Below are 57671 nucleotides of genomic sequence, written 5' to 3'. Positions count from 1 at the left end.
ACTTCATATCGCCGCGTTCAATTTCAATAATGTTTGCAAAGTTATTCAAATTTTAAGTCCCAAGATACATCAAAAAATTGGTTTATCTTAAACACTATCAAGCTTAAAGTAAATGAAACTGTCAATTTTTAAGGAAATACAAATTAGGATAAACAATAGAAATCAATAAATAACTTTGAATTCTGCTATTTAAAATTAATAGGAAAGTATATATAAACTGACAAAATAAAGAACCAGTTTTAAATAGTCTGTTGGTTTAGGATGATACCTAACCATTTAAATTTTCTAAATTGAGATACGAGACATTGATTTTTGCATAAGCTTAAAAATGTTGGCTTTGTTAACGATTCGTAATAAATTTGTCTTGGATAATTGTCAAAATTAATACTTTTTATTTGCAAAAAAAAATTATTTCTTCAACAATTCCATATTGTTATTAGTTACAAATCATTTTTTATTAGATAGGTAGCTAAACGCTGTTCATGTTCTGAATATTATCAATTAACAATAAAATGTGATTAGGTTCACATTTTGTTTAAAAACAAGTTGTCCATAGTTGTACATAGTTGTCTATGGATGTATATTTAACTTAACCGATATTTTGGGGTAACCAATGAATATAAACAAATTTTCTAGCACACCACTTTATGTACAAGTGAAAGAATGGATAAGAAATCAAATATATCGTAATGATTTGAAAGCTGGAGATAGAATTCCTTCTGAAAATGAAATTATGAGTCTACTTTCTGTTAGTCGAGGCACGGTTAGAAAAGCGGTTGAATTATTGATTAATGAATCTGTTTTGGAACAAATTCAAGGAAAAGGAACTTATGTAAAAGCCGAAAATATCTCTTATCAATTAGGCTATGGTTTACAGTCATTTGCAGAATCGTTAGAGATGCAACATGTTAAGTTCACTACCGAAGTTATTACTAAAAGAGTTGAAAGAGCAAACGAATATATTAGTGGAAAATTACAAGTTCCAGTTAATTCGAACATTTTTTTTATGGAACGGGTAAGAAGCGTTAATGGCGAAAAAATTATGTTTATTGAAAATAGAATCAATTTGTCTTTATGTCCAGAAATAGAGCAGATAGATTTTACAAAATATAGTTTATTTAGTGAATTAGAGCGGATTACTCATAAGAAGATAGATCACTCGGAATGTCGTTATTCTGCCCGAGTGGTAGGAAAAGAACGCGCAGATATATTAAATATTAGCGATATATCTCCAGTTCTTCATTTAGAACAATTAGTTTACTTTGATGATGGTCAGCCAATTGAATTTGGTAATGTATGGTTAAAGTCAAATGTTAACTACTTGGGGACAACACTTAGACGAAAGTAGGAGTAAATTATGGCATTAGTCAATGGGTATACTTTAATAGGTGAAGCTAAAAAACAGAAAACTTTAGCTGGCGCATTTAATACAACAAATTTGGAAACAACATTAGCCATATTAGATGCAATTGAGGAAAGTAATATTCCAAGTATGGTTCAAATTGCACCAACAAACATTGTGTTATCTGGTTACAAATATATTGTAGATATGGTACGTAATCGAGCTAGTACGATGAAAACACCCTTTTGTTTACATTTAGATCATGGAAAAACTTTTGAGGATGTAAGGCAAGCCGTGGAAGCTGGATTTACCTCAATTATGATTGATGGTTCTCATTTACCTTTTGAAGAAAATATTCAATTGACGAAAAAAGTTGTCGACTTTTGTGGTGGATATAATATCCCTGTAGAAGCTGAATTAGGTGCAATTACTGGAAAAGAAGATGATGAGGTTAATGAAGCGGATCGTAAAACAGATCCTAATCAAGTCCTTGAGTTCGTGAAAAGAACTGGCTGTGCAACACTTGCCGTATCAGTTGGTAATGTTCATGGATTTGAACAACAACCGAAAATTGATTTTGATTTACTGGGTAAATTATCTGATATATCGCCAGTCTCACTAGTTATTCATGGAGGTTCAGGAATTGATGATCAAACTTTACAAAAAATTAGTCAATATAATGTAGTCAAACTTAATATTGGTGGTGATTTGCGTAGAGCTTATATTAGTTCAATTGGTAAACAATATGTTGCTAATAATAATGAATACAATCTTATTAAAGTACTACTTAAAGCAAAAGGTGATGTTCAGCAAGTAGTTTACAACAAAATATTATCTATGAATTTATTAAACATCCATCATTAAAATAAAAATAGGTGGTCATTATGGAATTAGAACAATTGGATGACAATATTATATTTTTAAACAAAAACTTTTCAAGTCGAGAAGATATGTTTAAATCTATAAGTCATGAATTATTAGATAACAATTATGTGACTGAGCAATATTTAGAAAAAGTTATTCAAAGGGAAAATGAACATCCTACAGGATTTAAGTTGAAAACACTAAATGTTGCTATGCCTCATGTAGACTGCGAATTTGTTAAAAAAGATGGCATGTTTGTTGTAACCAGTAAAGAAGGCATTATTTTTAAAAATGCAGAGACTGATGAGGATCTACCCGTCAATATTATATTTGGATTGTTACTTAAACAATCCGATACACATTTAACTTTTTTAATGAAATTAGCATCATCGTTCAGTAATGACATGATTTTGCAAAAGATAGTTGAAAGTAATAACAAATTTGAAATTAAAAATATTTTAAAAGATATTTTGAAATAAGGAGCATCATTATGAAAAAAAGAATTATTTTTGCCTGTACTAGCGGTATTGCTACTTCAACTATTGCAACGGAAAAAGTCAAAAATTATTGTGCTGAACACGGAATTGAAGTCGAAAACATTCAGTCAGATGTGGCAACGGTTCAATCTCAAGATGGTATGGCTGACTTAATTATTGTGACTTCTAAAGTATCCTATAAGTTAGAAAAAACACCAATTATCAATGGAGTACCTTTAATCACTACAATAGGTGAAGAAGATGTCCTAGCCGAAATCGTTAGGATTTTGAAAGGGGATTGATTATGGCTGACAAACTACTGGAAATTGTTCAATACATATTAGGTTTTGGTCCGACCGTCATGTTGCCTGTTGTGATCTTTATTATGGCACTTTGTTTAGGTGTAAAGATAGGTCGAGCAATTCGTTCATCATTAACCATTGGTATGGGTTTTGTTGGTATTTTTGTTATCTTCGACCTATTGGGTACGAGCCTAGGCAGTGCCACCTCAGACTTAGTTGAACATGCAGGAATTCATTTACCGGTAATTGATTTGGGATGGCCTCCATTGGCAGCAATTGCTTGGGCATCTCCGATTGCGCCTTTTGTAATACCAATGACCATTATTATTAATATTGTAATGTTAACCCTAAATTGGACTAAAACAGTTGATATTGATTTGTGGAATTTTTGGCATTTTACCTTTGTTGGTGCATTAGTTTACAGCAGTACTGGTAGTTTTATGTATGGATTAATTATAGCAGGCATAACTGCAGTAATAACCTTTATTCTTGCTGATTGGTGTGCCCCTATGATTCAAAAATATTTTGAATTACCGGGTATATCATTACCGACACTTTCTTCTGTCATTTTCTTCCCTATCGGTGTATTAGGCAATCTAATATTAGATAAAATACCAGGGTTGCAAAAATTACATGCAGATCCCGAAACTATTCAAAAAAGATTTGGTATATTTGGCGAACCGATGATGATTGGATTTGTGATAGGAGGGGCAATAGGAATTGCAGCAGGTTATGATGTTAAAGGTATTTTAAATTTAGCTATCAATCTTGGTGCTGTAATGTTAATTATGCCGAGAATGGTTAAATTGTTAATGGAAGGATTATTGCCATTGTCTGATGCGGTAAAACAATTTTTGAATAAAAAGTTTCCTAACAGAAAAAACTTATACATCGGCTTGGATATTGCTGTTGCTGTTGGTCATCCGTCCGTACTTTCCACTGCATTATTATTAATTCCAGTCGGCTTGATTTTATCAATTATTTTACCTGGCAACCGACTATTACCATTAGGTGATTTAACAAATATTTGGGTGCCTATATCAATGGTGGTATTAGCTTGTCGTGGTAATATCGTCAGATCATTTATCATAGGTATACCTTGTTTAATTGCTAATCTTTATGTTGCTTCATCTGTAGCACCAATTATTACTAATATTGCAAAAAGTATTAATTTTCCAGTAAAAACCGACGGTGAATTTTCAAGTCTATTAGATGGTGGCAATCCTTATCGTTTTTGGGCAGTCAAAGTATTTGAAGGAAATTATATTGCTCTAGCTTTAATTCCAATAATATTTGTGACTTGTTTCATATTGTATCGTCATACAAAGAAATCTTGGGATATAGCCTAAAAAATAACGTACACCCATATTATTAATCAATGTATTAAATCAGATAAGTTAACTTATCTGAATAGGGAAAGCTACAATTTTTTTAAAGATAAGTTGTTTCAACTATATAAATAAATTGAATTTTTTATTTTGGGTGTACATTTGATTTGCTTGAAAATAATAGACAAAAAGAGTAAATAAGGAGGTTAATATGTATTCAATTGGCGTTGATATTGGGACGACAAATTGTAAATTGTGTGTTTTTGAATTGCCATCTTTAAAACTAGTAAATAGCTTTTCTTTTGTTACACCAAAAGTAATCACAAAATATGGTTCTGATTTTGATATTACAGCGTTATACAATCAATTAGAAAAAGGGATAATTGAGATAATTGGCTCACTTTCTGATCCTGAACAAGTAAAAAATATTGCGATTGCTAGTGTGGGTGAGTCTGGTGTTCTTATTGATGAAAAAGGAGATGTTGTAGGTCCTGCTATCACATGGTATGACACAAGGACAAAAAATAATCTCGCGGATATTAATACAAAATTTAGTGATGACGAACTTTATACCATTACAGGTATTCCTATTCATAGTAATTATAGTTTAACTAAAATTTTATGGATAAAAGAAAACTGTGATATTAACCTCAATAAAGTTAAATGGTTATGCATAGCCGAATATATTGCATATAAATTAACTGATGTTAAAAAAGCTGAACCTTCATTAGCATCAAGAACCTTGGTTTATGATTTAAAAAACCATTGTTGGTCAGAAAAAATTTCGTCAATTTTTAAAATTAATAACTTATTTTCTGATTTTGTTCAATCAGGTAAAAATATTGAGAAATTAAAGTCATCATTAGCAAGTAAACTTAATTGTAGTCAGCCTATTTATGTATCAATTGGTGGTCATGATCATATGTGTGGTTCTATAGCCGCTAGACTTAAATCAGGAGAAATACTTAATTCGACGGGTACTACTGAAGGATTGTTGCTTTTACTTAAACAAGCTAATTTTGATAAAAGCTTTTTAGACAGTCATTTGTCAAACGGTCAATATGTAATTGATGATTTATATACTCTTTATGCATCTCTTCCTTCGGCTGGATATAGTATTGAATGGTTTAAACGGACTTATTGTGTAAGTAATGAAGATTTTGATCTACTTATCGAATCACTATTTAATAAACTCTCCGATATTAACTATATAAAGCAGAAATTAAATATTTTCATTCCACATTTACGTGGTAGTGGCCCTCCTAAACGTAATATTGATTCTAAAGGCTTATGGTATGGTTTTGCTGAAAACAGCTCTTTACAAGACACATTGTTGGCTATTTTTCAGGGATTATGTTTTGAACTAAAAAATATACTTATAACTATTGAGAAACTAACCTCTACCCATCATCCAATAATAAAAGTGATAGGTGCAGCTGCAAAAAATCCAGTTTGGTTACAGCTAAAGGCTGATATTCTTGGAAGAGAAATAATATCTTGTAATATCAAAGAAGCCGTGTGTAAAGGGGCGGTTATGTTAGCGGGGTATCAAAATCATTATTTAGATAAAGATATTGATAATCAATTTGAAAATCAAATAGTCAGATATATGCCTAATCAACAAATAACGCAATATTATGGCCAAGTATTTAATAATTATTATCAACCATTTTATGATTTAAAAACTCAATTAGAATTCCATCGAAAAAAGGGTAATTAAAATGAAAGCGTCAGTGTGTTATAAGCAAAATGATTTAAGAACAGAAGATCTTCCTATTCCTGAAATTTCCAATAATGAAGTATTAATAAAAATGCTTGCATGTGGTTTATGCGGTACTGATATTCAAAAGATTCGTGGTGATTCAGTCAATAAACCTACAGTTTTAGGACATGAAGTTGTCGGTGAAATTGTCAAAAAAGGTAAAAATGTTAGCAAGTTTGAGATAGGGGATAGAGTGATCACTGCTATACATGTTCCTTGTTTTACTTGTCACTATTGTAATAAAGGACACTATACGATTTGTGAACAATTTAGAACCAATAATATCGATCCGGGTGGATTTGCTGAGTTTATTCGTATTCCTGAATTACATTTGAATCATTTAACTCATAAAGTTTCAAATAATGTAACCGATGAAGAAGCTACATTAATCGAACCTATTGCCTGTTGTTTACATGGATTAAAACAAGCAGATATCAGACCAAATGATAGTGTTTTAATCATGGGGGCAGGAACAATTGGGATATTACATGCTCAATTAGCCAAGATTAAAGGCGCCAATAAAGTGATTGTCAGTGATATGTCAGAATTTAAATTACAAAAAGCACTAAAAGTTGGTTGTGATTATGCAATAAATATTAAGGAAAAAAATATTATAGATGAGGTGAATAAAATCACAGATGGTCAAGGTGTCGATGTAATAGTTATTGCTGCTGGTGTTTCCTCTTTAGTTGCAGATGCCGTTAATATGGTGAGAAGAGCTGGTAAAATAATTGTATTTTCAGGATTTGATAAAAATAAATTAGTCACACTTGATGTCAGTCGTTTTTTCAAAGATGAGATATCCATTATTGGAACCTATTCCGTTACACCGTATGAGTTTCCAGAAGCGTTAGATCTGCTTGAAAAAAGGAAACTCAACACAGAAGAGATGATAACACATGTTTATCCATTAAAAAAATTGAGCGAAGCTATTGATATATCAACGAATCCTGAGCAGCCAGTATTAAAAGTTATTATCAAAGCTGAAATTTAGAGCAGTATTGTTATTTATATTTACTAGACTTTTCAACTTATGAAATGAGTAAAATTTAATGTAAGGTAGCACCGATGAAAAAGATACCGATTATTATGATTTTAACCGTGTTATTGTTTAATTTTTTTTCTATTAGTTATGCCTTATGTTTAAATTTTACTCAATATCAATTTGATATTTTGTCAACTTTACTCTATTTAGTGATATTGTCGTCTATCATATTTTTAATCAATTTAATCATTAAAAAAAATGCTAAGACGCCGATTTTTCTATCTTATTATTTCGTTCTTTGCTTAATTACCACTATGGCAGAAATTACTTATCTGTCTTACCAAGAAATAGGAACTAGTAATAACATGATCTACTTTCTAATCTATTTTTCACTCTTTATTTATGTCACTAAATCAATTAGTCTAAAAAACTATTTTTCTACTAAAAAGAATTAATAATGATTTTTTTAGAGTGAAAAATATCAATTTTTGCTTTATCAGTCATGGTTCAACAAATTGGCATCAACTACAATCATTTTAATAATGTTTGTAAACTTCTCGACTTCTTTTAAAAGAAATACATCAGATTAAGTTAATAACTAAAGCATTAAAAATATATTTATACGCAATCAATGTTATCATACCCAATTTGTATCTTAGTTATAAAAAATATTATTTATGCAAAATAACTCTGTAACATGGTTTTTATATATTATTAGAACATCTAACCAATCATTGTATACTGGAATTACAACAAATGTGTTTAGGCGGTTACAGCAACATCAAAATGGTCGTGGCGCTAAATATCTAAAAGGCCATAAAGATATTTATGTTGTTTATCAAATAAAAGTTGGCGACAGGTCTACCGCTTTAAAATTAGAGTATCGTATAAAACAACTTTCCAAGCTGAAAAAAGAACAATTGGTTGCAAACTCTCCAGACTTAACTAATTTATTAACATTACTCAAACAATAATCGACTAATTAATTTTATAAAAAGCTTTGAATTTATAACCACAATTTATTTGGATTTATTATTTACTTTATCAGTTAATATTTAGAATATCGACATCAATTGTAATGGTGGCGCTTTAAGGGCATTTATTTGTTGATTGAATTCAGATAGTTGTCGTTTCCAAAAATCCATATCAGTTATCCATGGAAAAGCAATAGGAAAAGCTGGATCTTGCCAACGCTCAATAATCCATGCCAGATGATGAATTATTCGCATTGCTCGTAAAGGCTCAATCAATTTAAGTTGTCCTTTATCGAAATCATGAAAATCTTGATACAATTCAAGTAGCTCATCTAATTGTAGGCATTGTTCTTGTTGGTTACCATAAAGCAACATCCAAAGATCTTGAATTGCTGGACCATTGCGTGAATCATCGAAATCTAAGAATATAGCATTATCATCATGCCATAAAATATTACCAACATGGCAATCAGCATGTAATCGTATTGGTTGCCAATCATCATGCCAATATTGTTCAATCGTTTTGATCAGTTTGATCAATACTGTTTTGAGATCGAGTTGAATGCTATTAGGAATATAGGTTGAGGATAATAAGATCTCTTGCGGACGATAAACATATTCCTCAAGCCCAATAGTTGGACGGTATGAAAAAGTTTGAGTTGCACCGATTTGATGTATACGACCAATCATCGTACCAACCGATTCCATTTGATTTCGATTATCCATTTCATAGGGTCTACCACCCAAACTAGGAAATAAAGCAAACAGATAGCCTTGATATTCATGTAATGTCTTACTATTAATTACGAGTGGTGACGCTACTGGAATATCAGCATGGTATAATTGTTCAGTAAACTGGTGTTCTTCAAGTATTTGTTTTCGATTCCAACGATGGGGACGATAAAATTTTGCAATATAACGTTTATGTTTTTCATCGTGAAATTGATAGACGCGATTTTCATAACTATTTAAAGCAGTTAAACCTGAATCTATATAAATGCCAATTGAAGCCAAACTCTCGACAATAAGATCGGGTGATAATAATTGAAATGAAAATGCTGATCTATCCATTAAATGATTCCTCTAATTATTGTTGATTAAACCATTCATCTAGTTTTTGTTTTAATGCTTCAAGTCCAACTCGTTTAGGTGATGAAAATGGTGCGACAGTAATATCGCCTTGGAAAGGTAAGATGGCTTCTTTTACCATATTAACTTGCTTCTTAATAGCACCAGAAGCGAGTTTATCCGCTTTAGTCAGTAACAACATGACTGGAATTTCAACCGAAACTGCCCATTGAATCATCTGTTGATCTAAATCTTTTAAAGGATGTCTTATATCCATTAAAACAACTAGTCCCAATAAACTTTCGCGTTTTTGTAAATATTCTCCTAGCGATTTTTGCCATTGGCGTTTTATCGCTTCAGGAACTTGGGCATAACCATAACCCGGTAAGTCCACTAAACGGCAATTTTTTTCTACCTCAAAAAGATTGATTAATTGAGTTCGCCCAGGTGTCTTACTCGTACGAGCTAAAGACTTCTGGTTAGTTAATGTGTTGAGTGCACTGGATTTTCCTGCATTAGATCTACCAGCAAATGCTACCTCTACACCGCTATCACTGGGTAAATGAGAAATATCTGGAGCACTTAAAATAAAATGTGTTTTTGCATAATTTAATGGGCGAATATCAGTCATAAAAAGTATCCTTTAAATGCTTTAACGGCACTTAATTGATTTAAATGCCGCTACTGTATAGAAAAACTCAAGCATTGACAACTTTTTCGACGGCTTTTGTAAATCGCATCATGCCTTCTCGAATCTCTTCTTCCGAAATAATTAACGATGGAGTGAAACGTAACACATTTGGTCCTGCATTTAATATCATCACTTTAAATTCTGTTGCAACATTTAAAAAATCACGAGCTTTATGGTAAAATTCTGGCTGTAACTCTGCACCTAATAATAGACCTTTACCACGATATTCCCGAAATACTCTAAATTTATCATTAATGTTTTCAAGTTGTTCAATAAAGATTGCACGACGTTTTTGGACTCCTTCTAAAACCTCTGTCGTGTTAATGATATCGAATGCCTCACAACCAACCGCACAGGCCAAAGGATTACCACCATAAGTTGTACCATGGACGCCGGGATGCATTACTGTTGCAATTTCTTCTGTTGTTAACATAGCACTAATTGGAAATCCACCACCAAGCGCTTTAGCAGAAGTCAAAATATCAGGTGTTACACCATATTGTTGATAAGTATATAAGCTTCCAGTTCGGCCCATTCCACATTGAACCTCGTCAAAAATGAGTAAGGCGTGATATTTATCACAAAGTTCGCGAACACCTTGTAAAAACTCAAGTGATGCGCAGGTTAATCCACCTTCACCTTGTACAGGTTCTAGTACAACGGCACAGGTATGATCATCTATTACTGCTTTTACTGCATCAAGATTATTAAATGGAACATGGATAATGTCAGCAGGTTTTGGACCGAAACCATCTGAATATTTAGCTTGACCACCGACAGAGACTGTAAAAAATGTTCGTCCATGAAAAGATTGATGAAAGGCGATAATTTTAGTTTTATAAGGATTGTATTTTTCAATAGCATAATAGCGAGCCAATTTGAAAGCCGCCTCATTTGCTTCTGCTCCAGAATTGGCAAAAAAGATGCGATCAGCAAAAGTATTATCAATAAGTTTTTGTGCTAAATTTAAGGCTGGCTCATTGGTGAAAACATTACTAACATGCCATATTTTTTCACTTTGTTCATGCAATGCTTTAACTAGTCTAGGATGGCAATGACCAAGTGCATTGACTGCAATACCACCAGCAAAATCAATATATTCTTCACCATTTTGATCCCATACTCGGCTGCCTTTCCCTTTAACTGGTATAAATTGGGCTGGCGCATAAACGGGTAAAATGATCTTATCAAATAGTTGGCGTGTGATCTTTGGCTGCATTGTTAAATCCTTATCTGTTTTTATTGAATAAATTACCATTTATTTTATGCTAATTAATAGCAGAGTAAAGTAAATAATTATTCAAATATAATGAATTAATATTCATCTGTAAAAAAATTTTAAATTCAAAACATATTCAATAATTTACTTCTTTTCTTTAATTATTTTCAGGTATAATCGAATCCTGTTGGTTAATTGCATCTAAAAGAGTTAAAAATGAGTCGTACTATTTATTGCCATTATTTAAAAAAAGAAGCAGACGGTTTAGATTTTCAGCTTTATCCTGGTGAACTTGGTAAACGTATTTTCAATGAAATATCAAAGCCTGCATGGCAAGAATGGCTCAAAAAGCAAACCATGTTAATTAACGAAAATAAACTTAATATGATGAATCCGGAGCATCGTAAGCAGATTGAAGCGGAAATGATTAAATTTTTATTTGAAGGTGAAGAAGTTGTTATTGATGGATATAAACCCCAAAACTGAGGTATAACATGAAAAACAATAGAAAGATCATTACGTTGTTTATAGCAATGAGCCTTTTAAATGGATGTTCAGGTGGTAATTCATCTAAGAATAATGAAGATTTTTACATTAAAGACACCAATGCTTTCAATATTTTAATTGGTCAATATGCGAATAATATAGAAGAAATTTGGGGGCCTCAGGAAGTCCTTATCGCTGGTCCAAAAGATTATGTTCAGTATGAGGATAATTTACAAACTCGAGTTCATATCAACTTTGTTTCTGGTGTGATAACAATTGAAACTTTGTCTGATTCTCCCATAGAATCGTTAAAAGAAGCAATAGTTTCAACATTACTAATGCCCGAACCTGTCGATATCATACGTCATGATAAAATTAGTCAAGATTTATCACAAGAGCCTTTCTTATACAATCAAGTATTAGACCAAGAACGGCAACCTATTCGTTGGAGTGGTCGAGCGAATAATTTTGCTGATTATGTGTTGGCTAATAACTTGAAAATTCGTCCATCAGGCATGCACAGCATTACTTATGTGGAAATTAAATTGGTTCCGAATCACATTAGTGAACGAGCAAGAAAATTCTTGCCATTGGTGACGGAAGCTTCAAACCGTTATTTCATTGATGAGCGTTTAATTTTAGCAATTATGGAAGTCGAGTCTGCTTTTAACCCTTATGCGGTAAGTCGCTCAGACGCGCTTGGGTTAATGCAAGTTCAGCAGCATACTGCAGGACGTGATATTTTCCAATTACGTGGTAAATCAGGAGAACCGACTAGGAAATATTTACTTGATCCTCGTAATAATGTCGATATGGGTACCGCTTATTTATCATTATTAAAAACGAAATATTTGGCAGGTATTAATAATCCTGTATCTTTAAGGTATGCAATGATTACCTCTTATAATGGTGGAGCAGGTAGTGTATTGCGCACATTTTCTAATGATCGTGATCGCGCAATTGATATTATAAATTCAATGACACCACAACAAGTTTTTCGAAAATTAGTCACATCACATGTTTCTCAAGAATCACGTAACTATCTGATAAAAGTAAGTAATATATTAGATAACAGATAATATTATGTTAAATAATAATAGCTATCACTGATAAGATAAGGAACCAAGAATGAAATTATAGTTTTATCGGCAGTAATATCTTTAAAAAAATAAGATTTTTGTGGTTTAAAAATTTTTTAATAAAAAAAACGTGATCTACTTCAAATTTTGAGTATACTATGCGTCTCATAAAACCCTAGTTTTTTTGAGGATGTTAGTTTGAGTACCGATAAACTTGTGGATTCATATTCCCCCGCACAAATGACACAAATTGCCGAAGATCTTGGCAACTACAAATTAAGTAAACACCCATGTAGTACGATTTTATCTGCTATTATTGCAGGTGTGTTTATCTCTATAGCTTTCGTATTTTATATTACCGTAACAACTGGCACCGCAACTGTTGCTTTTGGTTTAGCCAAACTAGTTGGTGGCATCTGTTTCTCATTAGGATTAATGTTGGTTGTTTGTTGTGGTGCTGATCTGTTCACTTCAACTGTATTAACGATATTACCTAAAATGACTCATAAAGTTACGTGGAAGAAAATGATCCGTAATTGGATTTTAGTCTATGTTGGTAACTTTATTGGTGCTATACTGTTTGTAACAGTTATTTGGTTTTCTGGTCAATATATGGTTGCTAATGGATTGTGGGGATTAAATGTCCTGCAAACAGCGGATCATAAGTTACACCATACTTTTATTGAAGCCGTCTTTCTTGGTTTATTGGCTAATTTGATGGTTTGTTTGGCAGCTTGGTTAAGTTATGCTGGACGTAGCTTACTTGATAAAATGTTAATTATGGTTTTACCTGTAGCAATGTTTGTTGCAAGTGGTTTTGAACATAGCATTGCAAACATGTTTATGATCCCTATGGGAATTGTAATTAATAATTTTGCATCTCCTGAGTTTTGGACTGCAGTAGGGGTATCACCTGATACATTTAAAGATCTAACTGTAGAGCATTTTGTTTTAAATAATTTAATTCCTGTAACAATAGGGAATATTTTAGGTGGTTTAGCTGTTGCGCTACCATATTGGGCTTTATATTTACGTAAACCACATTGATTTTATGATATTTATCCTCATATTAGGAGAGGATAAATAGATATTTTTGTAAACCTGAGGTTAATAATTATGAGTAATTTAAACGAAGTACAAGCAAAGGCTTGGAAAGGATTTAAAGAAGGTGATTGGCAAAATAATGTCAATGTTCGTGATTTCATTCAAACAAATTACACACCTTATGAGGGTGATGAATCTTTCTTAGCTGGCGCTACAGATGCTACCACTAAATTGTGGGACAAAGTGATGGAAGGCATCAAATTTGAAAACTCCACTCATACACCAGTTGATTTTGATACAAGCGTAATCTCTACTATCACTGCTCATGATGCGGGTTATATCGAAAAGGATTTAGAGAAGATTGTCGGTTTACAAACTGAAAAACCATTAAAACGAGCTATTATCCCGTTTGGTGGTATCAAGATGATTGAAAACTCTTGTAAAGCTTACGATAGAACTTTAGATCCATTAGTCAAAAAAATCTTTACTGAATACCGTAAAACTCACAACCAAGGTGTGTTTGATATTTATACTCCAGATATCCTTCGTTGTCGTAAATCAGGTGTTATTACTGGTCTTCCTGATGCGTACGGCCGTGGTCGTATCATTGGTGACTACCGTCGCGTGGCACTTTACGGTATTGATTACTTAATGCAAGATAAATTTGCTCAATTCACTTCATTACAAGCTGACTTTGAAAATGGCGTTGATTTACCAATGACTATGCAACGTCGTGAAGAGATTGCTGAGCAACATCGTGCACTTGGTCAAATTAAAGAAATGGCTGCGAAATATGGTTTTGATATTTCAGCTCCAGCTACAACGGCACAAGAAGCTGTTCAATGGACCTATTTTGGTTACTTAGCTGCAGTTAAATCTCAAAATGGTGCAGCAATGTCATTAGGTCGTACTTCGACTTTCTTTGATATTTATTTCCAACGTGATTTAGAAGCAGGTCTAATCACTGAGCAAGAAGCACAAGAAATTGTTGACCATTTCGTGATGAAATTACGCATGGTTCGTTTCTTACGTACACCTGAATATGATGAATTATTCTCTGGTGATCCAATTTGGGCAACTGAATCTATCGCTGGTATGGGTGTTGATGGTCGTACATTAGTAACTAAGACTTCTTTCCGTTTCTTAAATACTTTATATACAATGGGTCCATCACCAGAACCAAACATGACTATCCTTTGGTCAGAACACTTACCAAGTGGATTTAAAGAATTCGCATCTAAAGTATCAATTGATACTTCATCATTACAATATGAAAATGATGATTTAATGCGTCCAGACTTTAACAACGATGACTATGCAATTGCGTGTTGTGTAAGTCCAATGATCGTTGGTAAACAAATGCAATTCTTCGGTGCTCGTGCTAACCTTGCAAAAACTCTTCTATACGCAATCAACGGCGGTGTGGATGAAAAATTAAAAATGCAAGTTGGTCCTAAAGAAGATCCAATCACTGACGAATATCTTGATTTTGATAAAGTGTTCGCTCGTTTAGATCACTTTATGGATTGGTTAGCAAAACAATACGTGACAGCTTTAAATGCTATTCACTATATGCACGATAAATATAGCTATGAAGCATCATTAATGGCGTTACATGACCGTGATGTTATTCGTACTATGGCTTGTGGTATTGCTGGTCTATCTGTTGCAGCTGACTCATTATCTGCAATTAAATATGCGAAAGTGAAAACGATCCGTGATGAAGATGGTTTAGCAACTGATTTTGAAATCGAAGGTGAATATCCACAATTCGGTAACAATGATCCACGTGTAGATGATATTGCTGTTGATTTAGTTGAACGTTTCATGAAGAAAATTCAAAAACTTAAAACTTATCGTAATGCAATTCCTACTCAATCAGTATTAACCATTACTTCAAACGTTGTATATGGTAAGAAAACTGGTAATACTCCTGATGGTCGTCGCGCTGGTGCTCCATTCGGACCTGGTGCTAACCCAATGCACGGACGTGACCAAAAAGGTGCGGTTGCTTCATTAACATCTGTTGCTAAACTTCCGTTTGCTTACGCTAAAGATGGTATTTCATATACTTTCTCTATCGTTCCAAATGCATTAGGTAAAGATGATGATGCACGTAAACGTAACCTAGCAGGTTTAATGGATGGTTATTTCCATCATGAAGCTACTGTTGAAGGTGGTCAGCATTTAAATGTTAACGTATTAAACCGTGAAACATTATTAGATGCGATGGAACATCCTGAAAAATATCCACAATTAACAATTCGTGTTTCTGGATATGCAGTGCGTTTCAATTCATTAACTAAAGAGCAACAAAAAGACGTTATTACACGTACTTTCACTCAATCAATGTAATTTGGTTAACTGAAAAACTAAACTTAAATAGCGCCTTTAAGGCGCTATTTTTTTATTAAGTAGCAAAAATAGTTGTTTTAAAGTTAACAAAATCGTAGTACAGCAAGCATTATTAAATATGGTTGTTATTTTTCTATAATTTAGTGAAAAACAAAACATATCAATTAATGCAATTGGTGTATACAAAGTATTATCTGAGTTAGAATAAGAAAAAAAATATAAAGCAAAAAGCAATGTGAGTAATTATTAGAGAATATTTATGGAACAAAACATTATTATGACAACGAAACTACCTATAAAAGGTCGTATTCATTCTTTTGAATCCTTTGGTACCGTTGATGGTCCTGGAATTCGCTTCATTGTTTTTTTTCAAGGCTGTTTAATGCGCTGTTTGTACTGCCATAATCGTGACACTTGGGATTTAAAAGCAGGGCGAGAAGTCACTGTTGAAGAACTGATGAAAGAAATTGTTTCTTATAAAAGTTTTATCATGCCTAATGGCGGTGGTGTTACAGCATCAGGTGGCGAAGCTACCTTACAATCTGAATTTATCACAGAATGGTTTAAAGCCTGCCATGAAGAAGGTATCAGTACATGTTTAGATACTAATGGTTATGCTAGACAGTTAGACCAAACGGTTGATGATCTTTTAGAAGTCACAGATTTAGTGATGCTTGACTTGAAGCAAGTTAATGATGAAATCCATCAAAAACTTGTTGGAGTACCTAATAAACGTGTGCTTGAATTTGCCAAACATCTACAAAAAATTAATAAACGGACTTGGATCCGCTACGTAGTGGTTCCTGGATGGACGGACGATGACGACTCAGCACATTTACTGGGTAAGTTTATTGAAGGTATGGATAATATTGAACGAGTGGAACTACTTCCTTATCATAAGATGGGCGCTTATAAATGGGATACCATGGGGGATGAATACAAATTACAAGGAGTAGAAGCGCCTCCTCGTGAAACACTTGATAGAATCCAAGCGATTATAGAAAGTTATGGTCAACCAGTAACATTCAGTAAGTAATAACCTACCAATACTTAATAGGCACCTATAATGGTGCCTTATTTGCATTTATCTTAATTTTTTGCGCCTTACCGCACGTAATAGATAAATGCCACCTTCTAAAGCCAAAACACAAACGGATAACCAAATAAGCCCATATGGAACGATGTGCTCTTTAGATACCGATTCATGCAAAAATAACACCGAAACAAGAGTAAGCAGTACTGGCTCAACATATCCCAGCAATCCAAATAAACCAAGCGGTAATAATCGTCTAGCAACAAAATACATGGCAAAAGCAATGGCAGTAATGATACCGAGCATTGGAATAAAAATATGAAAGTGAGATAGGTCACTTATAACCTGATTAAAGGAATAGTGTAAAATAAAATAAATAAGACAGCCTACAAAGATAAAAAAGAAATCGGAAAATGTCCCTGAAATGCCCTCTATTTGCAATTTACGGCGCGTCATAAAGTAAATTGGGTAACCCAATGCAATAACGGCTGTTTCCCACGAAAAAGCGCCAGTTATATAAATTTCCAAAACAACACCTATGCTGGCGAGCACGACTGCTATTTTTTGAAAAATACTTAGCTTTTCTTTATAAAATATTTGCCCGAAAACGACCATCGTTAATGGCAGTAAAAAATAGCCTAATGAAGCTGATAATCCATGTCCATTGATTGGAGCCCAAATAAAAATTAACATTTGGATGGTCAACAAAAATGAAGAAAATATTAGACCAATTAAAATCAGTGGCTGTTGTTTAATTCGCATAAATAGATTGATAATAGCTGACCACTGTTTTTCGACAATAATTAATATAATTATTGCAGGAAAGGAGGTTAATAATCGCCAACAAAAAATATCAACAACTGACAATGGTTGTAATAGAACAGGGTAGTAATAGAGTAAACCAAAAAGACATGATGCAAATATTGAAAGCGCAACGCCCTTTATCATTTTTTCACCTTTGTTAATAAAAAATAGCGCTAATGATTAGCGCTATTATCTATATGTAATGAAATGGGATAAATTTTATTTATCCAATTACCTCAACACCATTCATATAAGGTACTAATACGGATGGAATTCTAATTGTTCCATCTGCTTGCTGATAGTTTTCCATAATTGCAACTAACGTGCGTCCTACAGCTAAACCAGAGCCATTTAACGTATGTACTAAATAAGTTTTATTATCAGCTTTATTGCGATAACGCGCTTGCATACGGCGTGCTTGGAAATCCCACATATTAGAGCAAGAAGAGATTTCACGGTAAGTATTTTGAGCCGGTACCCACACTTCAAGATCATATGTTTTACAGGAACCAAAGCCCATATCACCTGCACATAATACAATTTTACGATACGGTAATTCTAGTAATTGTAATACTTTTTCTGCATGTGCAGTTAACTCTTCTAAAGCTTTCATGGATTCTTCTGGTTTAACAATTTGCACAAGCTCTACTTTGTCAAATTGATGCATACGGATTAAACCACGAGTATCTTTACCATAAGAACCAGCTTCAGAACGGAAACATGGAGTATGTGCAGTCATTTTCAAAGGTAACGCGCTTTCATCAATAATTTCGTCACGAACCAAATTGGTTACGGGTACTTCAGCAGTTGGAATAAGGGCGTAATTACTGCTTTCTGATTCTTCATCTAGTGGTTTTGTGTGAAATAAGTCACCTGCAAATTTTGGTAATTGTCCTGTACCGAATAAAGTGGCCTGATTGACAAGATAGGGCACATAAATTTCAGCATAACCATGCTGCTCTGTGTGAAGGTCTAACATAAATTGTGTGATAGCACGATGTAGGCGAGCTATCTGTGACTTCATAACAACAAAACGTGCACCAGTAAGTTTTACACCTGCAGCAAAGTCAAGACCTCCAAAACGTTCGCCTAATGCAACATGATCTTGGATTGGAAAGTCAAATGTTCTTGGGGTTCCAAAGCGAGAAACTTCGACATTGTCGTTTTCGTCTTTACCATCAGGTACAGAGTCATCAGGAATATTCGGAATAGTAGAGGTGATATCTTTTATTTTAGTTAGTAAGATTTCAAGCTCAGCTTTAGCATTATTCAGTTTTTCACCGAGTTTATTAACTTCTTCACGTACGGCTGTAATGTCCTCGCCTCGAGCCTTAGCTTCACCAATAGCTTTAGAACGAGCATTACGCTGTGCTTGTAAGCTTTCAGTTTCAACTTGCAGTACTTTGCGTTTTTCTTCTAGTTGACTAATAGTATCAACATCTAATTTAAATCCACGACGAGCTAACTTTTTAGCGACAACATTTAATTCATTTCGGAGTAAATTCGGATCCAACATAAATAACGTCCATTCTCATTAATAAGGAAATATCTTTCTACTTTAACAGTTATTCTAATATAGTTAACAAAACATATAAATCAAAAAGTAGATTGATTATAGATATTAAATTTTGTGAGCTTAGTATACTAGAATTATATCGGGATTCAACCGCAATGGCGCACCCGAAGGGATTCGAACCCCTGACCGCTCGGTTCGAAGCCGAGTGCTCTATCCAGCTGAGCTACGGATGCGTGTAAGTTCGTAAAAAAATGGTGCATCCGAAGGGATTCGAACCCCTGACCGCCCGGTTCGTAGCCGGGTACTCTATCCAGCTGAGCTACGGATGCGTTTTGAATTTGTTAAAATGGTGCATCCGAAGGGATTCGAACCCCTGACCGCCCGGTTCGTAGCCGGGTACTCTATCCAGCTGAGCTACGGATGCATATTTTAATTTTTTAAAATGGCGGTGAGAGAGGGATTCGAACCCTCGATGCAGCTTTTGACCGCATACTCCCTTAGCAGGGGAGCGCCTTCAGCCTCTCGGCCATCTCACCAAAAACATTATGACTTTGCTTGAACAACAAAATCATAATGTCGTGGCGCACATATTACGTTTTACAAAAAATAAGTCAAACAATTTTTTTGCTTACGCGTGCTAGTTGTTTATTTCGTGCCCAATATTACTCTTTGGGCTCAGGTAATTCATCATTTTTGTTCTGAGATTGATGAATTCTATTGTATATCTCTTCTCGATGAATTGAGACTTCTTTAGGTGCATTAATACCGATTCTGACTTGATTACCCTTCACGCCAAGAATAGTAATAACAACATCATCACCAATAATTAGTGTTTCACCTACTCTCCTAGTTAAAATTAACATTAGATCTCCTAATATCAGTTAAGTATACATCACAATTTTAAGATATAGCTTCGTCAGCCCCCCATCAATAAGACAGAAAGACGGAATTTTACAGAAATATTCAAATATTCGATTAATAAATATCTTATTAACCAATACTGGAATATATCTGGCTAACTTGCTTGTAATTTATTACTGATTTCCTTTTTCATTGAAGACAATGCTTCTGGTAATGCTGAGAGATCCATTCCACCTGCTTGGGCGAAATCAGGCCGCCCACCGCCTTTACCACCTACTTTTAATGCTAATTGGGAAACTAATTCGCCAGCTTTGACAATATTGATTAAATCATTTGTTACGCCAGCGGCTAAGTTGATTTTGTCATTATTAACAGCAGCCAAAATAATTACTCCTGTTTTTAATTGATTTTTAAGATCATCAATCATAGTACGTAATACTTTTGCCTCGACATTTTCAACTTTAGCAATTAGTAAATTTTTATTATTGATTTTTTCACATTGATTAATTAATTGTGCGCTTTGTTGGCTAGCTTTTTGCGCCTTTAATTGCTCGATGTTTTTTTCAAGTAGTTTAGTTTGTTCAAGCAACTGCTCTACACGAACTAAAACTGCTGATTTATCGCTTTTAACCAATTGTGCAATTTGGTTTAATAAATTTGCTTCATGGTGTATAAAATCCATCGCATTTTGCCCAGAGGTTGCCTCAATACGGCGAACTCCAGAAGCAATGCTTGATTCAGATATTATTTTAAATAAACCTATATCGCCCGTTCTATCTACATGAGTACCACCACATAATTCAATTGAGAAATCGCCCATAGTTAGAACACGAACAATCTCTTCATATTTTTCACCAAATAGCGCCATTGCCCCTTTATTTCTAGCTTCATCTATTGGCATCAGTTCAACGTCAACAGGTAGATTACAACGAATTTGTTGGTTAACTAGATTTTCAATTTCAACAATTTGTTCTTGCGTGATGCTTTGATTATGCGAGAAATCAAAACGTAGATAACTATCATTCACTAGAGAACCTTTTTGATGAACATGGTTACCTAAAATTTGTTGTAATGCAGCTTGTAATAAATGGGTAGCTGAATGATTACGTCTAATACGTTCTCTTAACTCAATATCAATTGCCGCTGTTACTAAGTCACCAACTTTAAGGGAGCCTTTAACAAGGTTACCGATATGGCCAATGCTTTTGCCATATTTTTGGCTATCTAAAACAGTAAATTCGGCGTTTGCAGAAGTTAATAAACCTTTATCACCAATTTGTCCGCCTGATTCTCCATAAAATGGCGTCTTATCTAAGATGATAATAGCTTCTTCACCAGCATTGGCGCTTTCTACTTTTTTACCATTTTGGAAAATGGCAATTACTTTCCCTGATGCTTCGGTAGCTTGATAACCTAAAAATTCGGTTTTATCATCAAGTTTAATCACATTGCTATAGTCAACACTAAAAGCACTTGATTCACGAGCACGTTTACGTTGTTCTTCCATGCATTGATTAAATCCATCTTCATCAATGGTAATATTTTTTTCGCGACATACATCTGCGGTTAAATCTAATGGAAAACCAAATGTATCGTAAAGTTTAAATGCAACATCGCCGGGTAATACCGAATCGGTGATTTTAACCAATTCTTGATCAAGTAAAAACAATCCTCGTTCTAATGTTTTTAAGAATTGCTCTTCTTCAATTTTAAGTGCATCTTCAACTATTTTTTGATTTTTCGCTAATTCAACTGCTGCACTTCCCATTACATCAATAAGAGGCTTAACTAATTTGTAGAAGAATATTCCTTTAGCACCTAACATATGTCCATGACGCACAGCCCGTCGAATAATGCGACGTAAAACATAGCCGCGACCTTCATTAGAAGGCAATACACCATCAGAAATTAAAAATGCACAAGAACGAATATGGTCAGCAATAACACGTAAAGATTTACTTTCTAAATCTTTCGTTTGAATTATTTGTGCTGCATCATGAATTAATTTCTTAAATAAATCGATTTCATAATTGGAATTAACATGTTGTAATACAGCAGCAATTCTTTCTAAGCCCATACCCGTATCGACCGATGGCTTAGGTAATGGTTCCATTGTGCCATCAGGATGACGATTAAACTGCATAAAGACAATGTTCCAAATTTCAATGAAACGATCACCATCTTCTTCTGGGCTGCCTGGAGGTCCTCCCCAAATATGATCACCATGATCATAAAAAATTTCTGTACACGGTCCACATGGTCCTGTATCACCCATTTGCCAGAAGTTATCTGAAGCATAGGGAGCCCCTTTGTTGTCGCCAATACGCACGATACGTTCTTTGGGTATACCAATTTCTTTTTCCCAAATTGTGTATGCTTCATCATCTGTTTCATAAACAGTGACGGTTAATTTCTCTTTAGGAAGATTAAACCATTTTTCACTGGTTAATAGCTCCCAAGCAAAATGAATCGCATCATGTTTAAAATAGTCACCGAAACTAAAGTTTCCTAACATTTCAAAAAAAGTATGATGTCGAGCAGTATAACCCACATTATCCAAATCATTGTGTTTACCTCCAGCGCGAACACAGCGTTGTGCCGTTGTTGCTCTGGTATAAGGACGTTTTTCTATCCCTAGAAATACATCCTTGAACTGATTCATTCCAGCGTTGGTAAATAATAGCGTTGGGTCATTATGAGGAACAAGGGAACTACTTGCTACAATTTCATGTCCTTTGCTATTGAAAAAGTCAAGAAAAGTTTGACGAATTTCTGCAGTGCTTTTCATTTAGGCATCCATATAAACGATAAATTTTTAAACATAGTAATATACCTGTTACAACTAAAGTTGAAAAGTAAAGAAAAGTAAAATATTCTTTATAATACAGTTGGTCTAGCTAATATTACATGCAAATAAAAGGAAAAATAAATTGATTTAGTGAGCTTAACTAATGGGTATTGAATAATTTAATTCTCGTGTATTTTAGATATTATCAAAATTTAAGTCAATAAAATATACACATCTTTTATATCGTCTTGAGTATAACCTCGAGTAACTAAAAATTGCATTACTTTCTGTTTTTCCGAGATATTTTTAACATTAACTTGTTTAAATTTTTTTAATAATTGCTTATGGGCATTATACGACCAATTTATATCTAATATACGTAAAAGTTCATGGATTAAGTCAGTGGATAGACCGCGTTGTTTTAATTCCATGGCAATTTTATATCTTCCATAACCTTTATTAGCACGCATAACAATATATTTTTCAATATATTGTGTATCGTTCATCCAATTTTGATTTGTACAATATTGAATTACATCAGCGGTTTCTATTCTAAGTTGGTTTAATTGCTCATAGTATTCATCCTCTGAACATTTTATTTTCTTTGTAAAAAATTGGATAATTTTATTCGTTAGTTCGTAGGATGAATGATCGCGCTGTGCAAGTAATTGCACAGCTTTATTTAAGATTAATTTATTGAGTTTTTTGTCCATTATTCAAAGCTTTCATCTTCCGATGTAGTATCTACGTCATCCGCAGCAAAAACGGCAGGACTATTTAATAATAAATCACGTAGTTTTGTTTCAAGCTCTTTGGCTATTTCTGGATGTTCTTGTAAAAATTTGATTGAATTCGCTTTGCCTTGACCAACTTTTTCACCATTGTAGCTATACCAAGCACCTGCTTTATCAACTAATTTATGTTTAACACCTAGATCAATTAATTCACCTTCTTTAGAAATACCACAACCGTAAAGAATCTGGAATTCAGCTTGTCTAAATGGTGCAGCAACTTTATTTTTCACAACTTTTACACGTGTATCACTACCAATGACATCTTCACCTTCTTTTACTGCGCCAATGCGTCGAATATCTAAACGAACAGATGCATAGAATTTAAGTGCATTACCGCCAGTAGTTGTTTCTGGATTACCAAACATTACACCAATTTTCATACGAATTTGGTTAATAAATACCACTAAGCAGTTAGCATTTTTAATATTTGCAGTTAATTTACGTAAAGCTTGTGACATTAAGCGAGCTTGTAATCCCATATGAGAATCACCCATTTCGCCTTCAATTTCTGCTTTAGGTGTTAATGCCGCTACTGAGTCAACAATAATAACATCAACAGCACCAGAACGAACTAAGGCATCACAAATTTCAAGTGCCTGTTCACCAGTATCAGGCTGAGAAACTAATAGATCATCAACTTGCACACCTAGTTTAGCCGCATAAATTGGATCTAAAGCATGTTCAGCATCAATAAATGCACATGTTTTACCTTCTTTTTGCGCTTGGGCGATAACTGATAAAGTTAATGTTGTCTTACCTGATGATTCTGGTCCAAAAATTTCAACGATTCGACCCATTGGTAAGCCGCCAATACCTAATGCAATATCGAGTCCTAAAGATCCAGTAGAGACAGAATCAACATCTAACGTTTGGGTATCCCCTAAACGCATAATAGAACCTTTACCAAATTGTTTTTCTATTTGACTTAATGCAGCTGAAAGTGCTCGTTGTTTGTTTTCGTTCATATTATAAAATTCCAATGAGTTAGTATATTGATATACATTATACTGTATTGTTATACAGTATCAAGTTTTTTTTATATCCAATAATCATTTAGTTAATAATGGGAAATGCTTCACAATTTTTTTCAAAATATTACTGGTTATTGTTTGTTTGATTGTAACAAATGGTGACGAAACGATAATATTCAAGATTAAATTTAAACCGATAAATGGATTCAATAGTGATATAATTTTGTATAAGGTTATTATGAGATTTTATGCATTTTATCTTTGAGATGAGATTTTAAATTTAGCTTGTAGAAAATATTGCTCAACCAACTGAAATACTCAAAATCAAATAATCAAATTATGCTAATGAGGGTAGGTAATACTTTCATAAAAAAATGGCATTTGATATGATTAGTAAAGAAGAAGTTTTAGTCATTGTTGTATATTAAAAGTAGTTATCCCACTTGAAATTGAGTAAAAGTAATTTACCAATTATTTACTTAAAGGTTATGCTAATCTGAAACATCTTTACATTTAAAATAATTATCAAATTAAAGGGAAATAATGGCTGTTGATAAGCAACAATATGTTTTATGCTCACACTGCGATTTGATCATAGAATTATCCGATATAACAATAGGGCATAAAGCTATATGTCCTCGTTGTAATACCACATTAGCCAAAAAAAGCATTAATATGAAATTTCGAGCCGCAATGTATGCTTTTTGTTCACTCATTATGATTATTGTTGCTTGTGGTTTTATTTTTATTGATATTCGCCTAGTCGGTAATTTTAATGGTGTAAGTGTTTTAGATATACCCAAGACGCTCTTCTATGATAAATATAGTTATATTTCAGCGCTATTTATTTTATTTGTTTTAATTTTTCCCATAATAAATCTATTAATTATTAGTTTGCTTTGTTCCAAGTTTACAATGTCAAAATATCGCAAAAGAGATTTATTAATTATTTATGAAAAATTTAAACATTGGTGTATGCCTGAAATATTTATAACAGGCATTTTGGTTAGCTTTGTAAAATTAATGAGCTATGGCAGTATAGGTGTTACAAGTACCTTTTGGGCATTTTGTTTATTTGTATTTTTTTATATAAAAGCACAAGTAATTTTTTCACCTGAAACAATTTGGGAAGAGATTCATACCAATAATTTTGCTCAAGCACCATTAAAAGTTGGTAAGACGGCAATTAGTCAAAATTTGAAGCTGTGTGGTTGTTGTCATGCTATGATGCCAATCGCCTATGCTAAATGCCCAAGATGTAAACAAAAAAGTGCCGTAAGAAATCGTGACAAAATACAATGGACGATAGCATTATTGGTCACTTCACTAATTATTTATATTCCTGCAAATGTATTTGGGATCATGATAACAGTCGTTTTTGGTTCACCGTCAACGTCGACAATTATGGATGGTGTTATTTATATGTGGCAGGCGGGTGATGTACCTGTGGCATTAGTTATTTTTATTGCCAGCATAGTTATTCCAATTTTGAAAATAATTTCATTAAGTTGGCTTTGCTATTTTGCAATAGCTGTGAAAAAGAAAAATAAACATAATTGCTTAAAAATGAAAAAACTATATGGAGCGGTAGAATTTATTGGTAAATGGTCAATGATTGATATATTTGTTGTATCAGTTGTTTGTTCACTAGTTAGAAATCAACAAATGATGGGGGTTTATCCTGATATAGGTGTTACATTTTTCGCAACTGTTGTGATTATCACTATGATTGCATCGCAAAAATTTGATCCGCGTTTAATTTGGGATCATTCTCCAAATAAAAGTTATAATAAATAGGAACACTATGGCAACATCAAGTAAATTAGCGAAAATCATTAAAATTAGAGCCATTTCGGCGATATGGATTATTCCGATCGTTACTGCAATTGTTGGTCTTTGGATCATCTATTCTCATTTTGCTGATAGAGGGACTTCTTTTACCTTACTTGCCAAAGATGCAAGTGGTATTGTTGCAGGTAAAACCGTTATTAAAAACCGCAGTGTTGATATCGGTATTGTCGATGAAGTAACGTTATCAAAAGATTTTGAAAAAGTGGTCATTAAAGGTCGAATCTATAATGATATGGAACCACTTCTTAAAAATGACTCTATTTTTTGGGTTGTCAAACCAGAGATTGGTCGTGATGGTGTAACAGGTTTAGGTACTATTTTATCTGGTGTTTATATTGAGTTAGCATCCGGCAACGATACACATAGTTTCAAAAATAATCCATTTATACTATCAGATAACCCGCCATTATCAGACCCAAGTATTAAAGGCATTCGAGTTAATCTTGAAAGTGATCAAAACGGTGTGATTCCGCGTGGAGCATCTGTGATGTTTCATGGTTATCGTGTAGGTAATGTTGAAACTTCAGAATTTGATATTGATTCGCGTAAAATGAAATATCAAATTTTTATCACCAAACCTTATGATGCTTTAGTAACTCAAAATGTTCGTTTTTGGAAAGAAGGAGGCATTGATTTAGCATTTTCTTCATCGGGTGCCAGTCTTAACGTGCCTTCTTTAGATGTATTAATGTCCGGCGGCATAAGTTTTGATTTACCTGATGGTTCTAAATTAGGTGCACCAGCTGAGCAACATGCTGTATATAAATTATATGAGGATAAAAAATCAATTCAAGATTCACAATATACAGAATATAAAGAGTTTCTGATTATGCTTTCTGAATCCATATCTGGATTGGTTGAAGGTGCGCCTGTTGAGTATCATGGTATTCGACTAGGTACGGTATCTAAAGTACCATTTTATACAGCTGAAATGTTAAATAAAACATTTATTTTAAATCAAAAAGTACCCGTATTAATTAGGATCGAGCCCGATCGCTTATCTGAGTTGGTTGATGAAAAGATTGATATTGCTACCATAATTATGGATGAGCAAAAAAATGGCTTAAGAGCTTCTTTAAAAACTTCAAATATGTTTACAGGCGCGCTTTTTATTGATCTTGATTTTTATCCTGAATTAAAAAATAAATATAACGCCAAATCAAGCAGTCTTTATGGTTATGACACTATAGAAACAACATCAACAGGTATTGCACAGATTCAAGCCAAAGTGATGCAGTTATTAGACAATTTCAATAATTTACCACTGAATAATACCATGACGGAATTTAATAAATCGTTAGCTTCAACTCAGCGCTTAATGAATTCATTAAATCAAATTATGGCAAGTAATGAAATGCAAAATATGCCTGGCGATCTACAAGAAACGTTAAGAACGTTAAACGAAACCCTGAAAGGTATACAACCAGGTTCAGAACTTAATAAGCAAATGAATGAAAGTCTGCAAAAAGTTCAACAAATGATGGATGAATTAACACCATTACTTAATACACTTAATGATAAAAGTAATGCGTTGATTTTCTCTGCTCCAAATAAGAAAGACCAAGAACCGAAAGCGAAAGGTAAAAAGTAATGAATAAAATGATGCGAAATTTCCTTATAACATTTTGTGGAACTGCATTTATGTTACTCGTTGGCTGTTCAGCAAACACGCAAGACAAAAGTTATTTCCAATTAGCTAGTAATTTGCCTGTTCAAACACCAAAAACAATGAAATCAACTAATCGTTTTATAAAGATCGATTCCATTGATGTAGCCAGTTTCTTAAATAAATCTGGTATTGTTTTGCAAACAGAAGATATCAAGTATGTTACCGCTATAAATAATCTATGGGTTTCGACGCTTTCTCAACAGCTTGAAGAACGATTAGTACAAGATTTAAGTTTGTTACTGCCAGATTATTTGATTTCGAGTAAGTCGCTAGCAACTCCAACATTAACCGTTAAACTTTTTATTGATGGTTTTCATGGTGGTTACAATGGAGATGCGATTATAAAGGGGCGTTGGATTGTTACAAACAATAAAAACCATATCGAAACAAAACCATTTGAACGACATATTCCATTAGCCAAAAATGGTTATGATGCTTTAGTTAAAGCGTTGTCAAAAGGATGGCAAGAAGAAGAGCAAGATTTTGCTAATTCTATAAGATATTAAATTAATAAAACATTCCGCCACCATTCTGGCGGAATGTTTCAATAATAGTAGATCACAACATCTGCTTGAACCGATCAAATACCTTATCATCAATTTCAACCCATTTGCGAATACTATTAATAAAAGCAATTTTATCAGCCTTTAATAATTCATTGATTAAAATTGTTTTTTCAATTATTTGTTTTTGATCCAAATAAAATTGTCGCATAGTACCAGCCAATAATCCCGATTCAATTTTAGGTGTAACCCATTGATTATTAATTAACAGCACAAGATTACCGTTAACAAATTCAGTTATTTCATTGTTTTGATTAAAATTAATATATTCTTTACCTATCGTTAGTTGCGGAAAATGTTCACGGTTTGATGTTTTGTGATACAAATAGATATCTTTATTATTCACACATTGTGGTGCGAGTGTGATTTCATTGATTTCCATTGGTACGTTAATAATGTCTTTGCTAATATCACATCGACCATCTTGTTGTAGTAAAATTCTGACCTTATAAATACTTTCACATTCTGCACTGGCTAATTTAATCAATTGCAATTTGATGGAATCAATATCACATTTAAAATCAAAATAGCATGCAGAATTAGCAAGTCTAGTTAAATGTTCATCAAGCAATAAAAATTGCCCTTTTTCTAACAGTAATGATTCAATAAGATATTGGGGGATCCTTGCTGTGCGATTTAATATAGCGGTTTTTGCTAAGATTTCACTATATTCATCGTTTGATGTTGAATCCCAAGTTATCCCACCTCCAACACCATAATGCATCTGCTGATTGTGAATTGTTAATGTACGAATGGGTATATTAAATATTGCAGTTTTCATATAGGGGGTAATGTAACCTATGGTTCCACAATATACACCTCTAGGTGAATTTTCAGTGTCTGCAATGATTTGCATTGTGCTTGTTTTAGGAGCTCCAGTAATTGAACCACAAGGAAACAATGCTTGAAAAATTTGATATAAACTGACCTGTTCAGCCAATTCGGCTTGAATGGTTGAGGTCAACTGCCAAACGGTAGGGTATTTCTCGGCAGAAAATAGTTTTGGGACAACGACCGAGCCAGCTTTAGCAATTCGGCTTAAATCATTACGTAGTAAATCAACAATCATCATATTTTCAGCCTGATTTTTCTCAGAAAATAATGTCTCTAACTGTTGATTATCATGGTGAATATTTAAACCTCGAGCGGCAGTTCCTTTCATCGGTTTTGTTGTGATAGTTTGATTATCTAACTTAAAAAATAGTTCAGGAGAAATCGATAAAATCTGATAATTTTCAAATTCAAGATAAGCACAATAACTCGCTTGGTTATTTTCTTGTAAAAATTTGTAATAATCAAAGGCATTATCATTAAATGGTGCACTAAATTGGATCGTGTAGTTGGTTTGATAAGTATTTCCCGATTCAATCTGCCCACGAATATAGTCAATTTTTTGGTTATATTCTTCGATTGAAGTGTCACACTTTAAATCAAAATGACAAGGTTTGTAATCACTTTTTGTTAATGAATCAACTGTTGAATAATCTTGGTAAATACCAAATAGTAGTACAGGTAGCGCATTGTCTGATTTTTGAATATTCTTGGTTTTATTTGCTTGATTAAATCCCATTGCACTTTCATAAGCAAGATAACCAACCGCATAAAAACCTTGCTGTGTGAACTTTTCGATTGCATCTAATTGTTGTTTAACCGTGGTGTAATCGTTGGATCTCAAAATCGTAATAGGATCAGAAAAACATTTCTGTTGACCTTCAAAATCAATATAAACTTTCATATTAATATTACTCATAAATAAAATTATGAATCATTTGTAAACCTGATTCTGTTTTAATTGCTTCTGGATGAAATTGCACGGATTCAATGGGTAATGTTTTATGTCGTAATCCCATAATTAATCCTTGTTTGTTACGAGCGGTAACCATGAGAGGTGACTTTGTTTGAGATAAATTATCGTCAGCAATTAAAGAGTGATAGCGAACTACAGAAAGAGGGTTTTTAATGCCTCTAAATAATCCTTGACCATCATGTATAATTTCATCGATTTTACCGTGCATAGGCATAGGTGCTTTGCAAATGGAATAACCATAATACTGTGCAATTGTTTGATGACCCAAACAGATACCTAATATTGGACAACAATTGGCAAATTCGGCAATCACTGTTAGTGATATTCCAGCATTATCGGGCGTTCCCGGACCAGGTGAAATAATTATTTTAGAAAAAGTTAGCTCTTTTATTTGTTCAATGGTCATTTCATCATTTTTTATCACTTGGACTTTTGCACCTAATCGGCATAAATAATCGTAAATATTGAACGTAAAAGAATCATAGTTATCTATTAATAGTATCAAAATATCTTCCGTTAATTAAAAAAAGAATTTTTTGTCAACTTGGTGATTATGGAAATCATCATTATAAATGACAAGTCACCATTGCCGACATTATGATTAGAAATTTCATTTCATTGTTTTGATTAATCAAGCTAGATTTAGTTTAAATCCAGCCATTATTGACGCCATTATACAAGCAAGAAGTACTAATAAGAGATGATTACTAACTTAATATTACGTTATTCCTATTTTTTTACTTAAACGTACCCATAACCTGAAACTTTTTGACAAAAAAACCTTCTTTTTGTGATAACTCTCACAAAAGCCTATAGCTATTCTTGTATGGTAGTATATTTTATTATATTTTCCCTAAATTCAATCAACATATACTTTATTTAATAAAAATAACAAACAAATTAGACGTTTTTATGACTCCTTTTTTGATTGAATTATTAAACTCACCAAAACTAAACATTAATAAAAGTTTCGACAGGTCTGTTTATTTGAGGATAAAAATATGCAAAAAATAACATTTGAAGAAATGAAAGCGACTATAAAAAAAGCATTTCTTAACGCTGGATTATCTGAATCACAAGCAGAAATATGTGCACATATACATACCGAATCTACTTCTGACGGGGTTTATTCCCATGGGTTAAATCGTGTCGCTCGTTTTGTTGATTATGTAAATAAAGGTTGGGTAGATATTAACGCTAAACCTAGTTTAGTTAAATCACTGGGTGTGCTTGAAGTTTATGATGGAAATCAGGGGATCGGAATAACAAATGCACTATTTGCTTTAGATAAAGCAATTGAATTAGCTAAAAAAAATGCTGTTGGCATTATTGGATTACGTAATACAACGCATTGGATGCGAGGCGGAACTTACGGTTGGAAAGCTGTAGAAAAGGGATTTGCAGCAATATGTTGGACGAATACCGAATCGTGTATGCCTGCGTGGGGAGCAAAAAATACACGTTTAGGCAATAATCCATTCGTGATGGCTGTGCCTAGTTCAGATGGTTCAATTGTTGTTGATATGGCGATGTCACAATATGCATATGGTAAGCTTCAAGTCACTCGCTTAAAAGGTGAGAAACTTCCGTTTCCAGGTGGGTATGACAAAGATGGAAAATTAACTGATGATCCAGGATCAATAGAGGAATCAATGCGAATTCTACCAACTGGATATTGGAAAGGGTCAAGTATGGCTATCGTATTAGATGCAATGGCTGCACTTTTATCGATGGGCAATCCAACTAATGAAATTGATAAGATTCAAAAAGGAAGCTGTACCGGTGCTAGTCAGATTTTTATGGTATTTGACCCATCTCAATTAGGCGGAAAAGAATTTAACGAACAGATGGTTAATAGTATTACTCAATATGTTAATACATCAACACCAGCTGAAGGACAAAAAGCAGTTTTTTATCCAGGTGAATTATCAAAAAAAACACGTAAAGATCATCTAACCAATGGTATTCCTGTTGATACTGAAGTGTGGCGTGAAGTTGTTTCATTAGCAAATTAGCTGAAATCAAAATTAATAATTAAAAAATATATAGCAACTTATTAATTTTTACGCCAAACGAAGAATTGATTAAAAAGGAATAGGATATGAATAATGCGGTTAGTGACAAGAAAAAAGTGACGATTCCAATCGCTATCGGTTATGGTTTAACGGATATTATGGGTGGTGGTGCCTTTACCATCATTGGAGCATGGTTACTCTTTTTTTATACCACCTTTGTAGGATTAACACCTATTGAGGCAGCATCTATTGTGGCAATTGCACGAATTGTTGATGCAATCGTTAGTTTATTTATGGGTAGTTTTACCGATAATTTTTACAAATACAAATTAGGACAAAAATTTGGTAGAAGACGGTTTTTCTTACTAATTGGTTCTCCTCTTATGTTGATTTATGTTTTACTTTGGATAACAGGGATGAATTATTGGTTTTATTTAACCGTATATCTAGTATTTGAAATTGTTGCAGCTATTGTATTGATTCCTTGGGAGACATTACCCTCAGAAATGACTAAAGATTATAATGATCGAACTAAATTATCTACAGGTCGGATGTTTTTATCTGCAAGTGGAACTTTCTTAGCAACTTTAGTGCCGGGTATTTTAATTCATAATTTTGGTGAAAATAACGCTTACGCTTATTTTATTAATGGACTTTTCTTCGCGATTATTTTTGCTGTTTGTGTATTTATTTCATATAAAGTAACGTGGGAACGGGAACTGACTCCAGAGATGTTAAAGCATCAAGAACAAGGTGTGAACAAAAAGAGTTTTTCTGAAAAAATTAGTACTGTTAAACAACTAGTTAAGGATTATTTATCTACATTTCATATTAGAGCTTTTCGTCGCCATTTAGCTATCTATTTATTTTCATTTACAGCAAAAGATATTTTTAATACGGTTTTTGTCTTCTTTTGTGTCTATTGTTTATGTGTCTCTTCGTCATTTGCTGGTGGATTATTATCGTTAAGTATTATAGGGTTACCAATAACATTATTGGCTGGTGTTGCAATGGTAAAATACGGTCCAGGAAAGCTGTATGTTTTCTCTTATACAACTATGATCATCTGTATTCTTGGTTTTTATGCAGTATATATAGTCGATCCGTCATCCAAAATCTGGTGGTTGTATATTATAGCGATTTGTTATCAAGCTGGTCGTTGTATTTTAGAATTTACCCCATGGAATGTGTTCCCATTTATTCCTGATATTGACGAAATGCTCACCAGACAACGTCGAGAAGGTCTATTTGCGGCGGTAATGACATTTGGTCGCAAAACAACGGTTGCTATCGCAACGTTTATTGTGGGATTAATTCTACAAAAAGGTGGCTTTATACAAGGAAGTACTCAACAAAGTGCTGAAGCAATAAATACCATAAGTATTTTATTTGTTGGTGGTACCGTTGGTTTATTATTAATTGCGTTAATTTATGCTTTAACTTTTAAGTTAAATAAACAAACTCACACAATTTTGGTCGCAGAAATAGAACGTTTAAAAAATAATGGTTCAAAAAATGATGTTTCAGAACAGACACGTAAAGTTGTTGAAAATCTTACTGGTCATAAATATGAACATTTGTGGCGAGATAAATAATGCAATTATGAGGAGATACATCTTCGTTCATGATAAATATTGTTATCTATAAGATCCTCTATCAAATCTGATATTTATAAATATTTTTATAAAAAAATGTAATATTGATTCAATACTACATTTTTTTATCTATCCCAAATATATCAATAATTAATTTTGATAATCTTGTTTAAAATCAACTTAATAATCTAATGATAATTATCTAATTAACTATTTTTTCAGCATTCCAATCTATAGTTAAAACATTTGCTAAACCTCAATTTCTTTACGATCTCTCCTCCTTAGTGTGATCTTTCTCACAAAAACATTCTAATCTACTTGTATGGTAGTATTGGATCGATTAATTTGATGCTGCACTAATTATTAACGAGGTATTCAATGAAAATTGTAAAAGCAGAAGTTTTTGTATGCAGTCCGGGTCGAAACTTTGTCACATTAAAAATAACCACAGATGAAGGCGTTTATGGTGTTGGTGATGCAACACTTAATGGGCGAGAATTATCAGTAGCATCATATCTTAAAGATCATCTTTGCCCTCAACTTATTGGGCGTGATCCTCATCAAATTGAAGATATTTTTCAATATTTTTATAAAGGAGCTTATTGGCGTCGTGGTCCAGTGACAATGTCGGCTATATCGGCAATTGATATGGCGTTATGGGATATCAAAGGTAAAGTTGCCAATATGCCACTTTATCAATTATTGGGCGGTGCTTCACGTACAGGCGTAATGGTGTATTGCCATACCACTGGTAAAGATATCGAAGAAGCGTTAGATGATTATGCTAAACATAAAGAGATGGGGTTCAAAGCAATCCGAGTCCAATGCGGTATACCCGGAATGAAAACGACTTATGGTCAAAGTAAAGGGAAAAATCTTGCATACGAACCCGCTACGCGTGGCAATTATCCTGAAGAACAGTTTTGGGCAACGGATAAATATTTAGACTTTACGCCAAAATTATTTGAAGCAGTGCGAAACAAATTCGGTTTTAACGAGCATCTATTGCATGACATGCACCATCGCTTAACCCCAATTGAAGCTGCGCGTTTTGGTAAAAGTATTGAAGATTATCGTCTATTTTGGATGGAAGATCCTACACCGGCTGAAAATCAAGAATGCTTCCGTTTAATTCGTCAACACACTGTAACACCAATTGCTGTTGGTGAAGTATTTAACAGTATTTGGGACTGTAAACAACTGATTGAAGAACAACTCATCGATTACATTCGAACCACAATAACTCATGCTGGTGGTATTACTCATATGCGTCGAATAGCTGATTTTGCTGCGCTTTATCAAGTTAGAACTGGCTCTCATGGACCATCTGATTTATCACCAATCTGTCATGCCGCAGCACTACATTTTGATATGTGGGTGCCTAACTTTGGTGTTCAAGAATTTATGGGTTACTCAGAGCAGATGTTAGAAGTCTTTTCTCCAAATTGGACTTTCAATGATGGTTATATGCATCCAAGCGATAAACCAGGCTTAGGTATCGATTTTGATGAAAAACTAGCAGCTAAATATCCATACAATCCCGCTTATTTGCCAATTGCTCGTTTAGAAGATGGCACTTTATGGAATTGGTAAGTTAAAGGAGTTTATATGAAAAGTATTGTAATAAAACAACCTAATGAACTAGTAATCGAGGAACGTGAAGTTCCTCAACCTAAATTAGGTGAAGTTAGAGTAAAAGTAAAATTAGCCGGCATTTGTGGTTCAGATAGTCATATTTATCGCGGTCATAATCCTTTTGCTAAATATCCAAGAGTAATTGGGCATGAATTTTTTGGGGTGATTGATGCTGTTGGAGAGGGTGTTGATCAATCTAGAATCGGTGAGCGTGTTTCTGTTGATCCTGTAATTAGCTGTGGATGTTGTTACCCTTGTTCTGTTGGTCGTCCTAATGTTTGTTCCTCTTTAACTGTTTTGGGTGTTCATCGTGATGGTGGATTCAGTCAATATGCTGTTGTACCAAGTAAAAATGCTTACGTGATACCAGATGAAATCAATGATGAATTTGCCGTAATGATAGAGCCTTTCACAATAGCTGCTAATGCAACTGCACAACTAAAACCGACCCAAAATGATGTTGCATTAATTTATGGCGCAGGTCCAATGGGATTAACTTCAGTGCAAGCCTTGAAAGGTGTGTATAACGTTAAAGAAGTTATTGTTGTCGATCGTATTGATGAACGTTTAGCTATGGCAAAAAGTAGTGGTGCTGATCGGACTATTAATAACACATCATTATCATTAAAAGATGAATTAGATAAATTGAATATCAAACCAACGGTAATCATTGATGCCGCTTGTCATCCTTCAATTTTACAAGAAGCAATTACAATTGCATCCCCAGCAGCAAGAATTCTCATTATGGGTTTTTCAAGCGATCCATGTCAAATAACACAACAAGGTATTACCAGTAAAGAGCTTTCTATTTTCTCTTCACGACTTAATGCAAACAAATTCTCAATCGTCATTGATTGGTTAAACAAAAAATTAATTGATCCTAAAAAACTGATTACTCATCGATTTGATTATACGGATGTGGTTCAGGCTATTCAAACTTTCGAAAAAGATCAGAAACAGTGTTGTAAGGTTTTATTGACTTTTAGTTAGGTCAATTTTTATATACTAAATGATAAGTGAGAGCGAGTAAGATATGAATAAGATAGGAAATAATAAAAGTGAAAGAAATACTTCAGATTTAGTTAAAGCTGCTGTTTCTGGTTGGCTTGGAACCGCATTAGAGTTTATGGATTTCCAATTATATTCTTTAGGTGCTGCACTTGTATTTCATGAAATATTTTTCCCGGAACAATCAGCGATTATGGCATTGATATTAGCGATGGGAACTTACGGCGCTGGATACGTTGCACGTATTGTTGGCGCTTTTGTTTTTGGCCGCATGGGTGATGCAATTGGTAGAAAGAAAGTATTATTTATCACTATCACTATGATGGGTATTTGTACCACATTGATAGGGTTTTTACCCACCTATGCTCAAGTCGGTATTTTAGCGCCATTAATGTTAGTTGTTTTGCGTATTATTCAAGGATTAGGTGCTGGTGCAGAAATTTCTGGTGCTGGCACTATGCTCGCAGAGTATGCGCCAAAAGGTAAACGAGGAATTGTTTCTTCACTTGTCGCAATGGGTACTAACTGTGGTACTTTAAGTGCGACAGCAATTTGGGCAATTATGTTTTTTATACTAGATAAAGATCAACTCATATCTTGGGGTTGGCGAGTACCATTTATTGCTAGTGTCATTGTTATGATCTTTGCCATTTGGCTCAGAATGAATTTAAAAGAGAGTCCTGTTTTTGATGATGTAAATGATGCAACAGCAAAAACAATTAATAAAGAACCATCAATTAAACATATTTCATTATTAGAGATGTGTAAAAGTAAATCCTTTTGGTTAGCAACGGGGTTACGCTTTGGTCAAGCTGGAAATTCTGGTTTAATCCAAACTTTTTTAGCTGGTTACTTAGTACAAGCATTGTTATTTGAAAAAAGCGTACCAACTGATGCTTTAATGATCAGTTCAATTATTGGTTTTTTCACAATTCCTTTCTTAGGTTGGTTATCCGATAAGATTGGGCGTCGTGTACCTTATATAATTATGACTTTATCAGCAATTATTCTTGCTTATCCAATGTTATCTTTTATTGTTGATAAAAATCATTCAGTGAGTACCATTATGTTATGTTTGATTGTTATTCATAACGTTGCGGTATTGGGACTGTTTGCTTTAGAAAACATCACAATGGCAGAAATGTTTGGCGCGCGTAATCGATTTACTCAAATGGCGATATCTAAAGAAGCGGGTGGACTTATTGCGGTAGGATTTGGTCCAATATTAGCGGGAATTTTCTGTAATATGGTTAACGATTGGTGGCCAATTGTTGTTATGATTATTATCTATTCTTGTATTGGTTTAGTTTCTGCGATTTTAATGCCTGAGGTAAAAGATCGTAATTTAGCTGATTTAAAAGATGCAGCTGAATAAATAAAAAATAGGAAAAATAATGAAATTATCAAATCAAACTTTATCACAACTACCTGAAGCGGTAGTTGTACCAAATTATGATAGAAATCAGCTTAAAACTAAAATCGTTCATCTTGGTTTTGGTGCTTTTCATCGTGCTCATCAAGCTGTATTTGCCGATATTTTAGCTGCCGAACATGGTAGTGATTGGGGATACTGTGAAGTTAATTTAATTGGTGGTGAAAAACAAATCGCTGATCTTAAAGAACAAAATTATCTATTTAGTGTTTGTGAAATGTCCTATGATAACTGGTCTACCCGAGTGGTGGGGGTCGCCAAAGAAGCATTACATGCAGATATAGATGGTATAGCAAAAATTTTAGAGGTTATGACGCGTCAAGAAATCGCAATTATATCAATAACTGTCACTGAAAAAGGTTATTGCTATTTACCCGCGACAGCATCAATTGATATCAATAATGTACTTATTCAACATGATATTGACAATCCAACTAATCCTAAAAGTGTACCAGGGGTCATTGTCGAGGCTTTACGTATCCGTAAAGAAAAAGGCTTAAAACCTTTTTCGGTCATGTCTTGTGACAATATGCCAGAAAATGGACATGTAACACGTAATGTAGTTTTAGCTTTAGCAAAAATAAGGGATGCAAACTTATCCCAATGGATTGAAAAAAATGTCAGCTTCCCATCTACTATGGTTGACCGTATTGTGCCAGCAGTAACGCCAGATACAATAGCAAAAATACAAAAGCAATTGGGGGGAATTGACGATCCTGCAGGTGTTGCTGGTGAGCCATTCAAGCAATGGGTAATTGAAGATAATTTTGTCGCAGGTCGTCCAGAATGGCAAAAATCTGGTGCAGAGTTAGTCAATGATGTTCTACCGTATGAAGAAATGAAATTACGCATGCTAAATGGTAGTCACTCCTTTTTTGCCTATCTAGGTTATTTGGCAGGATATTTACACATAGATGAATGTATGCAAGATCCCTATTATGTAAAAGCGGCTCGTCACCTTATGTTACAAGAACAAGCAACGACCTTACGCGTAAAAGGGGTTGATTTATCAGCTTATGCGGATTCATTACTTGATCGTTATCGTAACACTGGTCTTAAACATCGTACTTGGCAAATTGCCATGGATGGTACTTTAAAATTACCACAACGTATGCTTGATTCTGTTCGTTATCATTTAGTCAATAATACACCATTTGATTGTTTAGCTTTAGGTGTTGCCGCTTGGATGCGATACGTTAGTGGTATCGACGATAATGGTAAAGATATTGAAGTTAGTGATCCGGCCGCAGAGCAACTAAAAGAGTTGGTATCAAACAGTCCAGATAATGAAGAGCGAGTCAAAGCATTATTATCATTGACACATGTTTTTGGAAATGATTTATCTAATAATCAATATTTTATCATTCAAGTTACCAACGCTTATTTATCTTTAAGGGATAAAGGCGCTAAACAGACTGTCCAACAATTAGCACAGAGTTTTTAACACAACTAACAATAATTAATAAAATCAAAGTGTAATAACCAGTAATGGTATTACACTTTTCTAATTGTTCAAATATAAAGCAGAGCCTAATTTGTTATTATGGGTATTTATCAAAAAAACTTTTCTTATACTTAAAAATCACCTACTATTCTTAATTATTTATTCTTTTAAATAAGATGGTATATGTTTAAATCTATCGACTTAAATATTTCTGAACCAGTTAATCAACAAATTTATCGTACATTACGAAAAGCTATTATTACCTGTTATGTTTTACCGGGTGTTTTACTTTCAGAAAAAGAAATTTCCAGTCAATTCAATGTTTCTCGCCAACCTGTTCGTGAAGCATTTATTAAACTAGCTGAAGCAGGTCTTGTACAAATTCTTCCCCAACGTGGCACATTTGTAACGAAAATTTCTATCAAGAAAGTGATGGATGGGCAATTTATTCGTGAAGCAGTTGAATGCGCCATCATCAAACGTGCCGCTATAGAGATCAGTCAATCAGATATTTCATTATTGCAAAAAAATCTCGCGGAACAAAAACAAGCTAATGAACGTAAAGATATACGTTATTTTTTGGAAAAAGATGACGAGTTTCATCAAATATTAATGAATGTAATTGATTGCCCGATGGCATGGCAAACAGTTGAAAATATCAAAGCAATGATGGATAGAGTAAGATATTTAACATTAGAAGATGTCTCTCCACCGGAAGATCTAGTTAAACAACATGAAAAAATTTTAATTGCACTGGAAAATCATGATCCAGAGCTTGCAGTACTGGCTTTACATGAGCATTTGTCAGCGATTCTACAAACTATAACAATTGTATCGCAACAAAAAAATGAATGGTTTGTTGATTAATACTGATATTATCTTGTATTTTTTGATTGTAAAACCTGATCATTTATTAATTTTTATATTCATATCTTTAGCTTATTTAGTTAAAAAAAATTAATAAAATTACTGGTTATAATTATCACGCTATAATGTTTTTTGATTTGAAAAACCTAGGTAAGGTTGTAATATGATTAAACAAGTAAAAATTCAAGTGAGTGGACGGGTACAAGGGGTTGGATTTCGTTTTTTTACTCATCAACAAGCAAAAAAACTGGGTTTATTTGGCTACGTTAAAAATTTGGATAATGGTGATGTTGAAATTCTTATTCAAGGAGATAGTTTACAAATAACTAAATTCACTGAGTGGCTTAACCAAGGGGGACCTTCGTCTGCCCGCATTAGCAATATTAATATTTGTGAATTAGCACCTAAAAACGATTTAACTTCTTTTAATATCCGATATTAATTTATTTAAATAAGTTAATCTTAGATGATTTTTAATGGTAGTCACCCAGTTTTTCTAAATAATACTTAGATGGTTAATTAATATAAAATATTATGAAATTTGCTTTTAACGCTTACGTAAATAACCTAAAACACGAAAGGCATCTATTTTCCATAACCCATCTTTATAAATTAGTGGAAAAGTTGCGCGACTACTGGCAGTAGGGCCAGGATTTTGCTGAATGATCTCAATATCAGTGTCAGTAACTTTACTGATGATGGCTACGTGACCATATCTAGACCAATCTAAGACAATAATATCGTCAACTTGAGGTTTAGTGGGGGAGCCATTATGGAACTGAAGTAAATTCCGTTTAGGATTGAGAGATCCATCTGGTATCGAATCATCAAAAAAATCTTTAGCATGACCATAACTGTCAGGCATTTTATGATTAAACCGTTCGTAATAGTAACGTTTAATAAATTCAACACACTGATACTTCAATCCTAAATTATAACCATCTTTTGCTACATTTCTACCACTTACATGATTTGTTGTACCATTATAATAAACTTTAACACCATTAAGTTCATCAACAACCATGCCAATTTTACTTTCATCAACATTTAAATCAGCATAAACAAAATGATGAAAACCAAGACCCAATAACATTAATAAAACAATTATTGAAAAAATAATTTTTTTAAAGCTTAATAACATCTGGGGTCCCTTTTACATATCTTTTTATCTTAAAAATGAAGAATGTTCTAATCCTTGAATGTGTTATATATTATCATTAAAAGTTATCTGTTTTATAGTAAAAAGAAAATTTATAAGTAAATTATCAATATTTTCAATTATTATTTTGAGATTACTTAACTTCTTTTAATGTCAGATATTAATTTAATAAAAAATAAAGTAAAATAACCAAATTACAGAACTTAAAAATAACGATTTATCCTTGTTATTGATTAAACTTATTCGTGTGATAAAAATATGCTATGAATAAAAAAAATTTAATCTATATCTTACTTATCATTGTGGTGGTTGGTGTTTATTATAATTATCAGAAAGATGATGATTCAGATTCAATGTCAACAATCAGCTTATCTGATACGCCGATATATCAAAGTGATGATATGATAACAAATATTTATGACATATCAGGAGAGATCATCTATAAAATTGAATCAGTTAAAGTTAGACATTTTGATGAATCAAATAATACTGAATTTGATTTACCCAATTTGACAATTTATGATCGAGAACATTCCGCTACATGGAATATTCACTCCCAAAAAGCAACGTTAACCAATGATAAACTGATTTATCTTAATCAAAATGTTCAATTAGACAATTTAACTACTGATGCTCAATTACAGCATGTATTAACAGATAATGCTATTATTGACTTAACGACCCAAAATGTCACCTCTAAAGATCTTGTTACAATTAAAGGGGTTGGTTTTTTTTCAACGGGACAAGGATTAATTGGAAATCTACGGACAAAAACCGCAAATATACTTGAAAATATAAAAACTTATTACAACACTGAGGCAAAATAAAAAAATGAGATTGCAAAAACGGTTTATTTATCCATTATTTTTTATGTTATTTATTTCATATGGGTGTTTTGCCGATGAGCCAAATACATCAGCATCCGAAGAACAACATGATAAAAAGATGTTAGTTAATAATAAACCTATTACTATAGATGCTAATAATCAGCAGATTGATATTGATAAAAATATCATAACATTTAGTGGTAATGTGCAAATAACTCAAGATGGTTTAACTATTTTAGCTGATAAAGTGATAGTGACTGATATGCAGGATTCCACAAAACAGAAAATTACAGCGTATGGTAATCCAGTAAATTTTAAACAAATATTACCTCAAAATAATAAAGTTGTGACAGGGCATTCAGAGCAAATTATCTATGATGTTAAACAAAATACGGTCACCTTACAGAATAATGCAGAATTATTTCAGCAGGACAATCACGTGGTTAGTTCAATCATTACTTATAATGTAAAACAACAGTTGATACTCGCCCAACCAAAAAATGGTCGAGTAAAAAGTACTATTATTCCTAGCCAAGTTAAAGAGATAAATAAATAAAATGTCAATTTTAAAAGCGGAAAATTTAGCCAAAATTTACAAGAAACGTCGTGTGGTTGAAGATGTCAGTTTAACTGTAAACTCAGGTGAAATTGTTGGTTTATTAGGACCTAATGGTGCGGGTAAAACCACCACTTTTTATATGGTTGTAGGTATTGTAACTTTAAATGCGGGTAAAATATTTCTTGATGATCATGATATAAGTATATTGCCTTTACATGAACGAGCCCAAAAGGGAATTGGATATTTACCGCAAGAAGCTTCAATTTTCAGAAAACTCTCGGTTATTGACAATATTATGGCCATTTTAGAAACACGCAATGATATTGATAAAAGTGAAAAAATCGAACGAGCAGAAGAACTTCTTGAAGAATTTCATATCACCCATATACGTGACAGTATCGGACAATCATTATCGGGTGGTGAAAGACGTAGAGTTGAAATTGCTAGAGCGTTAGCGGCTAATCCTAAATTTATTTTACTTGACGAACCTTTCGCTGGGGTTGATCCTATATCGGTTATTGATATTAAAAATATCATTAAGCATTTACGTGATAGAGGACTTGGCGTATTAATCACGGATCATAATGTGCGCGAAACGTTAGATGTTTGTGAACGTGCTTATATTGTAAATAAAGGACATTTAATTGCTGAAGGTTCACCAAGTGATATCTTAAGTAACGAATATGTTAAACGCGTTTACTTAGGAAATGAATTTAGATTATGATAAAACCCAGTTTACAACTGAAAATTTCCCAACAGTTGTCAATGACGCCTCAACTTCAACTAGCGATTCGATTGTTGCAGTTGTCAACGTTAGAATTACAGCAAGAAATTCAAACAGCACTTGAAAATAATCCATTACTTGAGATTGCAGATCAATATGATGAAGTAAATATTGAGAAAATTGATTTAAATGAAAATGTTGACACTCGTGAAGCCTTGGATAGCCGAGAAATTCCAGACGACATCCCACTTGATGCATCATTAGATGATATTTATACGGCAGGTACGCCTTCTGGAACTCATTCTGATTATTGTAATGATGAGTTACCAGTTTACCAAGGGGAAACCCATGAAACATTACATGACTATTTAAAATGGCAACTTGATTTAACCCCTTTTAGCGAAATTGATTGTGCCATTGCTGTGTCAATTATTGATGCTATTGATGAAAGAGGTTATTTGACTGTTTCATTAGATGAAATCTTGGAAGAACAAGGTAATGATGAGATTGAACTTGAAGAAGTTGAAACCGTTTTAAAACGAATTTGGCATTTTGACCCAATCGGTATTGGTGCCAGAACGTTGCAAGAGTGTTTATCTATCCAAATCCAATATTTGACACCGCCAACTTTTGTTAAACAAATCATTGATAATTATCTTGATTTATTAGCGGTTCGCGATTATCGAACATTAAAAAAAATGTTGAATGCAACAGATGAACAACTTAAAGAATCTATCGATTTTATTCAGCATTTACAGCCTTACCCTGGTGATTCGGTTAATACCACTTCCCCAGATTATGTGATTCCAGATGTATTAGTCAAAAAAATGAATGGGCGATGGATTGTTGATTTAAATAATGACACCATGCCGACTTTACGCATTAATCAGCAATATGCAGCAATGGAAAAAATTGCCAGTCAAAGCGATAGTCAATATATAAAATCACATTTGCAAGATGCCAATTGGTTTATTAAAAGTATTGAAAATCGTAACGAAACCTTGTTGAAAGTCAGCCAATTTATAGTTGAACACCAACAAGAATTTTTTGAGCATGGTGCAGAATATATGAAACCGATGATTCTGTCGGATGTTGCTACAGCGATTGATATGCATGAATCAACGATTTCTCGTGTGACTACCCAAAAATATTTACAGTGTCCAGCAGGAATATTTGAACTAAAATTCTTTTTTTCAAGCCATGTTAATACTGAGTCTGGGGGCGAGGCATCGTCTACTGCTATTCGTGCTTTAATTAAAAAATATATATCCACAGAAGACAGTAAAAAACCATTGAGCGACAGTAAATTAGTATCAATGTTAGAAAAACAAGGGATTATTATTGCTCGAAGGACAGTGGCCAAATATCGCGAAAGTTTGTCAATTCCACCATCGAGTCAGCGAAAACAGCTTTGAGCGACAGACTAATTACAAAGCTGTTATATAACCATTTGAATTGAGAAATCAAACAATTCTGCTGGTTTCAATAATCATCATATCTGTAGTAAATGAGCCATCAGGTTGCAGTTCAAAATAGTTTTTTGTATCACTAGCAGCTGTTTCTTGATAAGCTCTAATTGCTTCCACTAATTGCGTTGGTGTACGCATGCGTTTAACCCATGTATCAAAAGAGAGTGTTAAACGATGACGAGCAATATTATCGATAGTAAAACCAGCTTCGGTCAAAAATGTTAACCATTCACCTGGCGTATAGTCACGAACATGTGATGTATCACGCAACGCTTCAATGGTTTGTAACCAGATATCTAATACTGGATGTCCGGGGGATACCACATCCATAATTATCAATTTGCCATTTGGTTTAGTGATCCTATGTAATTCACGTAAACTTTTACCCACATCGTGCCAATGATGTGCGGAATAGCGACTTGCAACAATATCAAATTGACTATCGGCAAAAGGTTGCTGTTCGGCATAACCTTGTACTGTGGTTAGATTATTTAAACCTCGTTCCTTAGCTGTTTGAGAAACGACAGATAACATTTCATCGGATAGATCATAAGCGATAACATGTTTTACATGCTGTGCGGCAATAAAACTAACATGACCTGCACCGCAACCCATATCAAGTAATTGAGCTTCAGGATAGTTAGCAAGCAAGTTAGATAAATATTGTAGATCGGGACCTTGGGCGTGAACTTTACTGGTCAAATAGGCATTAGCTTGTTCACCAAATTGCTGTTTTACATGATCGTGATGTGTTGCCATAGCGATTTCCCATAATTTGGCGCCAAAAGGGCGCCTTAAATAATTAAGCTAAAAAGGTTGGAATTTTGTTTTCAAATGTGCTAATCGCATCTTCATGCTGTAAGGTTAATCCAATATTATCCAAACCATTTAATAAACAGTGACGTTTAAATGCATCAATTTTAAATGAATATTGTTTATCGCCAGCAATCACGACTTCGTTAACCAGATCGATAGTAAATTCTATCCCTTCGTTAGCTTCAACAATTTTAAATAATTCATCAACATCTTCTTCTGATAAATTAACTAATAGTAACTGATTATTAAACGAGTTATTGTAAAAAATATCAGCAAAACTTGAACCAATGATGGTTTTAAAACCATAATCGGCAAGTGCCCATGGCGCATGTTCACGTGATGAACCACAACCAAAATTTTCGCGTGCTAATAAAATACTTGCGCCTTTATAACGTGGTTTGTTCAGTACGAAATCGGGATTTGGTTGCTGACCAGCATCATCTAAAAAGCGCCATTCATGAAATGCATGTTTACCAAAGCCAGTACGGGTTACTTTTTGTAAAAACTGTTTAGGGATAATTGCATCAGTATCAACGTTAGCCGCATCTAAAGGTACGACTAGTCCGGTATGTTTTGTAAATTTAGCCATGACAAGCCTCCTTAAAATGATTTGCGAATATCAGTAAAATGACCAGTAATAGCTGCCGCTGCTGCCATAGCAGGACTGACTAAATGCGTACGGGCATCACGACCTTGACGTCCTTCAAAATTACGGTTACTGGTTGATGCACAGCGGTCGCCCGGTGCTAACTTATCATCATTCATCGCTAAACACATTGAACAGCCTGGTAAACGCCATTCAAAACCAGCTTCAATAAAAATTTTATCTAACCCTTCAGCTTCTGCTTGCTCTCGAACAGGCCCTGATCCAGGAACGACCAATGCTTGCACTCCATCGGCAACTTTACGACCTTTAGCAATTTGAGCCGCAGCACGTAAATCTTCAATACGTGAATTAGTACATGAACCGATGAAGACTTTATTAATTTTTATGTCCGACATTTTAGTTCCAGCTGTTAATCCCATGTAAGCTAAAGCACGTTCTGCTGAATGTTTCTCGATAGGATCAGTAAAATCATTAGGGTTTGGCACTTGAGCATCAATCGAAGTTACCTGACCAGGATTAGTACCCCATGTTACTTGTGGCGCAATATCTTTACCTTCTAACGTTACAATGGTATCAAAATGGGCACCTTCATCTGTTTTTAATGTTTTCCAATAAGCGACTGCTTTGTCAAAGTCTTCACCTTTTGGCGAAAATTGACGACCTTTCAAATATTCAAAGGTAACTTCATCGGGTGCGATAATGCCCGCTTTCGCGCCCATTTCAATTGCCATATTACATAATGTCATACGGCCTTCCATAGATAAGGCTTTTATTGCTTCACCACAAAACTCAACCACATGTCCAGTACCACCAGCACTCGTTGTTTTACCAATAATTGCTAAAATAATATCTTTTGCGGTAATACCATCGGCAACATGCCCTTTAACTTCAATTTTCATGGTTTTGGCTCGACCCTGTTTTAGCGTTTGGGTTGCTAACACATGTTCAACTTCCGAAGTACCAATACCGAATGCCAATGCACCAAAAGCTCCGTGTGTAGCTGTATGAGAGTCTCCGCATACAATGGTCATTCCTGGTAAAGTCATTCCTTGTTCTGGTCCTACCACATGAACAATACCGCGTAATGGGCTTTGTAAACCATATAATGAAACCCCAAATTCTTTGGCATTTTTATCCAGTTCGGTTAATTGAATTCGAGCCATTTCACTACAAGCACTAAGATCATTACTTTTAGTTGAAGTATTATGATCCATCGTCGCAAAAGTTTTATTAGGTTGTCGTACTTTACGATTCATGGCTCGCAAACCATCAAATGCTTGCGGAGAGGTAACTTCATGAACTAAATGACGATCGATATATAAGATAGGCGTCTCATTAGGCGCTTCGTAAACGACATGTGCATCATACAATTTTTGATACAGTGTTTTTGACATTGCTGTTTTCCTTGTTATTTCTTATAACGGGTACTAAAAAATTAACTAACATATATCATTCTCTAACAGTTAAATAATCATTAAAACCTGAAAGGGATATCAAAAAGTGACAAGCCACCAATACTCGAATATCCCTTAATCGGATTGATCAAAAACTATTAAATAAGCTTACAAATAATATCACCCATTTCATCGGTTGAAATCGATTGCTGTTTTTGGGCAAGATCAATTGTACGATAGCCTTTTTCTAATGCTTGATTAACGGCCGTTTCAATCGCTGTAGCAATATCATCGCGTTTTAAACTGTAACGAACTAACAACGCTAATGACAAAATTTGTGCGGCAGGATTAGCTATATTTTTACCAGCAATATCTGGTGCACTACCGCCAGCAGGTTCGTATAATCCAAAACCTTGCTCATTAAGACTTGCAGATGGTAACATTCCCATAGAACCAGTAATCATTGCGCATTCATCCGATAAAATATCACCAAATAAATTAGAACACAAAATTACATCAAATTGTGAAGGATCTTTTACTAATTGCATGGTAGCGTTGTCAATATACATGTGTTCAAGTGCAACATCAGGATAATTTTTTGCAACTTCTGTCACAACTTCACGCCATAAAATTGAGGTTTGTAGTACATTGGCTTTATCAACAGAAGTCACTTTTTTACGACGTAAACGCGCAGCTTCAAAGCCCATTTTAGCAATACGCTCAATTTCAAAGCGGTGATATACTTCGGTATCATAAGCTTTTTCTTGAGCACCACTGCCTTCACGGCCTTTAGGTAAACCAAAATAGATGCCACCTGTTAATTCACGCATACACAAAATATCAAATCCGCGTTCTGCAATATCCGCTCGTAATGGACAAAGATCTTCTAAACCTTGGTATAAACGGGCAGGCCGCATATTAGCAAATAATTTAAAGTGTTTACGTAATGGTAATAAAGCACCACGTTCTGGTTGTTGATCTGGCGGTAGATTAGTCCATTTAGGCCCACCTACTGAACCGAATAAAATTGCATCGGCTTTTTCACAGCCTTCTAACGTATCTTTGGGTAATGGGCAACCATGAATATCAATTGCAGCGCCACCAACATCATATTCACTGGTTGTTATAGCTAAATTATATTTTTTGCGGATGACTTCAAGTACTTTATAGGCTTGTTTCATTACTTCTGGACCAATACCGTCGCCGGGTAGTACTGCAATATGGTAACTTTGTGTCATTTTCTTATTCCTTAACAATTTAATGAATTGATTAACTTTGATTATTAAATCACAAGATAATATTAAACAAGATGTAATTTTTGTTTTTCTTGTGCTACTTGATTTGCTCGATAAACATTATTTAAAACATTAATTAATGCTAATGCCGATGCGTGAACAATATCAGTAGCTAATCCTACACCATGGAAATTGCGCCCTTTATATTCTGCAACAATATCAACTTGACCTAAAGCATTTTCGCCTTGCCCTTTGGACGCGAGTTGATATTTAACAATTGCTATAGGTTCATTAGTAATTCGATTTATTGCTTGATATACCGCATCAACAGGACCATTACCCGTTGCAGCATCGGAAAATTTTTTATCCCCAACGATTAGGCTAACCGAAGCTGTTGAGACAACTGTTGAGCCAGATTGGACATTAAAATAATCCAAAACATAATGCTCTTTGTCATCTTTTAGTTGATTAATAAAGATAAGTGCTTCAAGGTCGTAGTCAAACACTTGTCCTTTTTTATCGGCAAGTTCTAGAAATGCTTCATAGACTTGATTTAAGTTATAGTCTTTATCATGATAACCAAGTTCTTCTAAACGGTGTTTCACAGCAGCTCTTCCTGAGCGTGAAGTTAGATTCAATTGAATTTGGTTTAATCCAATTGATTCAGGTGTCATGATTTCATAAGTTTCGCGGTTTTTTAATACCCCATCTTGATGAATTCCTGATGAGTGTGCAAAGGCATTACTACCAATAACCGCCTTATTAGACGGTATTGGTGTATTAGTAATTTGGCTTACGATTTGGCTGGTACGATATATTTCTTGATGATTGATATTGGTGTGAACATTTAAAATATTTTGACGAACTTTAATCGCCATAATCACTTCTTCTAAGGCTGTGTTGCCTGCTCGTTCACCTAAACCATTCATCGCGCCTTCAATCTGCCTAGCGCCTTCTTGAATCGCGCTAATCGAGTTAGCCACCGACATGCCCAAGTCATCATGACAATGAACAGAGATAATCGCTTTATCAATGTTCGGGACACGTTCAAATAAGGTACGAATAATGCCACCAAATTGATAAGGGACAGTATAACCGACAGTATCCGGAATATTGATCGTTGTTGCCCCTGCTTGAATTGCTGCTTCAACAATCCGACATAAGTTATCAATTGGGGTACGGCCTGCATCTTCACAAGAAAACTCCACATCATTAGTATAATTACGTGCACGTTTAATACAGTGCACAGCCCTATCAATGACATCTTCAAATGTCATTTTTAATTTGTCTTGCACATGTAAGGTTGAAGTAGCCATAAAAGTATGAATTCGAAATTGATCAGCAACTTTTAAGGCTTCTGCTGCAACATCAATATCTTTGTCAATACAACGAGATAGTGCACAAACACGACTATCTTTTATTGTTTTTGCGATAGTTTGCACTGATTCAAAATCACCAGGAGATGAAATAGGAAAACCAACTTCCATAATATCAACATGCATTCTTTCTAACGCAAGCGCTATTTGTAATTTTTCTTTAACGCTTAAACTGGCCTGTAACGCTTGCTCGCCATCGCGTAATGTTGTATCAAAAATAATGACTTGATCGCTCATTGTTTTATCCTTTTTATATTTTAGCACTATTGCGATATTTCAAGTTAAGAAAACAAAAAACCCGCACTTTAGCGCGGGTTCTTGTTAATTTAGTCGAGTTATTTAATAAATTATCTTTACTCTACACACAAGATATCCGCGCAATAAGATGCGAGGAGGAGTGTGAGCAAAAGGTAATTTGTTTTAATCATTAAAATTCTCTGACTATTTAGTTTAAATTGGTCAAAATATTGTCATTAGTTTTATCAAATAATAATTTAAATGTCAAGATTAATATTTATAGAATATTACTTTTAACATACTAATTATTGGTAAAAATTTTGTATGCGTTAATAACAATTGTTCATTATTAATAGTCATGTTAGTTTATTTATTTAATGGATTTTTATGTAAACCTGTTAAAGAGATATCATTTAAGCAACAATTATATTGTAATTGAGCAAAATGTGTGCACAATATCAAGCAATGTTTATTAAAAAACACTCAATACTTTAGTTAATTTAATTATTATCCAATTCATAAATTTGACAAGAGTATCTAATTAATCTAATTTTAAAAATCTTTAAGTTACCTTTCATTAACAATCATTAAGATGGAGTTATGATATGAATATTGTCGAGATTTCCCAAAACCGTTACACAACCAAACATTATGATAAAACTAAAAAAATCCCTAAAGAGAAACTTGAACAATTATTAACGGTTTTACGAAACAGTCCATCATCAGTCAATTCTCAGCCATGGCATTTTTTTGTGATTGATAATGATCCCGTTAAAAATAAAATTTTACCGGCAATTGCTGAGTTTAATCAACCTCGAGTCACAGACTCATCGCACACTATAGTTTTTTGTATTAAAACGCCATTAGATGAAGCGCATTTAGTTAATTTATTAAAACAAGAAGAAAAAGATGGGCGCATACCAACAGCCGAATTAAAAGATGCTCAGGATCAAGGTAGACGTTATTTTGTTAATTTAAATAGCTCAACATCTCAATCTCAGCAATGTTGGGAGGGTAAACAAGCCTATCTCGCTTTAGGGCAATTGCTTTTTGCAGCTGCTGCTATTGGTATTGATTCAACAGCTGTTGAAGGATTTGATTGTGAAAAAATGGATGAGATTTTAGATTTAAAAGCAAAAGGATTAAAAAGTTTAGTGATTGCGACTCTAGGTTATCGATCTGAAAATGACGGTAATGCGCATCGCCCTAAATCACGTCTACCAAAAGAACAGATTTTTACTTTTTTATAAATATTAAAATAGAGTAATATTTATAATTATCCCGTCCAATAATGGGTGGGATAATTTAAAAAGACCGGTACTATTTTTGAAAATAATTGTCAGATTTTAAGAATATATCTTCAGTCATTTGTTGTTGTTCTGGTGTAAATTTGACATTATAAAAAAATAACCCTAGACCATACAGATAGAATCATTACAATATACGCCATCAATCACATAGCAATACAATAGGTTGCTAGTTTTAATTAATTAAACGGATGATGTTTTATGGCGCAATATGTCTATACCATGAACCGCGTAGGGAAGATTGTTCCCCCTAAACGCTATATTTTAAAAGATATCTCTTTAAGTTTTTTTCCGGGTGCCAAAATTGGGGTACTCGGTTTAAATGGTGCAGGTAAATCTACATTATTACGTATTATGGCGGGTGTGGATACTGAGATTGAAGGCGAAGCTCGCCCACAACCCGATATTAAAATCGGTTATTTACCTCAAGAACCTAAGCTCGATCCTAAGCAAACTGTACGTGAGGCGATTGAACAGGCTGTTGGTGATGCCAAAAAAGCACTCGCTCGACTAGATGAAGTTTATGCTGCTTATGCTGATCCTGATGCCGATTTTGATAAATTAGCCAAAGAACAAGCAGAGCTTGAAGCAATTATTCAATCGCAAGATGCCCACAATTTAGATAACCAATTAGAGCGTGCAGCCGATGCCTTACGTTTACCTGATTGGGATGCGAAAATTGAAAATTTATCAGGTGGTGAGCGTCGTCGTGTTGCTATCTGTCAATTATTGCTTGAAAAACCAGATATGTTATTAATTGATGAACCAACTAACCATCTGGATGCTGAATCTGTAGCTTGGCTTGAACGTTTTTTACATGATTATGAAGGAACCGTTGTTGCTGTAACTCATGACCGTTACTTCTTAGATAATGTTGCGGGATGGATTTTGGAGCTTGACCGTGGTGAGGGTATTCCATGGGAAGGCAACTATTCATCTTGGCTTGAACAAAAAGATCAGCGCCTAGCGCAAGAAGCGGCAACCGAATCAGCACGTCGTAAATCGATTGAGAAAGAACTTGAATGGGTAAGACAAAATCCAAAAGGTCGTCAAGCGAAAAGTAAAGCCCGTTTAGCTAGATTTGAAGAGTTAAACAGCAACGATTACCAAAAACGTAACGAAACAAACGAACTCTTTATTCCACCTGGGCAACGTTTAGGTGACAAAGTTATCGAAGTAAGCAATTTAAGTAAATCTTATGGTGATCGCGTACTGATCGATAATCTTTCATTCACTATTCCAAAAGGGGCAATTGTGGGGATCATTGGTCCAAATGGTGCGGGTAAATCAACACTATTTAGAATGTTATCAGGTAAAGAGCAGCCAGATTCAGGTACTATCACCTTAGGTGATACAGTACAATTAGCATCGGTTGATCAGTTCCGCGATAGTATGGATGATAAAAAAACCGTTTGGGATGAAATATCCAATGGACAAGATATTATGCGTATTGGTAATTTCGAAATTCCAAGCCGTGCTTATGTAGGTCGCTTTAATTTTAAAGGCGTTGATCAGCAAAAACGTGTTGGTGAACTTTCAGGTGGTGAACGCGGGCGAGTACATTTAGCCAAATTATTACAAGTTGGTGGCAATGTGTTATTGCTTGATGAACCGACCAATGACCTAGATGTTGAAACATTGCGTGCGCTTGAAAATGCGTTGTTAGAGTTTCCTGGCTGTGCTTTAGTTATATCGCATGACCGCTGGTTCCTTGACCGTATTGCTACTCATATTTTGGATTACCAAGACGAAGGGCATGTTGAGTTCTTTGAAGGTAACTTTACTGAATATGAAGAGTGGAAAAAACGTACTTTAGGTGCAGAAGCTGTCGAACCAAAACGTGCTAAATACAAACGTATTACGAAATAGTTGATATTGTCAATTAAGATTATCCGCCGATAATGATTCGGCGGAATATTAATAAATAAAAAATAACTATACAGAATCGCTATATCTACAACTGACATTTTTAAATAATCATTCAATCTATCCCATTAACAAATCTTTTTAATAATACGTATTCAATAAGTGCTTAAGCAAAATTTTTTGATGCTTTAACAATTTTAGCAAATGTATCAGTTAATAAATGTGGTATAGCACTTACGCCACGGGATTTTGCATCATCACAAACAGCAATAGCTAAATCGGGTTTAGAACTGCGATGAATCGCTTTTTGAATAATTTTAGGTACAGGCATATCAATATGTTGCACAGTATTATACGCTGCTAATTTATAAACATCACTAAAGCCATGTTTAAACAAGAAGTTTTCAATATCTCGTGCAGGCAAAACAGTTAAATAATCACTTGGATTTTTGCCTTCAGGACATAGTGATTTCACTGTATCAGCATATTTTTTACCTGCCATATCTCCATCGGTTATTACATACCAATGAATGCCCATTCGATTGGCATATTTTATCAACGGTTTTAAACCGCATTGAGCAAATTCAATTAACTGTACTCCTTCCGAACTTAAATGATAACCACTCTGTTCAGCAAGTTCTCGCAGTAACCAAACTTCGGTTTCGCCTTCCACTAATAACCAACAACGGGCAAATATGGCACTGGCACGTCGATAGAAAATATGAAACAAAATTCGACGACTATCATCAGTTCCAAAAGAACGCGGCGCAATGTATTTTGCAATGATTTTATCTGGTAGACGAATCAAGCGATAAATTGTATCTAATGGAAAGAGTGATACTAAATCACTAGAATTAGAGGTGATAATTTTTTGCGTTGGTAGATGTTTAAGTAACCGAAATCCAACTGATAAGATGATAGGGTGGATTTGGCTTTCAGGCTCTTCTAAAATTAAAATGGGTACTGAACTTTGTGAAAGAGCAGTATTGCCTTTGGCATTAATGAGCGACCCAAATACCCCTAACAAGGTTGCACGTAAGTAATCATCATCTAAATCATCCAAAATATTATTAATGCGCTCAAGTGAATCCCAATCTTCACTGCGTGGGCTCGTTTTTTTGGCCACTTGTTTATAATGATAGCGATGCTGCTGATCCACAAAGTAATATTCTAAAAGTGCACGAGCAGCTTGCAAACCGCGTTGTAATTCATTTTGGCTTAATTGTGAAGAATGTGTCTTTAACTGATTTGACAGTTGCTCAACAAAATATTGCGACAAGGGTTGATTGGTAATGGGTAAATCGTCACTGTTAATTGTATTTTTTAGTGCCATTACTGGATTGAGTTCAATTAAATTAGCAATCAACAATTTATGATTTTCAATATTAAAGGGCTCACCGTTTGCATCAACCAACACATGCTCACTAATAATATTATCATCTTGTTTATCGGCACTAATATGGTAAGTAATGCGACGCAACTTATCTTGTTCTGAATTAAAGCTAACTGGAATGAGTGAGTGATAAGCTTGCTTATCTAGCTCGTTTAAGGACGATTCACAATAAGTAATTTTGATGCTAATGTGATCTCCATAAACATGATTTTGGTCATGATAAAAGTCAGTATCAACAAATTGATAAAACTTATTGTTGAGGGATAATAACGTCAACGCACTAATTAAACTTGAGCGTCCCCAACGGTTCTCGCCAATTAGTACGCTGGAACTTGCGTTAAATTTCAAAGATAATTGGCTAATACCTCGAAATCCTGTAATATCAATTTGTTCAATAAACATAGTATTTCCTTATGTTAAAGTTGATACTTCTGTGTCCGTTTACTAATTCGTTCTGCTTTTTGTTGTGCGCTGGTGATTAATTTATGCTCATCACGTAAAATTGTTTTAATTGGTTTATTAAAATAAACTTTCAAAAATCGCCAAATATCCCGATTTGTTAAGCCAATTTTAGTTGATGAAAAATAAAGTCCAATCAGATCTTTATCGCGCCAACGAGTAGGTACTTTATCGCGAATTTGGGCTCGGTGTAAATCGATTACTGATAATTTAATTTGCTGATGATTTTCAAATAACGGTATATCAAGCAAAAAATGACACAAATAGCAGTCACGATGATTTACTCCAGCTGCATGCATTTTAGCGGTCATATTGGCTAAATAAATAATCAATGAACGCTTTAAATGATAACTCGGGGGCTGGTTTAGCCATGGCTTAGTAAAATCTTCCAAACTAATGGTAGGGTTAAGATCTTTGGTAATAATAAACGAGTGACGTGTCAATGGATTTAATCCTTTTCGTCCAAATGCGCGTCCATCCATAGTATTTACGCCAGCTTGCTCTAAACGATGAATCGCATCCCACTCTTGTTTGGCATCTAAAACAGGTAAACGTAGTGAAATTAGATTCTTTACAATCTCTTTAACTGTGGTACCGCGGTGAATTTTAATAAAATATGATTCATCTTCTAATTGAAAGTTTAAAGTTTTACGCTGTTTGACTGCGCGATAGACTTTACCTGAAATTAATTCAACTTCAGTAAACGGATCTTTTTGTTGCCATAACTGCTCAAAAGGTGATTTAAGTATAATTTCATTCATGATGACATCCTAAAATAATGTCTGCTGCACGCTGCGCTAAATGATATAAATCTTCACTATTACCATAGGCAATGGCATTTTTATGCCAACTTAGCCATTGCTCTTTATCGTTAATTAATTTCGCCAATGCTTGATCTAAAGCATTTTGATGATAAGGTTCACTTAACACAATGCCTGCATTAGCTTGGTTTATATGATAAGCATATCCAGAAATACCTGAAACAATTACTGGTACACCCGCCGCTAATGCTTCAATCAATACCATACCAGCCGCTTCTTGTCTGGCTGGATGAATTAATAGATCGGCTGAAAATAAAAAATCTGGAATATCATCACGACCCGAAAAGAATCGTACTTGTTTTGCAATATTTAATTCTTCAGCCAATTTTTGATAAGGTTCAGGTTTATCTTGCCCAACAACCAAATAGGTGACTTTTTGTTTTGATTCATTAGGTAAAGCAGCGATGGCTTTCAATGACCGATCTACCCCTTTACGTTTAAAATCTGAACCAATTTGAACTATCACAAAATCATCATGGTTAATTTGATTTTTTTGCCGAAATTGTTCACGCTTTATTGGGGCATAAACACTGTATTTGCGATCTAAAGCAATTCCGGGAGGTAATAAAAAGAATCGTTCATCTTGAGTATGATAATAATTTTTAAAATCTTGAGTTTGTTGTTTAGTCAACACCATGATTTTAGTTTTTGAACTTTGGTCAAAAACGGCTTGTTCAAAGGATAAATAGTGTTTGCAACGTTTAGAGTGTTTATAAAAAAAGCCCTTGTGTGCTGCTTTTTCAGCAAAACAAGTATCACCTGCAAAATAGACATCTAACCCAGGCATTTTGTTA

General features: G+C 34.0%; 51 protein-coding genes and 4 tRNA genes (2 of these 55 cut by a window edge). 30 read left to right on the top strand and 25 right to left on the bottom strand.

The genetic code is table 11. From position 1 onward, the window contains the following. Window positions 1-49 carry the start of a lipopolysaccharide core heptose(II) kinase RfaY gene (locus tag A9G17_RS04470; RefSeq protein ID WP_065737681.1) on the bottom strand. The gene continues 656 nt to the left of window position 1, outside the view, so the window shows 49 of its 705 coding nt (coding positions 1-49); the start codon lies at window positions 47-49; its stop codon lies off the left edge, out of view. A 564-nt stretch (window positions 50-613) separates the two neighbouring features. On the opposite strand from A9G17_RS04470, the gene A9G17_RS04465 reads away from it, so the two are divergent. The 8 genes from A9G17_RS04465 (at window position 614) to A9G17_RS04430 (ending at window position 8033) form a co-directional block, all read left to right on the top strand. Next, on the top strand, window positions 614-1348 hold the full coding sequence (locus A9G17_RS04465) for a GntR family transcriptional regulator (RefSeq protein ID WP_065737680.1): 735 nt from the start codon (window positions 614-616) through the stop codon (window positions 1346-1348). A gap of 9 nt (window positions 1349-1357) precedes the next feature. Next, on the top strand, window positions 1358-2206 hold the full coding sequence (locus A9G17_RS04460) for a class II aldolase (protein WP_025314740.1): 849 nt from the start codon (window positions 1358-1360) through the stop codon (window positions 2204-2206). Window positions 2207-2226: 20 nt separating this feature from the next. Continuing rightward, window positions 2227-2685, top strand: a complete 459-nt coding sequence (locus A9G17_RS04455) for a PTS sugar transporter subunit IIA (RefSeq protein WP_025314741.1) — start codon at window positions 2227-2229, stop codon at window positions 2683-2685. Window positions 2686-2696: 11 nt separating this feature from the next. Beyond that, complete coding sequence (locus A9G17_RS04450; protein WP_025314742.1) at window positions 2697-2984, top strand: PTS sugar transporter subunit IIB; 288 nt, start codon at window positions 2697-2699, stop codon at window positions 2982-2984. Window positions 2985-2986: 2 nt separating this feature from the next. Then, entirely contained in the window at window positions 2987-4333 is a 1347-nt protein-coding gene (locus A9G17_RS04445) for a PTS galactitol transporter subunit IIC (RefSeq protein WP_065737679.1), read from the top strand. A 190-nt stretch (window positions 4334-4523) separates the two neighbouring features. After that, a complete protein-coding gene (locus tag A9G17_RS04440) occupies window positions 4524-6032 on the top strand; it encodes an FGGY-family carbohydrate kinase (RefSeq protein WP_065737678.1) in 1509 nt (502 codons plus the stop codon). Window position 6033: 1 nt separating this feature from the next. Further along, a complete protein-coding gene (locus A9G17_RS04435) occupies window positions 6034-7068 on the top strand; it encodes a zinc-dependent dehydrogenase (protein ID WP_065737677.1) in 1035 nt (344 codons plus the stop codon). A 668-nt stretch (window positions 7069-7736) separates the two neighbouring features. Next, window positions 7737-8033: a GIY-YIG nuclease family protein gene (locus tag A9G17_RS04430; RefSeq protein WP_065737676.1), complete on the top strand. Its 297-nt coding sequence runs from the start codon at window positions 7737-7739 to the stop codon at window positions 8031-8033. 81 nt (window positions 8034-8114) lie between these two features. Here the strand turns inward: A9G17_RS04430 and A9G17_RS04425 are convergent, their stop codons facing one another. From A9G17_RS04425 to A9G17_RS04415, 3 genes are all read right to left on the bottom strand, one after another. Beyond that, entirely contained in the window at window positions 8115-9104 is a 990-nt protein-coding gene (locus A9G17_RS04425) for a serine/threonine protein kinase (RefSeq protein ID WP_065737675.1), read from the bottom strand. A 16-nt stretch (window positions 9105-9120) separates the two neighbouring features. Further along, complete coding sequence (yihA, locus tag A9G17_RS04420; RefSeq protein ID WP_065737674.1) at window positions 9121-9732, bottom strand: ribosome biogenesis GTP-binding protein YihA/YsxC; 612 nt, start codon at window positions 9730-9732, stop codon at window positions 9121-9123. Window positions 9733-9799: 67 nt separating this feature from the next. Continuing rightward, complete coding sequence (locus tag A9G17_RS04415; RefSeq protein WP_065737673.1) at window positions 9800-11011, bottom strand: aspartate aminotransferase family protein; 1212 nt, start codon at window positions 11009-11011, stop codon at window positions 9800-9802. Between the two features lie 216 nt (window positions 11012-11227). Between A9G17_RS04415 and A9G17_RS04410 the strand changes: the two genes are divergently transcribed. The 5 genes from A9G17_RS04410 (at window position 11228) to pflA (ending at window position 17011) form a co-directional block, all read left to right on the top strand. Further along, a complete protein-coding gene (locus A9G17_RS04410) occupies window positions 11228-11497 on the top strand; it encodes an oxidative damage protection protein (protein WP_065737672.1) in 270 nt (89 codons plus the stop codon). An 8-nt stretch (window positions 11498-11505) separates the two neighbouring features. Continuing rightward, entirely contained in the window at window positions 11506-12576 is a 1071-nt protein-coding gene (gene mltC / locus A9G17_RS04405; RefSeq protein WP_065737671.1) for a membrane-bound lytic murein transglycosylase MltC, read from the top strand. A 198-nt stretch (window positions 12577-12774) separates the two neighbouring features. After that, window positions 12775-13623, top strand: coding sequence for a formate transporter FocA (gene focA, locus A9G17_RS04400; protein WP_218059756.1), 849 nt, complete (start codon window positions 12775-12777; stop codon window positions 13621-13623). A gap of 69 nt (window positions 13624-13692) precedes the next feature. Continuing rightward, a complete protein-coding gene (gene pflB / locus A9G17_RS04395; RefSeq protein WP_065737670.1) occupies window positions 13693-15975 on the top strand; it encodes a formate C-acetyltransferase in 2283 nt (760 codons plus the stop codon). Window positions 15976-16252: 277 nt separating this feature from the next. Beyond that, window positions 16253-17011 (top strand): pyruvate formate lyase 1-activating protein, encoded by a 759-nt coding sequence (gene pflA, locus A9G17_RS04390; RefSeq protein WP_065739083.1) that lies wholly within the window; start codon window positions 16253-16255, stop codon window positions 17009-17011. A 48-nt stretch (window positions 17012-17059) separates the two neighbouring features. On the opposite strand, the gene rarD is transcribed toward pflA, so the two are convergent. From rarD to recA, 10 genes are all read right to left on the bottom strand, one after another. After that, window positions 17060-17956, bottom strand: a complete 897-nt coding sequence (rarD, locus tag A9G17_RS04385) for an EamA family transporter RarD (RefSeq protein WP_065737669.1) — start codon at window positions 17954-17956, stop codon at window positions 17060-17062. A 79-nt stretch (window positions 17957-18035) separates the two neighbouring features. Continuing rightward, complete coding sequence (gene serS, locus A9G17_RS04380) at window positions 18036-19328, bottom strand: serine--tRNA ligase (protein ID WP_065737668.1); 1293 nt, start codon at window positions 19326-19328, stop codon at window positions 18036-18038. Between the two features lie 156 nt (window positions 19329-19484). Further along, window positions 19485-19561: transfer RNA gene (locus A9G17_RS04375), tRNA-Arg, on the bottom strand. Between the two features lie 19 nt (window positions 19562-19580). Further along, window positions 19581-19657 (bottom strand) — tRNA-Arg (locus A9G17_RS04370). 18 nt (window positions 19658-19675) lie between these two features. Further along, a tRNA-Arg gene (locus tag A9G17_RS04365) sits at window positions 19676-19752 on the bottom strand. Window positions 19753-19771: 19 nt separating this feature from the next. Beyond that, window positions 19772-19864 (bottom strand) — tRNA-Ser (locus A9G17_RS04360). A gap of 126 nt (window positions 19865-19990) precedes the next feature. Next, entirely contained in the window at window positions 19991-20191 is a 201-nt protein-coding gene (gene csrA / locus A9G17_RS04355) for a carbon storage regulator CsrA (RefSeq protein WP_025314757.1), read from the bottom strand. Between the two features lie 152 nt (window positions 20192-20343). After that, window positions 20344-22977, bottom strand: a complete 2634-nt coding sequence (gene alaS, locus A9G17_RS04350) for an alanine--tRNA ligase (RefSeq protein ID WP_065737667.1) — start codon at window positions 22975-22977, stop codon at window positions 20344-20346. 212 nt (window positions 22978-23189) lie between these two features. Then, the gene (locus A9G17_RS04345) at window positions 23190-23690 is read right to left on the bottom strand and encodes a regulatory protein RecX (protein ID WP_065737666.1); all 501 of its coding nucleotides are present in this window, start codon (window positions 23688-23690) and stop codon (window positions 23190-23192) included. Further along, complete coding sequence (recA, locus tag A9G17_RS04340; RefSeq protein WP_025314760.1) at window positions 23690-24736, bottom strand: recombinase RecA; 1047 nt, start codon at window positions 24734-24736, stop codon at window positions 23690-23692. Before recA ends, A9G17_RS04345 begins: the two co-directional genes overlap by 1 nt. Window positions 24737-25285: 549 nt before the next feature. Here recA and A9G17_RS04335 point away from each other — a divergent pair. From A9G17_RS04335 to A9G17_RS04325, 3 genes are read left to right on the top strand one after another with little or no spacing between them, the layout of a single operon-like run. Continuing rightward, on the top strand, window positions 25286-26539 hold the full coding sequence (locus tag A9G17_RS04335; RefSeq protein ID WP_065737665.1) for a PqiA/YebS family transporter subunit: 1254 nt from the start codon (window positions 25286-25288) through the stop codon (window positions 26537-26539). A gap of 7 nt (window positions 26540-26546) precedes the next feature. Continuing rightward, the gene (gene pqiB, locus A9G17_RS04330; RefSeq protein ID WP_065737664.1) at window positions 26547-28184 is read left to right on the top strand and encodes an intermembrane transport protein PqiB; all 1638 of its coding nucleotides are present in this window, start codon (window positions 26547-26549) and stop codon (window positions 28182-28184) included. Further along, the gene (locus A9G17_RS04325) at window positions 28184-28768 is read left to right on the top strand and encodes an ABC-type transport auxiliary lipoprotein family protein (RefSeq protein WP_065737663.1); all 585 of its coding nucleotides are present in this window, start codon (window positions 28184-28186) and stop codon (window positions 28766-28768) included. The genes pqiB and A9G17_RS04325 overlap by 1 nt, the downstream gene beginning before the upstream one ends. A 52-nt stretch (window positions 28769-28820) precedes the next feature. Here the strand turns inward: A9G17_RS04325 and pabB are convergent, their stop codons facing one another. Together pabB and A9G17_RS04315 are read right to left on the bottom strand one after the other, a co-directional pair. Further along, window positions 28821-30560: an aminodeoxychorismate synthase component I gene (gene pabB, locus A9G17_RS04320; RefSeq protein WP_176714254.1), complete on the bottom strand. Its 1740-nt coding sequence runs from the start codon at window positions 30558-30560 to the stop codon at window positions 28821-28823. A gap of 7 nt (window positions 30561-30567) precedes the next feature. Next, on the bottom strand, window positions 30568-31137 hold the full coding sequence (locus A9G17_RS04315; RefSeq protein WP_065737661.1) for an anthranilate synthase component II: 570 nt from the start codon (window positions 31135-31137) through the stop codon (window positions 30568-30570). A 496-nt stretch (window positions 31138-31633) separates the two neighbouring features. Between A9G17_RS04315 and yiaK the strand changes: the two genes are divergently transcribed. From yiaK to yccX, 8 genes are all read left to right on the top strand, one after another. Then, on the top strand, window positions 31634-32647 hold the full coding sequence (gene yiaK / locus A9G17_RS04310; protein ID WP_065737660.1) for a 3-dehydro-L-gulonate 2-dehydrogenase: 1014 nt from the start codon (window positions 31634-31636) through the stop codon (window positions 32645-32647). 86 nt (window positions 32648-32733) lie between these two features. Beyond that, window positions 32734-34242: an MFS transporter gene (locus A9G17_RS04305; protein ID WP_065737659.1), complete on the top strand. Its 1509-nt coding sequence runs from the start codon at window positions 32734-32736 to the stop codon at window positions 34240-34242. Between the two features lie 378 nt (window positions 34243-34620). Next, window positions 34621-35835 (top strand): D-mannonate dehydratase ManD, encoded by a 1215-nt coding sequence (gene manD, locus A9G17_RS04300; protein ID WP_065737658.1) that lies wholly within the window; start codon window positions 34621-34623, stop codon window positions 35833-35835. 15 nt (window positions 35836-35850) lie between these two features. Further along, the gene (locus tag A9G17_RS04295) at window positions 35851-36867 is read left to right on the top strand and encodes a Zn-dependent oxidoreductase (protein WP_065737657.1); all 1017 of its coding nucleotides are present in this window, start codon (window positions 35851-35853) and stop codon (window positions 36865-36867) included. A 52-nt stretch (window positions 36868-36919) separates the two neighbouring features. Then, window positions 36920-38260 carry an MFS transporter gene (locus A9G17_RS04290; RefSeq protein ID WP_442903429.1) on the top strand — a complete coding sequence of 447 codons (1341 nt, stop codon included), beginning with the start codon at window positions 36920-36922 and terminating at the stop codon, window positions 38258-38260. 19 nt (window positions 38261-38279) lie between these two features. Next, window positions 38280-39761, top strand: coding sequence for a mannitol dehydrogenase family protein (locus A9G17_RS04285; protein ID WP_065737655.1), 1482 nt, complete (start codon window positions 38280-38282; stop codon window positions 39759-39761). 183 nt (window positions 39762-39944) lie between these two features. Beyond that, window positions 39945-40628 carry a GntR family transcriptional regulator gene (locus A9G17_RS04280; protein ID WP_065737654.1) on the top strand — a complete coding sequence of 228 codons (684 nt, stop codon included), beginning with the start codon at window positions 39945-39947 and terminating at the stop codon, window positions 40626-40628. A gap of 163 nt (window positions 40629-40791) precedes the next feature. Further along, window positions 40792-41070, top strand: a complete 279-nt coding sequence (gene yccX / locus A9G17_RS04275; protein ID WP_065737653.1) for an acylphosphatase — start codon at window positions 40792-40794, stop codon at window positions 41068-41070. Between the two features lie 105 nt (window positions 41071-41175). Here the strand turns inward: yccX and A9G17_RS04270 are convergent, their stop codons facing one another. Then, the gene (locus A9G17_RS04270) at window positions 41176-41769 is read right to left on the bottom strand and encodes a CHAP domain-containing protein (protein WP_065737652.1); all 594 of its coding nucleotides are present in this window, start codon (window positions 41767-41769) and stop codon (window positions 41176-41178) included. 281 nt (window positions 41770-42050) lie between these two features. Between A9G17_RS04270 and lptC the strand changes: the two genes are divergently transcribed. Genes lptC through A9G17_RS04250 form a run of 4 tightly spaced genes read left to right on the top strand, consistent with a single transcriptional unit; the run spans window position 42051 to window position 45312 of the window. Further along, a complete protein-coding gene (gene lptC / locus A9G17_RS04265) occupies window positions 42051-42614 on the top strand; it encodes an LPS export ABC transporter periplasmic protein LptC (protein ID WP_065737651.1) in 564 nt (187 codons plus the stop codon). Window positions 42615-42618: 4 nt separating this feature from the next. Continuing rightward, complete coding sequence (lptA, locus tag A9G17_RS04260) at window positions 42619-43170, top strand: lipopolysaccharide transport periplasmic protein LptA (protein ID WP_065737650.1); 552 nt, start codon at window positions 42619-42621, stop codon at window positions 43168-43170. Window position 43171: 1 nt separating this feature from the next. After that, entirely contained in the window at window positions 43172-43897 is a 726-nt protein-coding gene (lptB, locus tag A9G17_RS04255; protein WP_065737649.1) for an LPS export ABC transporter ATP-binding protein, read from the top strand. After that, window positions 43897-45312, top strand: a complete 1416-nt coding sequence (locus tag A9G17_RS04250; RefSeq protein ID WP_065739082.1) for an RNA polymerase factor sigma-54 — start codon at window positions 43897-43899, stop codon at window positions 45310-45312. The genes lptB and A9G17_RS04250 overlap by 1 nt, the downstream gene beginning before the upstream one ends. A 48-nt stretch (window positions 45313-45360) precedes the next feature. On the opposite strand, the gene A9G17_RS04245 is transcribed toward A9G17_RS04250, so the two are convergent. The 5 genes from A9G17_RS04245 to leuA all read right to left on the bottom strand — a co-directional run bounded on the left by A9G17_RS04245 (window position 45361) and on the right by leuA (window position 51031). Further along, the gene (locus A9G17_RS04245; RefSeq protein ID WP_141677562.1) at window positions 45361-46131 is read right to left on the bottom strand and encodes a class I SAM-dependent methyltransferase; all 771 of its coding nucleotides are present in this window, start codon (window positions 46129-46131) and stop codon (window positions 45361-45363) included. 37 nt (window positions 46132-46168) lie between these two features. Next, the gene (leuD, locus tag A9G17_RS04240; protein WP_065737647.1) at window positions 46169-46771 is read right to left on the bottom strand and encodes a 3-isopropylmalate dehydratase small subunit; all 603 of its coding nucleotides are present in this window, start codon (window positions 46769-46771) and stop codon (window positions 46169-46171) included. A gap of 11 nt (window positions 46772-46782) precedes the next feature. Then, a complete protein-coding gene (gene leuC / locus A9G17_RS04235; RefSeq protein WP_065737646.1) occupies window positions 46783-48183 on the bottom strand; it encodes a 3-isopropylmalate dehydratase large subunit in 1401 nt (466 codons plus the stop codon). Window positions 48184-48341: 158 nt separating this feature from the next. Beyond that, window positions 48342-49421 carry a 3-isopropylmalate dehydrogenase gene (gene leuB, locus A9G17_RS04230; RefSeq protein ID WP_065737645.1) on the bottom strand — a complete coding sequence of 360 codons (1080 nt, stop codon included), beginning with the start codon at window positions 49419-49421 and terminating at the stop codon, window positions 48342-48344. Between the two features lie 62 nt (window positions 49422-49483). Continuing rightward, on the bottom strand, window positions 49484-51031 hold the full coding sequence (gene leuA / locus A9G17_RS04225; RefSeq protein WP_065737644.1) for a 2-isopropylmalate synthase: 1548 nt from the start codon (window positions 51029-51031) through the stop codon (window positions 49484-49486). Between the two features lie 605 nt (window positions 51032-51636). Between leuA and nfsB the strand changes: the two genes are divergently transcribed. Together nfsB and ettA are read left to right on the top strand one after the other, a co-directional pair. Beyond that, complete coding sequence (nfsB, locus tag A9G17_RS04220) at window positions 51637-52281, top strand: oxygen-insensitive NAD(P)H nitroreductase (RefSeq protein ID WP_065737643.1); 645 nt, start codon at window positions 51637-51639, stop codon at window positions 52279-52281. Window positions 52282-52539: 258 nt separating this feature from the next. Then, window positions 52540-54207 carry an energy-dependent translational throttle protein EttA gene (ettA, locus tag A9G17_RS04215; RefSeq protein ID WP_065737642.1) on the top strand — a complete coding sequence of 556 codons (1668 nt, stop codon included), beginning with the start codon at window positions 52540-52542 and terminating at the stop codon, window positions 54205-54207. Between the two features lie 163 nt (window positions 54208-54370). Here ettA and A9G17_RS04210 read toward each other — a convergent pair whose 3' ends face one another. The 3 genes in view from A9G17_RS04210 to A9G17_RS04200 are tightly spaced (at most 14 nt apart) and all read right to left on the bottom strand, a layout consistent with a single transcriptional unit that may run on beyond the window. Next, the gene (locus A9G17_RS04210; protein ID WP_065737641.1) at window positions 54371-55999 is read right to left on the bottom strand and encodes a DUF2813 domain-containing protein; all 1629 of its coding nucleotides are present in this window, start codon (window positions 55997-55999) and stop codon (window positions 54371-54373) included. A gap of 14 nt (window positions 56000-56013) precedes the next feature. Next, window positions 56014-56817, bottom strand: coding sequence for a lipopolysaccharide core heptose(I) kinase RfaP (rfaP, locus tag A9G17_RS04205; protein WP_065737640.1), 804 nt, complete (start codon window positions 56815-56817; stop codon window positions 56014-56016). Beyond that, on the bottom strand, window positions 56810-57671 hold the 3' portion of the coding sequence (locus A9G17_RS04200) for a glycosyltransferase family 4 protein (RefSeq protein WP_065737639.1). Its footprint extends 260 nt past the window's final position; only the last 862 of its 1122 coding nucleotides appear in the window; its start codon lies beyond the right edge, outside the window; its stop codon occupies window positions 56810-56812. The genes rfaP and A9G17_RS04200 overlap by 8 nt, the downstream gene beginning before the upstream one ends.

It is taken from the genome of Gilliamella sp. wkB7 (genome assembly GCF_001693435.1).
Classification (GTDB): Bacteria; Pseudomonadota; Gammaproteobacteria; order Enterobacterales; family Orbaceae; genus Gilliamella; species Gilliamella apicola_N.
This window is presented reverse-complemented; position numbering and strand designations above follow the sequence as displayed.

Excerpts from the sequence above, each read along its gene's own strand:
- A9G17_RS04430 (WP_065737676.1), top strand. The coding sequence starts at position 7,737 with ATGCAAAATAACTCTGTAACATGGTTTTTATATATTATTAGAACATCT.
- pflA (WP_065739083.1), top strand. The coding sequence starts at position 16,253 with ATGACAACGAAACTACCTATAAAAGGTCGTATTCATTCTTTTGAATCC.
- A9G17_RS04325 (WP_065737663.1), top strand. The coding sequence starts at position 28,184 with ATGAATAAAATGATGCGAAATTTCCTTATAACATTTTGTGGAACTGCA.
- leuB (WP_065737645.1), bottom strand. The coding sequence starts at position 49,421 with ATGACACAAAGTTACCATATTGCAGTACTACCCGGCGACGGTATTGGT.
- A9G17_RS04335 (WP_065737665.1), top strand. The coding sequence starts at position 25,286 with ATGGCTGTTGATAAGCAACAATATGTTTTATGCTCACACTGCGATTTG.
- A9G17_RS04305 (WP_065737659.1), top strand. The coding sequence starts at position 32,734 with ATGAATAATGCGGTTAGTGACAAGAAAAAAGTGACGATTCCAATCGCT.
- A9G17_RS04465 (WP_065737680.1), top strand. The coding sequence starts at position 614 with ATGAATATAAACAAATTTTCTAGCACACCACTTTATGTACAAGTGAAA.
- A9G17_RS04440 (WP_065737678.1), top strand. The coding sequence starts at position 4,524 with ATGTATTCAATTGGCGTTGATATTGGGACGACAAATTGTAAATTGTGT.
- pabB (WP_176714254.1), bottom strand. The coding sequence starts at position 30,560 with ATGAAAGTTTATATTGATTTTGAAGGTCAACAGAAATGTTTTTCTGAT.
- A9G17_RS04425 (WP_065737675.1), bottom strand. The coding sequence starts at position 9,104 with ATGGATAGATCAGCATTTTCATTTCAATTATTATCACCCGATCTTATT.
- nfsB (WP_065737643.1), top strand. The coding sequence starts at position 51,637 with ATGAATATTGTCGAGATTTCCCAAAACCGTTACACAACCAAACATTAT.
- pflB (WP_065737670.1), top strand. The coding sequence starts at position 13,693 with ATGAGTAATTTAAACGAAGTACAAGCAAAGGCTTGGAAAGGATTTAAA.
- leuA (WP_065737644.1), bottom strand. The coding sequence starts at position 51,031 with ATGAGCGATCAAGTCATTATTTTTGATACAACATTACGCGATGGCGAG.
- A9G17_RS04210 (WP_065737641.1), bottom strand. The coding sequence starts at position 55,999 with ATGTTTATTGAACAAATTGATATTACAGGATTTCGAGGTATTAGCCAA.
- A9G17_RS04285 (WP_065737655.1), top strand. The coding sequence starts at position 38,280 with ATGAAATTATCAAATCAAACTTTATCACAACTACCTGAAGCGGTAGTT.
- leuC (WP_065737646.1), bottom strand. The coding sequence starts at position 48,183 with ATGTCAAAAACACTGTATCAAAAATTGTATGATGCACATGTCGTTTAC.
- A9G17_RS04415 (WP_065737673.1), bottom strand. The coding sequence starts at position 11,011 with ATGCAGCCAAAGATCACACGCCAACTATTTGATAAGATCATTTTACCC.
- A9G17_RS04455 (WP_025314741.1), top strand. The coding sequence starts at position 2,227 with ATGGAATTAGAACAATTGGATGACAATATTATATTTTTAAACAAAAAC.
- yccX (WP_065737653.1), top strand. The coding sequence starts at position 40,792 with ATGATTAAACAAGTAAAAATTCAAGTGAGTGGACGGGTACAAGGGGTT.
- lptC (WP_065737651.1), top strand. The coding sequence starts at position 42,051 with ATGAATAAAAAAAATTTAATCTATATCTTACTTATCATTGTGGTGGTT.
- yihA (WP_065737674.1), bottom strand. The coding sequence starts at position 9,732 with ATGACTGATATTCGCCCATTAAATTATGCAAAAACACATTTTATTTTA.
- A9G17_RS04280 (WP_065737654.1), top strand. The coding sequence starts at position 39,945 with ATGTTTAAATCTATCGACTTAAATATTTCTGAACCAGTTAATCAACAA.
- serS (WP_065737668.1), bottom strand. The coding sequence starts at position 19,328 with ATGTTGGATCCGAATTTACTCCGAAATGAATTAAATGTTGTCGCTAAA.
- rarD (WP_065737669.1), bottom strand. The coding sequence starts at position 17,956 with ATGATAAAGGGCGTTGCGCTTTCAATATTTGCATCATGTCTTTTTGGT.
- A9G17_RS04270 (WP_065737652.1), bottom strand. The coding sequence starts at position 41,769 with ATGTTATTAAGCTTTAAAAAAATTATTTTTTCAATAATTGTTTTATTA.
- recA (WP_025314760.1), bottom strand. The coding sequence starts at position 24,736 with ATGAACGAAAACAAACAACGAGCACTTTCAGCTGCATTAAGTCAAATA.
- lptA (WP_065737650.1), top strand. The coding sequence starts at position 42,619 with ATGAGATTGCAAAAACGGTTTATTTATCCATTATTTTTTATGTTATTT.
- leuD (WP_065737647.1), bottom strand. The coding sequence starts at position 46,771 with ATGGCTAAATTTACAAAACATACCGGACTAGTCGTACCTTTAGATGCG.
- lptB (WP_065737649.1), top strand. The coding sequence starts at position 43,172 with ATGTCAATTTTAAAAGCGGAAAATTTAGCCAAAATTTACAAGAAACGT.
- alaS (WP_065737667.1), bottom strand. The coding sequence starts at position 22,977 with ATGAAAAGCACTGCAGAAATTCGTCAAACTTTTCTTGACTTTTTCAAT.
- mltC (WP_065737671.1), top strand. The coding sequence starts at position 11,506 with ATGAAAAACAATAGAAAGATCATTACGTTGTTTATAGCAATGAGCCTT.
- A9G17_RS04445 (WP_065737679.1), top strand. The coding sequence starts at position 2,987 with ATGGCTGACAAACTACTGGAAATTGTTCAATACATATTAGGTTTTGGT.
- rfaP (WP_065737640.1), bottom strand. The coding sequence starts at position 56,817 with ATGAATGAAATTATACTTAAATCACCTTTTGAGCAGTTATGGCAACAA.
- A9G17_RS04450 (WP_025314742.1), top strand. The coding sequence starts at position 2,697 with ATGAAAAAAAGAATTATTTTTGCCTGTACTAGCGGTATTGCTACTTCA.
- csrA (WP_025314757.1), bottom strand. The coding sequence starts at position 20,191 with ATGTTAATTTTAACTAGGAGAGTAGGTGAAACACTAATTATTGGTGAT.
- A9G17_RS04295 (WP_065737657.1), top strand. The coding sequence starts at position 35,851 with ATGAAAAGTATTGTAATAAAACAACCTAATGAACTAGTAATCGAGGAA.
- A9G17_RS04435 (WP_065737677.1), top strand. The coding sequence starts at position 6,034 with ATGAAAGCGTCAGTGTGTTATAAGCAAAATGATTTAAGAACAGAAGAT.
- pqiB (WP_065737664.1), top strand. The coding sequence starts at position 26,547 with ATGGCAACATCAAGTAAATTAGCGAAAATCATTAAAATTAGAGCCATT.
- manD (WP_065737658.1), top strand. The coding sequence starts at position 34,621 with ATGAAAATTGTAAAAGCAGAAGTTTTTGTATGCAGTCCGGGTCGAAAC.
- A9G17_RS04410 (WP_065737672.1), top strand. The coding sequence starts at position 11,228 with ATGAGTCGTACTATTTATTGCCATTATTTAAAAAAAGAAGCAGACGGT.
- ettA (WP_065737642.1), top strand. The coding sequence starts at position 52,540 with ATGGCGCAATATGTCTATACCATGAACCGCGTAGGGAAGATTGTTCCC.
- A9G17_RS04345 (WP_065737666.1), bottom strand. The coding sequence starts at position 23,690 with ATGGACAAAAAACTCAATAAATTAATCTTAAATAAAGCTGTGCAATTA.
- yiaK (WP_065737660.1), top strand. The coding sequence starts at position 31,634 with ATGCAAAAAATAACATTTGAAGAAATGAAAGCGACTATAAAAAAAGCA.
- A9G17_RS04460 (WP_025314740.1), top strand. The coding sequence starts at position 1,358 with ATGGCATTAGTCAATGGGTATACTTTAATAGGTGAAGCTAAAAAACAG.